The sequence below is a fragment of the Candidatus Bathyarchaeia archaeon genome (assembly GCA_038882715.1).
GTDB lineage: Archaea > Thermoproteota > Bathyarchaeia > Bathyarchaeales > DTEX01 > DTEX01.
Map to the genome: position 1 here is coordinate 1 of JAVZNR010000009.1, position 57,671 is coordinate 57,671.

The following is a 57,671-nucleotide window of genomic DNA, read 5'->3' on the forward strand; positions in this document are numbered from 1 at the left end:
CCACCTTTACCCCTACATGATTCAGCTATCTTCGTTAGGAATGAGCGTATCTCCTCAACCGAGCTCTCGTCACCGCGCTGCATAAGCTCCACAAAGCGCTCAGAACTCATATTTAAGCCAAACTCACTATTAATCCTCGACACCAAGAGTTTAATTAAAACTTTAGCGCCAACCCCAAAAACCCTCTCCAGCTCGCGGTAAAAGGCTCCGGGATCCTCCCAAAACACCTCAAACGGATCCCGGCCCAAACCCCTACGCAGAAAGAATAAAGCAGCCTCACTGGCAGACTCGCCAAGTGAAGAATAAAAGATCCGCTTACAAACCTCACGGAAGTTCTCAATAATAGAATGAATAGGTTTCGACATGATGCCTCAATAATAAAAAGTCATTTCATATATATATATACGTTATTAACGCTAATAATATTCAGCCAATTTTACCCCATAACCCAAATGAAATGATGTGGAATTAAGGAGGACTGTGTTTAACTAAAAGCATCCAAAAATAAGCCTATGAGACCGCAATACTCAATAGCTCATTTGCCATTTTAAGAGATTATTTTTATTTCTGGCATCTAGCCTACACTTAAAGTATTCCAGAAATAGTGCTATTTTCCGCATTTAACTTCTTTTTGATATTCGACGTAGGAGTAGATTATTGTGTAGGCTGCGGCGAATATTATTGGGGCTAGGATTAGGATGAATGCGTGCTCTTGGATTAATGCACCCAGCATGGCGATCACCCCAGCGGCCTTAAAGAGCTTTCCTCCAAGCCTATGGGTCTTCTCCCAAACCCTGTCGCTACTCAATGTCCATGGAGTCCTTATCCCAATAAACCAGTTCCTCCTAGAGTTCTCGCATAGAATCCCAATATAAAAGAATAGTAGCCCAACACCTATTGGAACAGTAGTAGCCGGGCTCACCCTCACCCCAATGTTCCAGAGGATCACCTGCAAATGTATGGAGAAGAGGAATAAAGAGAAGAGTATGATGAACCCATCATAATATTTTCTAAACGCCATAATATTCTCCCTCAGTGGGTCTATTCTTGGAACAGCAATAAGAAGAAGGGCAACGCCAGCAAAGATAATGGGGAGGAGGAATAAACCCCAGAGCTTTGGGAGGTATCCGTCAACTTCACCCCTAACGTTCCAGTGGCTGGCAACCTTCTCCGGCATCAAGGGATACAGGCAAACACTAACACAAAGAGACAATGCAGCCAATACGAGGACAAACACTTCGCTTTTATTAATCCTCATAGGCAGCCCCAAAGTACTTATATAAACCTAGAGAAAGGCAGCTGATAATTAAGTATTTCTTCAAAGAATGGGCAGAAACATAAGTGCTTGAATAAGGGTGAGCCTTAACCCTCTGCCATTTGTAATTTGAAGAGCAACCATGTATCATTAAAGGTTAGGTTTCTTTCCAAATTCCTCGAAGCTCACTATCTCCTCTAGGTTCTTACGCTTTCTAATTAAATGGAGTATTCTGCCCTGAATATCTATCTTCTTACGTGGGTATCCTAGGGCAAGTAGGGCTACTACACGATAATCGTCCGGTATCTTAAGCATTTCTTTAACCTCCTCCTCATTGAAGCTGCCGACCCAGCATGTCCCAAGCCCCTCAGCCGTCGCAGTCAAAACCATGTTCTGCATAGCTATCGCAACATCAACCATAAACCATCTTGGAGAAGCCCTCTGGTTCCCGCAGCCGACGATGACGACCGGAGCTTCCTTTAGAAAGCCGGCGAAGGGCGCTCTGGCAAGCTTCTCCCTCTTCCCGACATCAGTCACGACTATAAAGTGCCAGGGCTGAATATTCCCTGCAGAAGGCGCAAGCCTAGCCGCCTCCAAAATCTTCCCCAAAATTTCCCTAGGAACAGGCGTTGGCTCATAAGCCCTAACAGAACGCCTCTTCTGGATAGCCTCAAAAACATCCATGTATCACACCAGATTAGATAATCGTAAATTACAATTAATTCTTATTAAAGCACACAGATAAATTATAAAATTGACAGATGAGGAGACTTTGACAGTCTTCAAAACCTGGTAGGAAGATGTTTTGATATAGTTAGAGGCTTATCTCGGAAAATCTGCATTTTTATGATTTGTTTTTAGGAGTATATGGTTTGAATTTCATTTCGGAGAGTATGTTTGATGGGTCTAGCTCTGCTTTCTTGACGTTGAAGCTTCTGCCATATGTCTTTGCCTTAGTTACTGGTAGTAGGAAGACTTTTATCTCCCCATTCTCGGGGTGATCCTTACATAGGCGAAGTATGGTTCAGCATTCCACCTCTCAGCAGCCCCCTCTATCTTGCTCCAGTCAGCATTCACATTATCCAAGACCCTCTCTTTTATTCGTTCACGGGTCCTAACGCTTATCGCTATATTTCTATCCTTTGGGAAGAGCGCCCCATCCTTGTCTACACAAAGGAGATCTACCCCCTCAGTTTTAACTAAGCTTAGGTTAACACCAAACCTCGACCTAAGAAACCACGCGAGCAGATACTCACCAAAATCCCCCAAAAGCTTAGTCCTAGTCTGCTCGCTCATGGGCTGGTCTCTCTAAAAGGCTTTTAGGCCTTTGCCTCCATATAGGATACGATCCTCCTAAATTCCTCCGGTAGCGTTGAGACCTCCTTCTCCATAATCTTTAGGTTCCTTGTGTTTGAGACAACTATCAGCTTCTGTACCGTGGGGTTGTTCTTAGCCTTCATTAGGTTTAGTATCGCTGAGTCTATTGAACCAGCCCTACGAACCTCGAAGACGTAATTTACTACACCGAGGTTTCCAATCCTAGCCCCCAAACAACATCAACCCTAGCACCGCTGGCTATGGAGACTTCGCTCTCAGCCTCAAACCCGAGCCCCGCACCCAAGGCAACAAGCTTCTCAACAATCTCATCCTTCACGCTAAACTCATATTCGCTGGACTTAAAAAAGATGGGGAATGGAATTGAACCCGGAGAACTGGTGCCGCGGGCCGGACTTGAACCGGCGACAGCCCGGTTTCAGACGGGGTTTGTTTGGTTCTTCAGCCGGGTGCTCTCCCACTGAGCTACCGCGGCTGCCCAATATATTTTTTCTTACCTTACATATAAATTTTTTAGATTTTAAGCTTGTATGGATCCACCCTTTTATTACTTGTTCTCTCAGAGAAATATTTTTCCGGGGGAGAAGCGTGCAAATATATAGAAGAGGCTGGTGTTCATCTTTGACTGATATTGGTGGTGCAGATTTTAAGCGGATTCTTGAGGTTTCTCTCAAGATGCTTGAGAAGTATCCACTATGTGATTATTGTTTAGGTAGACAATTCGCTTTCTTAGGGTTTGGAGTGGATAATTGTGATAGGGGTAAGTCTATTAAAATGCTGCTTACGATGGGCGCCCATGAGATGGCTTTGTCGAAGGATATGAAGGAGAGGGAGAGAGGGGTCGCCACACTTAGACTGCTGGCAACTAATGGCTCATTTGAAATGGCGCGAGAACTGCTTAGAAAGCAGAGAAGAAGGGCTGGCGAAAAGAAGAAGTGCTTTCTCTGTGACGGATGTTTTGAGAAACTTCAATTTATTGTTGAAAGGGTGATTAAGGAGCTTGAAGAATATGAATTTGATGATTTTCTAGTGGGAATTAGGCTTCCGTTGGAGGTTGAGGAGCGCGAAGACGAGTTTAAAGCTGAACTTGGAGTCCAGTATGGTGAGAGCATAAAAAATGAGCTCAGTAGGTTGATTGGAAAGGAGATTTCGCGGAGACTTAACAAGACTGTTAATTATCTTAGACCCCAAATGGTTGCTATCGTGAACCCGTTTACCGATGAGATTAGGCTTCAGGTTAACTCGCTTTACATATCTGGAAGATACAGGAAGCTTGTACGCGGGATACCTCAGTCAAAATGGGTTTGCATTAAATGCCGTGGAAAAGGGTGTGAGAGATGCGGCTGGACTGGAAAGATGTACCCTGAATCAGTTGAAGAGTTAATCGCTAAACCAATACTGGAGATGACGCTTGGCGAAGACACCTCTTTTCACGCCGCTGGGCGAGAGGATAGGGATGCCCGTATGCTTGGACGCGGCAGACCTTTTGTGATCGAGGTTAAGAAACCTAAGAAGAGAAATATAGATTTGAAGGTTTTGGAGAAGGCCATTAACGATTACGCTAAGGGGAAGGTTAAAGTATTAAACCTTAGATTCGCCGATAAAGAGGATGTTAGAGAGCTTAAAGGCTTGGAGGAAACACAAAAAATTTATAAGGTTATCGTGAAGTTTGATAGGGAAGTCACGGACGAGGAATTAGCGAAGTTGGAGAAGGAACTTACAAACGCGACCATAAGCCAGCGTACTCCGACACGCGTGTTGCGCAGTAGATCAGACAGATTACGAGAAAAACACATATATGGGATTAAGATTAAAAGGTTATCAAGAGATAGCGTGGAAATGAGACTTAGATGCCAAGGAGGTTTATACGTGAAGGAGCTGGTTACCGGAGACAACGGGCGAACGGATCCAAGCGTTTCAAAGATAATTAACGCTAGAGCGGAGCCCGTTGAGCTAGACGTATTAAATGTTTTCATTAAGAGGTGAGCATAAATGCCCTTATCTCACGGCTACCGTAGGAAAACCCGAGCCCTGTTGAGAAAAAGGGTCAGAGAAAGGGGGAAAAGTAGCTTAAGTAGGCTGCTTTATGAATATAAGCCCGGTGATAAAGTGGTAATTGATATAGATCCAAGCATACATAAGGGCATGCCGCACCGCAGATATCATGGCAGAGTCGGCGTGATTGTTGCTAAAAGGGGTAGATCATACGAGGTTAACGTAACGCAAGGGGAAGCCTCAAAACTGATAATCGTGAGACCTGAACACATTAAGCCATTCACGTAAGAAGAGGAGGGAAAAATGCCTAGAAGGATTTTAAAGGTGCGACCGATAACGATACCTGAGGCTAAATTTATACTTGAGTCCTTAGGCGAAGAGAATTTAGATCAATTTCAGCGTAGATCTCTAGATTACACGGCTAAAATGTCCTATTTGAAGCCGGATGCCGCTAGAAGGCTTTTAGAGGAGTTGATGGCTGAGGGTATTCTAGACGAGGAGGAAGCTGTTCAAATAGTTAATATAATGCCGAGGAGCATTGAAGAAATAAGAATGTTTCTTAGCGGAGGAAGAAAAATAATTGAGACATCGAGGCTTGAAAAGATTTTAAGTATCTTAGATAAATATAGGGAGAATCACTAAGAAAACTTATTACATAGTTTTCATCCTAAAATAATTTATAGGTAAAGATTTTAGCGCTCGGTGATGCAATGTGATAGGTTCAATGGATATAGATTATTTTCTCAGCTCTAGACTTAAAAGCGAATCTCCCTCTAAAGATATTGAAGGAAGATTTCGCCAAATATAATAGTGTGTAGCATTATATTCACATGTTTGACGGGCGTTTCTTAGAAGGTTAATTTGGGAAAGTGGTTATAGTGGAGCGGAGAGAAAGATTTCATCAGCAGGTTTACGAGGAGTATGCTTACGTAATTGACTATCTTCCATATGGGAGACCCGGGTTAAGATTGAAGCGGAGGGCCGGAGCAGTCGTCCAGCTTATAGGTGAGGAACATTTCACTTTACTGGAGGCTGTTGTGAGAGAGGGGGTTGTGCTTAAGCCAGCTGAAAGGGTTTTCATAGGGAAAGATCCTCGGGAAGAAATCTTGTACATTATTGGGAGGATGAGCTATGAGGAGCTAACGGCTAACGCAAAAATGGAACTCGAAAACGTTATTGAAAAGATAGTTTTAAGCAGAGAGAAATATTTCGTAAACTTTTTTAACACCGCCAAGCCCGTAACTCCAAGAATGCATGCCTTAGAGCTTATTCCAGGCATTGGGAAAAAATATATGTGGAAGATTTTAGAGGAACGGGAGAAAAAACCTTTTGAAAGCTTTCAAGATCTGCAGAAGCGTACGGGTATACCGAGCCCCGTTAAGTTGATAGCTAAGAGGATTATAGAGGAGCTCTCCAGCGACTGCAAATATAGGCTTTTCACCAGACCATCATAAATGAACCCTCATTATAATTTAATGCTGTTAGGAGCCTCGTTGTGAAGATGAGTTTGTTGGAGGAAACCAAAAGGATCTTGAAAACCTATGGGATACACCCTAAAAGGAGGCTAGGTCAAAACTTTCTTGTTGAAGGTGAGATCTTAGACAGGATAATATCGTATGCGTCGATATGTAGGGACGACACGATTCTAGAGGTTGGGGCTGGTTTAGGTTTTCTTACAGAGCGATTGGCTAAAGTGTCGGGGCAGATCATAGCCGTAGAGGTGGATCCGAATTTATTTAGAATTTTAAGTCAGAGACTAGGTGACTACAGAAACGTTAAAGTTTTGAAGGGGGATATATTGAAGATACAAGCGCTTGCATTTGATAAAGTTGTTTCGGTTCCACCCTACTCTATATCTTCGCCGCTGCTATTCTGGCTCCTTAAAAGAGATTTTAAGTGCGCAGTCCTAACTTTCCAAGAAGAGTTTAGTAGGCGTTTAGCGGCTTTGCCCGGCACTAAGGATTATGGAAGGCTCACCGTATCCGTCTATTATCGCGCTGACGTGGATCTTTTAGACCATATTCCTAAGGAATCATTCTGGCCAACCCCAAAAGTGAATTCCATGATTGTACGCCTGAAACCTAGAAAACCTCCCTTCCAAGTCGATGGGGAGGAAGAATTTTTCAGTTTTATACGCGTGGTCTTCACCCAGAAAAACAGGAAGCTGAGAAACGCTGTAGCATCTTTCCTTAGTGGTGCTCATATTTCAAGGGAAAACCTTATTCGCTTGGCTAACACCATGCCTTTCCATAATAGGAGGGTTAGGGAGCTGGCTCCGGAGGAGCTGGCGTTAGCATTTAATTATTTAAAGAAAGAATTGGAGAACGTAGAATTATCCATGAAACATATCAAGGGAACTAAAGAATCGTTAAACCTTTAGTAAAATAGGGATCGGTTAATCTTCTGCTCTTTTCGATTCCCATAACGTATTAAAGCCACTTCAACCATACTATTTTTGGGGCTGCGAAATGCCTATTTCTCTAATTCGCAAAAGGGATGGCAGAATAGTTGAATTCGATCCAAGCAAGATTACTAAAGCCATCCATAAGGCTATTCAAGCCGTTAAGGGTGAGGACGGGAATTTAGCCGCAAATCTTTCAGCGCAGGTTGTATCTATACTGGAAGAACGATTCAGGGACAGTATACCAAGCGTCGAAGACGTGCAGGACGTTGTTGAGCAAGTCTTAATAAAGAATGGCTACGATTCTGTCGCTAAAGCGTACATACTTTATAGGCATCAGCGGGCTGAGCTAAGAGAGAAAAAGAGGCTGCTTGGGGTAACCGATGACCTAAAACTCTCACTAAACGCGATAGCTGTCTTGGAACGCAGATATCTCCTAAAGGATGAAGCTGGAAGAGTCGTCGAGACGCCCTCACAAATGTTTCGGAGAGTTGCTAGAGCGATAGCTAGGATTGACGCCCTCTACGATAAGAGCGCGGACATAGAGGGGGTTGAGGAAGAATTCTATAGGATTATGGCTAACCTCGAATGGCTTCCAAATTCACCGACGCTTATGAACGCTGGCACAGATATAGGTCAGCTCTCAGCCTGCTTCGTTCTACCTATTGGCGACTCCATAGAGGAGATATTCGACGCGCTAAAATATATGGCGCTGATACATAAGTCCGGTGGGGGGACAGGCTTCTCGTTTTCTAGGCTTAGACCTAAAGGTGACGTTGTCAAATCAACTATGGGTGTTGCCAGCGGCCCTGTCTCCTTTATGAAGATCTTTGATGTCGCAACCGAAGTAATTAAGCAGGGTGGGAGACGCAGGGGCGCTAATATGGGCATACTTAGGGTTGACCATCCGGACATAATCGAGTTTATCACAGCTAAAGAGAAGGAGGGCGTATTAACGAATTTCAACATATCTGTCGGCGTAACAGACGAATTTATGGAGGCTGTTGAAAACGACGGATACTATAGCCTAGTTAACCCTAGAAATGGCGCCGTAGTTAAGCGTTTGAAGGCTAGAGCTATTTTCGATTTAATGGCGACAGCAGCTTGGAAGACCGGCGATCCCGGCTTAGTGTTCCTCGACGAGATTAACCGGAGGAATCCGACACCGCATGTCGGTGTTATTGAGAGCACGAATCCATGTGGTGAAGTCCCACTTCTACCCTACGAGAGCTGCAATCTAGGATCTGTAAACCTGTCTAGAATGGTTAGGGATGGCGAGGTTGATTGGGATAAGCTTAGGCGAACCGTTAGGATCGCTGTTCACTTCCTAGATAACGTTATAGACGCTAACAGGTATCCTATACCGCAGATTGAGAAGGCGACCAAAGCGAATAGGAAGATAGGTTTAGGCGTAATGGGCTTCGCCGAGATGCTCATAAAGATGGGCATACCATATGATTCAGAGGAGGCGGTTGCAACAGCCGAGAAGGTCATGTCATTCATCTCTGAGGAGGCTAGGAAAAAGTCCGCTGAACTCGGTGAGGAGAGGGGCGCTTTCCCAAACTTTCCCGGCAGCGTGTGGGAGAAGATGGGCTATAAGGCTATGAGGAACGCGACCGTAACGTCGATAGCCCCAACCGGGACAATAAGCATAATTGCCGGAACATCCAGCGGGATAGAGCCGCTTTTCGCGGTGGCGTTCGTCAGAAACGTTATGGGGACACAGCTCTTTGAGGTTAACCCGGTCTTTGAGCAGATAGCGAAAGAGAGAGGCTTCTACAGCACTGATCTGATTTCAAAGATCGCTAAGACGGGTTCTGTTCAAGGGTTAAATGAGGTTCCGTCAGACGTTAAAAGGCTGTTTGTAACCGCCCTTGAAATAGCGCCTGAATGGCATGTGCGTATGCAAGCAGCGTTCCAGAAATACACGGACAACGCTGTCTCGAAAACAGTTAATTTACCCCACGAGGCAACCATAGAGGATGTTAAAAGAATCTTCATGATGGCGTGGAAACTCAAGTGTAAAGGTATAACGGTATATCGATATGGAAGCAGAGCTGAGCAGGTTCTGGTCGTTGGAGGAGTACAAGCGTCAAGTTCAAGCGCAACTATGGCAGCGCCCTACGTTCAGGCGCCAACTGAGTATGCGGGGGAATGCCCAACAGGTGTCTGCTCGTATTAGAGGGAAAGATAACTCTCATGAAGTGGCATGAAGGTTTTAATCGGAGCGGTTATCATTAAGCATTAAAAGTCTAATGGTTTTATCTTCTCTCATGCCTCTTTAATCCCAAATTATTTCTTCTGAAAGGATCCTTTTTAGAATCTTTTGAAGGTAAGGTTTAAAAGACTTTATGTTTATTCCATGCATTTATCAACGCTTATGTCAGGCTTCTGTTCTCAGCCTAGGGTTAAAAATTTCTTCAAGGGCATGCATGAAGAGTATGAATCCTGCTTGAATGAGAATTATGCATGCTAATGGTGACAACAGATACCACCAGACGCGGGGATTAACTAGCGCACCTTGGTTTATGGCTGTCTGTATCATCACGCCCCAGTTGGTTGCGGTGAATGGTAGAGCTCCAATAAAGTATAATCCAACTTGCGAATAAATTGCTCCGATGGTAGACAAAATCAAGTTCATGAATATATATGGGAGCAGGTTTGGAAGTATTTCACCGAAAAGTATATGTATTTTGCTTAAACCCAAACATACAACGCTCTCTATGAACTCCCTCTCCTTAATAGAGAGCACCTGAGATCTTATGGCTCTAGCTAGGGCTGGCCAGCCAACTATGCTCAGAATAGCAGCTATCTCCACGACGCTAAGGATTTTCTGCAGGCTTGTCACTATTATTATCAGTAGCGGGAAGCTGGGTATTGTGAGAAAGATGTCGGCGAAGGTCATTAGCACCGCATCGACCTTTCCGCCTATGAAGCCCGACGTTATCCCGATAACAAATGAAACTATTGTTGTGAAAACCGCTGTTAAGAAGGCAACTATGAGGACATCCCTTGACCCATGAACTATCTGCGCAAAAGTGTCCCTTCCAGCGTAGTCTGTACCAAGCGGATGCTCCAAGGATGGTGGAAGAAACCTTTTTTTAATATCGACATCCCTTATATATGGAACTACCTCAGGGCCAACAGCAGCCATTATAATGAAGGCAAAAACTATTAGGAAACCAGCCAGCGAAACCTTATTTCTTCTAAGCACTTTAAAGAAGAATTTCATGTTCTTAATCGTGGAAGTCAACAATCCTTTAATTCTCGATTTCTTAAACATTTCTTGTCACCTGAGCTTTATTCTGGGATCTAATTTACTGTAGAGTAGATCTGCGATTAGGTTTGATGAAACCACAGCCACGGTTATTATTAGGAAGCATCCTGAAATCACCATGTAATCCCTCCCGGAGATGCTTGCGGATATATATCTTCCTATGCCCGGATACGAGAAGATTGTTTCTATAAACACCGAGCCGCTGAATATGTGGCCTATAGATATCGCTAGGCTTGTGAAGAGAGGCAAAATAGCGTTCCGCCCAACATAAGATATAACTATCTTTTTCTCGGGCAAGCCTCTGGCTTCTGCAGCCATTATATAATATTCTCCTAACACGCTGATCGTACTGCTCTTCATTTGTAAAACCCATATTCCAAAAGTTGTAAGAACATAAGATAATATCGGCAGCGTCGCGTGATAGAAGAGGCTTGATATAAACTCTAACGTGAAGCTCGGTTTTATACGTGGATCATATGGCCCTATTATTGGGCCCCTCTGCGGATCCCAGAACCATTTCAATTGAACGCCAAGAATAATAACTATGAGAATCCCTATAACATATGGCGGTATGGCGCGGGTAACCGAGCTAAATATTGAGAAAAACCTGTCTAGGATCCCGCCTCTTTTATAGGCTATATACATTCCGAGAACTATCCCTATGGAGAAGCTCACTATGAGTGAGATCGATATCAGGAAGACTGTCCAAGGTATACCATACACTAGTATTTGGGTTACAGGGGCAGCGTACAAGATTGATTTGCCAAGGTCGCCGGAGAGAAAACCTCTCATATAATCTATGTACTGCTTCCAGAGCGGGTCTGTTGGAACAAATGGAACGATGGCCAGCACCCTTCGATAAGCCTCTTCAGGGTCTAATCCCTGCATAATTAGCTGTGCAACCATCACGTCAATCGGGTTGCCAGGCATCACACGTATAAGGAAAAAAATAATAGTTATTGATGTGAAGATTGTTATCGCCGCCGTAATCAGCCTTCTAATGAACCAGCGCATGCCTTTCCTCTCACCATTATGCTTTTACTCTTCTCCTTCTACGCAGTATGAGGAATGCTGCTAACGTTATTACAATTATTGCTATTGGCACGCCAATATATATCTCGTATGGTATTCTTTCGAAAACAGCTTCAAGTGTATGGGCAGCATCCACAGTGACCGTCACTGTCGTATCAGTGCTCACGGGAGTGCCGTCAAGCCTCCACTCCTTAAACGTGTACCCGAAGGATGGAGAAGCTGTCACGGTAACCTTGTCTCCCTGTACGTAACTGTATGTGCCCGGAGCCGGCGAGGTTGTTCCTCCACCGGAAGGCGTCACGGTGATCGTTAAGCCGAACATGGGTATGAAGACAGCCTCAAGGTTCATGTTTCTGTCCACTGTGACCGTTATTGTTGGGCTTGTTCCAGCGGATAGCCCGTCAAGCCTCCACTCTTTAAAGGTAAAGCCGCTTGCCGGCGTAGCCGTAACTGTAACTTTAGTGCCCTTCGTTTGTCTACTTGTTCCCGGAGCTGGCGAGGTGGTTCCTCCGCCAGCTGGATTTACGGATATTGTTAAGTCGAAGTTGGGCTTTATTAGAAGCCACCTGAACAGGTATGATGAGCCGTGAGCCTCATAGCTGCCTAAGCCGAGCCAATATATATCGTTCGGGTCAGGCCAGCCTCCAAATCGATGCACGTTAAGGTACATATACGCTGTTGGCGAGTATAGTGTGAACACGGGTACCTCACTACACGTTATATAGGAGAGTATAGCGTAGATCTCGTTGCGCTCCTCTAAAGTGCACTTCGCCGGATATGTTTGCGCATAGCGAATAAGCTCTGTAACATTTACCGGCTCAGCCCTCCACGGGACGCGTTGAATCGGGTTCATCCCATGTCCAGGATATACATGCAAGTATTTGTGATAATACTCATCGAAGCTGAAAGCTGCTCCGCCGTAAACCCCGCAGCCAATATCGTATCGACCCTGATAAAAGTCACCCTCAGGCGAGAAGAAGACGGCTGAATCCAGCCATATAGGTGTTATTTTAATTCCGATCTTGGATAATTGGGCCGCTATAGCCTCCATAGCCTCTATCGAAATGTATCCTGCCGCCTTCATAGTAAATTCTAGTTTTGTTCCATCCGGCATTCTATAAATGCCATCCGGACCCTTCGTGCAGCCTATTTTTCTCAGCAGCTCCTCAGCTTTTGCCGGGTTGTAATCGTATGTGAAGTCTTTAAGCCAAGTCTCAATGAAAGATTGGTTAAGAGTAGCATATAACCCAGCGGGGTTAAAGCCAACATTATATTTCGCTGGAGTAGCGCCCGCCGGATACTGGACGAAAGCCACCTCGGTTCTATTTATCCCGTACGCTATAGCTTGCCTAACCTCCTTATAGTAGAGCGGGTTTGGTGAGCCGTCTGGTCGAGTTGGCCTATTATTGAAGTATAATGTTATCCCGACTGGTCTCGGCACGCCGATTATTACCCAGCCGGGTTTACCCACCATGAGGTCATGCTGCTCCTTTGTCGGAATAGCCCAGTGATAATCTAATTGCCCTTCAGAGAGCATCGCCCATAAGACATCAGCAGCTGTCACTCTAACTAAGCGAATCTCATCTATGTCTGGAACGCCCCTCCAATACCCTTCAAACTTCTCTAGCACTATCTCGGTCTCAGACACGTACTTGAGTTTAAATGGTCCTGTTCCAATCGGTCTTTCAGGTCTAAGGTCCAGCATCTCCTTCCGCAGATCAACAAATGGGCTTTCATCCACAAATATATCGTATCCTTCCCTCATCTTCTCATAAACTCTTCGGGCTATATCGCCGTATATCATGCGCGGTAAGACAACCCAGTGCCACAGTATATAGAATGGGCAGTAATCGTTCTTCTCCTTCATGTAAAAGACTAACGTGTGGCTGTCAGCGATCGTTATATTCTTCAAGTAATACCAGGCTCTGTCCTTAAGCAGGTAGATGCAGTGCCAAGTAGCCCATAAGTCTGTCGCATTGAACTCTGATCCGTCATGCCACTTGACTCCCTTTCTTAACTTTAAAGTGAACACCATATAATCCTCATAAGTCCACTCAGCGGCCAAATGAGGTAGATACGAGCCGTTTGCTGGGAAATAATGCGTTAAAGGCTCATAAATTAGCCATGTGGGTAAGCATCCGCTAGCAAAATAGTTCCAATGTCCAACTGGCGGAGGATTATAGCCCCAAGGTCTACTGAAAACTATCTTCTCCTCCTGTGCAGAGCCAACGCCTATCAGCGTAAGAGCAACAAGAGATATCAACAGAGATATAAGAAAGACTCTAGATGAAGACTTTAACATACCCTTCCCCAAAAAATTTTTAAATAAACTTTTATTTAAATTTTTTAAATAAATTTTTCCTTTAAACGTGCGAGGAATTAATCTACGTCATCGGTCTCACGACGCTGAATTCCTCATATATGTCGCGTGTCCCGACACGGTATCTTCCCGGCGGGAAGGGAACGCTAGGAGAAAGATACAGCATATCTACTACTGTCATCTTTTCTTTGGGGCCCAGAAGGATTGACGTCGGATCCCCTTTGACGTCCCTAACGTATACCCAAGAAGTTCCGTTAAATACTTCGAACCGTAGCTCGCAGGCCGTATTAGCGAATAGTATGGATTCATTAAGATTATTTACGACAGTTATAGTTATAGGTTCACCCTGAGTGTAGGATACCTTGTTAAGCGATATTGAGATCGGCTTAATTTGGGCGGGCGGTTTAGGAGGACTTGCATTCACAAATATCTTCTGCTGATATTCTTGAGAGAAAATCCAGTAGGATAGCAGGAAGCGTAGAATGATAATGTAGTTTCCGGGCTTAAACGCCGTAATACAAAGGGAACATGATATATTTTTACCCTTCTCCACGTTTGCTTCCCACATATATGGGAAGGTGCGAGGGATAATTCTATAATCTTGGGTTGTAAGCATCAGCTCCTCTGAGAAATGGTCTATGCTTATTTTGATAGAGGCGCCGAAAAGGGATTCGACAGGGGATTCATATCTATAGGTAGCGGTTTGATTCACGTAAACATTTAAAGTAACATCCTTAGGCGGCAACGTAAGTTTAGGAGATGCTCCAGGAACAAAGTAGAAGAACCATCCCGCCACCAATACAGCGGCTATTAGAAGCGTTAAAAGGGCTTTTTTGCCCATCAACCTCAACCATCACTTAAAGCGGTTTTAGAGAACTTCTATATAAAGTTTTCAGCAAAGTGGCATGCCACTAGTCGACCTTTAACATCCCTCAACTCAGGAGAACTCTCAACGCATATTTTTTCCGAGTAGGGGCATCTAGTGTTAAACTTGCAGCCCGGAATTGTCTCGGTGATCTTTGGCACATCTAGACTTTTAAGATTAGGTAGCTCTCTTTCCCTAGAGATTTTTGGGTCTGGAATCGGTGTTGCTGCTATAAGCGCCTGCGTATATGGATGGATTGGTTTTTGAATCACGGAGTCGCCTTCACCAACCTCAACGATTCTACCCAGATACATAATTATGATTCTGCCTCCCCCCTTTAATACAAAGTACCGTGCAATAGCTAAGTCATGTGTAATGAACAGGTAGGCGTGATGGAACTTCCTTTGCAGGTCGAGCATTAAATCTAGGGCGCCGATCCTGAGACATGCGTCAAGCATAGATACGGCTTCGTCTGCAACAATGAACTCTGGGTTAACCGATAAAGCCCTAGCTAAAATTATTCTTTGCATTTGCCCCCCGCTCATCCTTGAGGGATACCTCGATAAAAAGTCTTCTGGAGGCGTGAGACCTACTAGGCTGAGCAAATCAGCAGCTCTTTTGAAGGCTTCTTCCTTACTCTGGACGATTTTATGTTGAATCATAGCTGGCGCTAGTGATTGAAAAATTGTTCTAACAGGGTTTATGCTTGAATACGGGTCCTGATGAATTATTTGAGCTTTACGGCGGAACTCTTTAAACTCTTTTTCACTCATCTTCCAGATATCTTTGCCCTTATAGAGGACTGAGCCGCTTGTTGGAAGGAGAAGCCCTAGCATCAGCCTTCCTAAAGTACTCTTCCCGCAGCCGCTCTCACCAACAAGAGCAACATTCTCCCCTCTATTAATCACAAGGGAAACATCATCCACAGCCTTAATAAACCTCTTTTCCTTAAATACGCCGCCACCTATAGCGAAGACCTTAGATAAATCCTTAGCCGCGATCAGCGGGTTCTCAATCAAACTTTATCTCCCTCCAACGGTGGCACGCTATAAACCTTACCTCATCAATCCCCTCCAACTCCGGCCTAACCTCCCTACAAATCTTTATCGCATATGGGCAGCGCGGGTGAAAGCCGCATCCTGGAGGAGGGTTTACCGGGTCGGGTAAAGGGCCTGGTAAAGGTCTCAGCTCACTAATATCGCCAATTATTGAGGGTATGGCGCTTAAAAGCGCTTTGGTGTAAGGATGTCTTGGTCTATAAAATATGTCTTCGACGCCGCCAATCTCAACTATTGTTCCACCATACATTATAGCTACTCTATCAGCTATCTCGGCCACAGTAGCCAAGTCGTGAGTTATAAATATCATTGTGAGCCCAAATTCCTTTCTTAAATCTCTTAGGATCCTTATAAAGAACTTTTGTGTTAACACGTCAAGGGCTGAGGTAGGCTCATCCAATATGAGAACTTTGGGTTTAAGTAGTAGGGCCATCGCGCTAATTGTCCTTTGCTTCATCCCACCACTTAATTCATGCGGATAGCGCCCAAGAACCGTCTCCGGATCCAGCCTAACCATCTTCAAGAGATCTATAGATCTCTTTTTAATTTCCTCCTTCAATACATTTTTTTCATGCGCTAAAACAGTGTCAACCATGTGGTCGAAAACCTTCATCACAGGATTCAGGGAATTGAAAGCTCCCTGAAAGATTATTGCGACGTCTTTCCAACGATATCTTCTCAACTCCTTTTTACTTAAAGAGTACACATCTTTTGCGCCATCGAATATCACTTTTCCAGATTTAATATATCCATTGGGATCGACAAGTTTCAACAGCGCATGCGCGAACACGGATTTACCACAGCCACTTTCACCAACAAGCCCAAGCACTTCTCCCTCATAGACGTCTAGATTCAGACCGTCAACCGCCCTAAGGATACCTCTCGGAACCCTAAACTCGACAGTTAGACCCCTAACGCTGAGGATAACTTTCCGTTGTGACATATGTCTCACATATTTAAATTAGGAACTCTTAATAAAGTTTTTGAACTTAAGAGCGGGGAGATTCGTGCTTTATGTGAAAAAGTTTTTAGGTGTTCAGACACTTGGACTTATAGGGTGAAGGGCCTTGGTTACCAAAAGAGAATACCTAGAGTATATTAAGGAATATTATGAGAAGACTGCGAAAGATTTTGATAGACAAATGAACGACTGGATTAGAAGGATTGAGGAAACAAAGATTTTCGACCCCCCGATGATCCCGGTCACTCAAGCAGTTTTAGAAAGCCTGTTCTATTCTGTTACAAAAGAGGTTGAGTACGCTGAAAAATCTAGGGAATTATTGTTAACTTACGTTAAGCTGCCCGGCATGGTTTCAGAGATAATTGGACGAAACGTGTATCCGACGGTAAACTGGTTTAATGGTGTCACTCTTTTCCTGTTCGCATACGAGCTCATAAAAGATAGTGGTATAATTAAAGAGGGAGACCTAGAGAAATTTAAGCGTATAATTGGCTTTTCTTTGGAGCCGCTATTCGCTTTTCCAGAGTGGGGGCCGCACAACCGCGCGATTAAAAGGGGGCTGGCTTTAACCTACGCCGCAAAAATGTTTCCAGACCATCCTAAGGCCAGCTTATGGAATAAGCTTGGTAATATTTTAGTTGACGCCAGCTTGGGGCATTGGTCGCTTGAAGACAGCGAGCTATATTCAGCGATATGGCTGGCAGACATCCTTCTGTACATAGATTTAGTTGGAAAGGATAGCCGGATATTTCAGTCGCCAATGCTGAAATATTATTTTGATTACTTTACTTTTCTTCTCTGCCCGCTTGGCATGATACCTGACTTCGGGGACGCTACATGGGGGTCTCCCGTAGACCTCTACATGATGATACTGGAGAAGGGAGCCTCGGTTTATCGTGATCCATACATGAAATACGCCGCAGATAAAATATTCCGTTTCGCTAGGAAAGAAGGAAAGTTTGGAGTTTTCTCAGTTTTCGCTTACTTATGGGCTGATGATTCAATAGGGCCTATGAAGCCACGCGTCCTCAGCCGAGAGGTTTTAGACGAGTTGATTGGCAAGAAGATTGTTTTTAGGAGCGGATGGGATGATGATTCAACATACATGTTGCTAAACTATATGGATGAGGGCGATGTTGGCTGGTATTATAAGGAGCATTTACGAAACACTCTCGTTGTCACGGCTGAAAAAATGCATCATGGGCATGCTGACGAAAATTCCATTGTGGCGCTGATTTATGACGGCGCGTTTCTTCTCCATGACGGAGGATATCGAGAGGCTCTGCCGGACGGCGAGTATAGAGCGGACATTTATCATAACCGTATAGTTGTACGGGAGGGAGGGCCAGCGAACCAAAAACTTCTTAGTTTCCTACGTAATAAGCTAGACTACCAGCAGGTCAGGACGAGAAGAGTCCATTTTAAAGTCTTTAGAGACGTAGATGTGAGTCGCACTGAGGTTATGGATGAGAGAAACGGCTATTACTGGGATAGAGTTGTAACATATCTGAAGGGATTAGAGGCTTTCATAGTACATGATGGCGTAAAAATTTTACGTAACGGGAAATTTACGCTAAGCAATCTCTTCTGGACACAAAGAATTCATGAGATGGGAGACGAGTACTTTGACACATCTATTGAGCGCATCGGGGTTGTTGGTGCGCTGTTTAATCCTAAGATAACTATGGAGCAGCGGAGACTCCTCGCGTGGCCAAACAAAGAGGGAATACGCTTACTAATATATTTTAGTCCCATCGAGGGCGGAGCCGTAAGCGTTGAAGAATCTATGCGCTGCTACCTTCCCGAGAAGTGCGTGTACCAAACCATATCTAAAGACTTTTGCGAAGGGGAGTACTTCTCCTTTACAACAGTATTATGGCCTCATGGGGAGAGCGAAGATACAGATAAGGTTTTAGATGGAATAGAGATGGTGAAGGTGGATAGATATCCCAACGCGACTGCTATAAAGATTAGGTTGCCAGATAGGGAGGTTACAGTATGCGCGAAACATAATCTTTCCATAGGGTTGGTTAGATCTAACATGAGGCCGGTTTATACTTATGAGGATGGGAAAATTCGTTACGATGAAATTGTAAGCGATGCAGCGTATATTTACACAGGGTTATTTTCAAATAACACTTTGAGATTCGCTTTTATCGATGGCATGAAAATATTCTTTAAGGAAATAAAGTTATTTTCCTCAGAGGAACCCTCGATCATAGATCTCAGCCATAGATCAGACATAGAGAGAGAAGGCTACTTTAAGACAGAGAGGGAATACTGGAAATATGAGCTTAAGACAAAATGGGATTCTTGGGAAGGAGAAGTTAAATTATAGCGATCCTTGGATTTTAATTCTCATCGATCAGCCTTATGAGAACGTGGAAGAAAGGCTGATTTTCCCCTCCTTAATCCATCGGGCATGCCTAATGGCTTTTGTTATATTTAAAGATTCATTGATTTCAGCTAGCCCTTCAGCGGTGTCGCCGCAAACAATCTTCGCGACGCCAATCACGTAGCGCAGGTATGCGAGAGCCTCATCGTAGTGGAGTAGGCGCGCCACGGCGCTCTTAGCGTCACCTATTTTTTCATGTATTTCCTTGATTCTTGATTCCGCTTCACTAATTATTTTCTCCAACAGCGCTCTTGCTTCAGAATCTCTTTCAAGTTTTATAAGTATAAGGGCTTGGAAGACCTTATGTTCGCTTGCCACGTCAACGGATCTTTGAAGGGCTTCACTCCAAAGTTTCTCAGCGTTTTCTAGGTCGCCGAGCATTTCATATGCGAGCCCAGCGTAATATAGTTGAAGAATATCATGCCTATATTTTGGGTGAGGCGCCCCCACGCCGAGGTTTTTCGGATATTCTGTGGCTTTGATAAATAATTCTAGGGCTTCTTTCGCCCTATTTTCCCTAAGCATCTTAAGACCCTTAGATAATAGGGCGTCGGCGTATATTTCCCAGAAGCCAAAGTATCCTTCAGACGGCTCGAAATACGTGTTAAGCAGTATTTTCAGGGCTTCATCTTCCTCTTCAGCATCAACATACGCTGAGCACAATCTGGCGATCAACGCGTACCTTTTAGCCTCCGCCGGAGCACCCTCAAGTAGGTTCAGCCTCTCGTTGAAGAGACCGATCCTAGAATATATGTCGTCTAGCTCAGCATATAGCACGTGGTTTGTGGGCGATAACCCTATGGCTCGCTTATAGGCTTTAATGGATTTATCCCATTCACCAGTTAAAATGCTATAAGAGAAACCTATATTGCGATATAAAAACGCGTGCTCCAACCCATTTTTTGAGGCCTCTTCCCATATTTTAAGGGCTTCTTCCCATCTTCCAACATAGAAGAGAACGTTGCCCAGCAGGTAACGTGCTACCCGACATCTTTTGAGGGAAGATATGACATCTCCTAATACTTCGATGTCCATCAATCTATGTGGGAAAACATACTCGACGTTTTCCTTTTCACCGTCACTATAATATTTCTTAGCCTCTTCAACTCTCCCCATCTTTTTAAGGGTGAAGCCTAAATAATAATATATCAGCGGATTCCTAACTCCGCGATTCAATGCTTCACCCAATATTTTTGCAGCATCATCAAATAGTCCGGCGAAAATGTACTCTTTTGAAACTTCAAGAACCTTATGGGCATTAGAAAACAGAATTTCATCTAATTCTTTATCACACGATAGCAAGTGCCTCTCAGCGATAACCATGTAGTCCAGCGGCATAAGAGCCCCACCTTTCTCAAGAAACTCTAAAGCCTCTTTCATCTTTCCTTCTCTCCTTAAAATGGCGGACAATAGCGTTAAGGCTCTTAAATTAAAACCGTTATCTTCAATCGCCATCCTAAGAAACTCTTCAGATTCATCGTAAAGATTTGACCTTGCTTTCAATACTCCCAGAAGATAAAGGGCTAATGACCTATTCTTCCCAAAAGTGTAGATCTTCCAGAGGTTTCTTTCAGCATCCTCATTCTTACCCAGCGCCATCAACGCTAGGCATAAGTAATATCGGGCATCTTCATCGTAGGGGTTTCTCCTTAAGGCTCTTCTAAGAAGGATTTCAGCATCTTCATAAAGCCCCGAAGCATAGTATAGCAGGCCGAGCCAAGATAGGCTTTTAGAAAAGTCAGGATCCTTTTCCAGCGATTTCTGGAAGAAACTTCTAGCTATTTCAGCATGCTCCTTTTTAAACGAGTCTACGCCTTTAAGCCAAAGCTCCTCCGCGCTGTCTTTCCAACCCCACTCCTCCATTTCGCCTTTCCACATAGGGGTTTCGGGTAAACTCGTTCTGTAGCTCCTAAAGTCCCATGATATTATCTCTCTTCCCTCCTCAGACAATATCCTTAAAAATGGTTTCTCAGCCTTTACGCCTATTTCTCTTACCACCGCGAAACTAGGCGATAAATTTAGGGTTTCACTGTAAACCACCCTTTTCTCCACGTCTAAAATCTCGAGCTTAACGTTCCTATATTCCATCGCCGATGAGATTTCGACTCTAATTTTTCCCTCCTCAGTTTTCTCTACGGCGAGCGCTGCACTTTCATTAGCAAAAGTTAAACTGCTAAGACCTCTAACAGGATACCAGTACTCAATCCAAGATTCAAACCTTAACGGGTTTGCAAGCTCAACAATGCCCTGTGTTAAGAACCTTCCGCTCTGTATCTCTATGTATGGGATACCTTTATCTGAAAGCATATCCCTCCAGAATAAACCGTCTTCAGATACGCCCCATGTCCAGAATTTTTTCCCCGGAACAACGTTATGATCCGCGACGTGAACTAAGCCTAAATTATAGTCATAATTGTAGGCGGCGAAGAAATCCTCTTCAGAGTCCAGTATAAAGAGGCTTGTGGGTCTAACATAGTTTTTATACCATCTTAAGTCTACGCCCTCATCATTAATTGGGAAACTTCCGAGGTTAGTGCGCGACCCCGGATAAAATATTATTGAGCCTTGGCTTGCCGGCAACGCCGCATTCGACCAGAAATAGTACCGCTCTGGAAGCAAACTCGTATTAAATGTTCTTATCTCTGTTTCAATTCTTGAGGAATTCGGTTTCAGCTTTATAATGACGGCATACTCAACATTCGTCGTCAAATTTAAGCTGCCCAAAATTATTGACGCGCTCCCATCGCTATTCTTCCTTAAAATGTAGTCTACCGGTGAAAAGTTGTCTACGGTATGTGATGGAAAGGAGCATAAATTGAACTCTAACCCTACAGCGATCCATGCTCCTCTAGCGGCTATCAGAGCTGGCCTAATGATATCTATATGGTTGAAGATCTGGCGTCCGGAAGACTTATCAAGCGCTGAGAAGATACGTGCCCCTAGGGCGGGAATAAAGGATACTTTGAGGAAAATATTTTCCATCTCTATCTCCCTATATTGAGTGGGAGACGGCTCAGAACTGAAAATGTTAAGTTTAGTGTAAGGGTAATGTTTACTTTCGAAGTACGGTATAGGATCCTCAAAAACCTTGTAAGCCATCTTTGTAGCAGTTTTCTCCGAGATTTTAACACAATCACCTGAACTCAATTAAAGACCTGACCTCCAAAGGAATTAATACGATATACCTAAAAAGATTTTCTTATGGAAAACGTTATCTAGCGCTATTCACCCTAAAGCAACTATATATTTTTAAGAAAGAAGGAAAATAATTTGGGGGAAAGCGAATTGAAGTATAGGATTGAGGGAAGGAGAGACGCTTTAATAATAGTTGATGTTCAAGTTGACTTCTGCCCCGGTGGAACCTTGCCGGTTCCGGGGGGCGACAAGATAATCCCCATACTTAATGAATATATAAGGAAATTTTATATGGCTGGCGCCCTAATAGTTGCTACAAGAGATTGGCACCCACCAAACCATATCTCGTTTAGAGACTATGGTGGCATCTGGCCTCCGCACTGCGTTCAGGGAACTGAGGGAGCGAAGTTTCATCCGGGTTTAAGGCTTCCGGAGAACGTTATCATTGTGTCTAAGGCTACGGATCCGTCAAAGGAGGCTTATTCCGGCTTTGAGGGAACGGAGCTTGAGAAGGAATTAAGGAAGGCTGGTGTTAGAAGGGTTTTTATCGGGGGCCTCGCGACGGAATATTGCGTTAAAAACACGGTTTTAGATGCGTTGAAACATGGTTTTGAAACCTTCCTTCTAGAGGATGCTGTGAGGGGAATAGATGCGAAGCCCGGAGATGTTGAGAAAGCTATAAAGGAGATGCTTGAGAAGGGCGCTAAAAGGCTGACGTTAATGGACATAGAGTGAATACTTTATTTACCTTTGATTTGGCGATCTAATATTTTGGGGAGACAAATGCTCATAACCCACGCCTACAGCATTTTGCTCTCACTTCTAGTTTTAATAGCATTATGTTTGCATCTTTTCGGCTGCGATCACTGTCCTCATCTACCGATCCAGATTCATGAAGGAGGGACAACGCTCAAAATGAGAAGGGGAGTAAATATTGGGAATGCTCTTGAAGCCCCTAGAGAGGGTGAATGGGGGGTTTACATAAGAGATGAATACTTTAGCATAGTAAGAGAAGCTGGCTTCGACACTGTTAGAATACCTATAAGATGGTCTGCCCACGCCGAGGAGAAACCGCCATATAAAATCGACGAAGAATTTTTTAGGAGAGTTGATCATGTTATAGATAAGGCTTTAGAGCAGAATCTAACCGTAATAATCAACGTCCACCATTACGAGGAGATAATGCGTGACCCGCGGGGGCATTGGGAGCGCTTTTTAGCCATCTGGCGGCAGATATCTGAGCGCTATAGGGATTATCCTGACGCCCTTTGCTTTGAGCTGCTTAATGAGCCGCATGATGCTTTAACAAGCGATCTATGGAATGCGTTGCTTCTGGACGCCGTTAAAGCTATAAGGGAGACCAATTCTACGAGAAAAATAGTGATAGGGCCAGTTGACTGGAATAACGTTTACAGCCTTAAGAAACTAATCGTACCTGACGATGAAAACATAATAGTTACATTCCATTTGTACACTCCATTTGAGTTTACTCATCAGGGCGCCGAATGGGTTGCCCCGTCTCCGCCAGTTGGCAGAAAATGGCTGGGAACGGAGGAGGAGCGAAGGCAGATTACAAGCGAGCTGGATACAGCGGTTCAATGGGCTGGAGAGCATGGAAATATCCCGCTACTCCTTGGGGAATTTGGGGCTTACAGTAAAGCCGACATGAATTCTAGGGTTAGATGGACGCGTTTTGTAGCTAGGGAGGCTGAGAAGAGAGGTATTGCGTGGTGTTACTGGGAGTTCTGCGCGGGGTTTGGGGTTTACGATCCGGTGGAGAATAAGTGGCGTGAGGACTTATTGAACGCCCTAATTCCGAAAGAGGATACCTACTACGTCTTCGCTGAGACTGAGCATGGAAATATCACCGGGTCCGGATGGTATCATAAGGGCACATACGCCACAATAAAACTTGAGAAAACAGAATTCGATTCCTTAATTCCAATAGTATTTGATCATTTTGAGGGGTTAAACCCGGATAAAGACATAATACTGGATGAAAGAACTGTTAAAGTCTATGTTGACGGTCCAAGAGAGATAAAGGCTGTATGGAGAAGAAACTACAGAATGCTGGCGACGGCTGCTTCGGTAGCTGGAGCACTTGTGATAGGGGTATTGATTCTCTTCTACCTTAAGAAACTAAAAAGAAAATAGAAAAGGAGAGGGCCGGACAATGCTTTAACGCTAACGCCTAGCTATTCAGCGTCCTTTATTGGGATGGACTGACTATTTCAGCTTCCGCGAACCTTCGGCCAATTTTAGTTATCTTCACTCTTATATGGTCACCTGGCTTAGCGTTCGGTATAAATGTTACCAGCCCTTGTATTCTCGCTACACCGTCTCCTTTCCGGCTAACTTCTTTAACCTCAACGTCGTATTCTTTTCCCAGCTCAACTGGTTTGGGCGGAAGCCTCCTTTCTCTACTTCTATTGAAGCGTCTTCCCCTCCTATCATTTCTCCTTTCACTTTGCATTTTTTCACCTCACATACAGTTGACCTTTCCGCGTTTACAGGACAGTTATCTTCCCAAATTTACCAACGTTTAGTTGGCGTTCCCCTCTGAATGACCTAACGTAACCATTCTCAATCTTTATCGTGTCGTTCACGTTTATCCGCTCGATCTGCTCATTCCACAGAGACAGCTTTATTGTTCCGGTTTCGTCGCCTATAATAGCGTCAGCAACCCTGAAGACTTGTCCGCTAAACCTTGAGACAACTTCACGTGGCTCCGAGATCTCCAGAACCTTCGCTACGAGATCAACCTTCCGCATTCCATCCCTCAACTCCTTAATCTTCATCTACAAAGATCCCTCCTAACACGCGTTTTTCCGCGATCCCAGGAACAGAGCTACTTGAAGACGATGTCTCTAAGCTAGAATACAATGGAGAAAAGCGCTGGGAACCCTTTAAATCCTCTAAAAACGGAAACTCTGTTCTCACTAGCTTACATAGAATTTTCGGCGTATTCGTTTCGGTCGGCATCTACTTTTTCGTCCTGTATCGCGGAACTAACATCAAAGCAGAGACTCGAGAAGCAGCGCTCCCCGGCTACTGCTTTGATGCTAGCGGTTAAAATAGAGAATTGGCGCATCATATAAACTTTACTTTTCCATCTATTAGCGGACTTTAGAGGCCTTCTTTGAATCTCCTATATGTTGTGTAATCCACGTACTCGATGAAGCTGTTTTCAGCTTGATATTTAACGGTAAATTTCTGGCGGCTTCTCTTATCTTTAATCTGGCTGGTCGTCACGAAGAGATACGCGTCGCTTCCAGCGCCTGAGCCGTAGCTCACAATCATTATTCTTTTATGCGGCTCGGCCTGATCTAGTATGGCGGCTAAACCTATTGGCGAGGATCCAGAGTATGTGTTGCCAAATTTTGAGACCTGTAAGCCAAGCATGTATTGGTCGGGTTTAAAGCCCAGCGTTGCCGCAGCCCTAGCTGGGAAAGCGGGGTTGGGTTGATGGCAAACGAAGTAATCGATGTCGCTGGGCTTCAGATTCATTTTCTCCATGAGCTTCCTACCAGCCTTCACAATATGCTTAAAGTAGGCTGGCTCGCCGGTGAAGCGCCCGCCATGGCGCGGATAACGCTCCGTGTCCCTCCTCCAGAAGTCCGGCGTATCAGACGTGCATGAATACCATCCTTCAATCTCCGCTATAACGTCTTTCATGCCAAAGATGAACGCTGCTCCCCCGAAGCCGACGAAAAAGTCTAATTCGCCGCCGGGCTCATCCCTAGGCGCTGCCTGAGCGTTGTCGGCGCCTATAACCATCACGTAATTTATGGGATCCTTAGGGTAGTATACCAGCGCCATCGCATCCTTAAACATGCTTGTCGCAGCCTTACACGCGAACTCGGTGTCCACAGCGTCGACTCCTTGAACGCCTTCAGCTTTCTCCTCCTCACCGAGTTTAAGGACTTGTGCAACCTTTGATGCTATTGGGTTGACGGCGTATGGGTTTGATTCTGAGCCCACGTAGATTTTGCCTATAAGCCTGTGATCTACGCCAGAATGTATCAGGGCGAGTTTTCCAGCCTCAACCGCAGCTGTTATCGCGTCTTCGTCTATAAATGGGACTGAACGCTCCATGGCGCCCTCCTTAATTCTGAACTTTGATATGTATACTCCGTAGCCCACTATGCCCGGCACATCGTATTCCTTGCTCGGCTTAACTATCTCGTATGGTTGGTATGGGTAGTATTCGTCGGCGAACGTGAAAGCCAGAGATATCGTTGGTATAATATCGCTTTTGTCAACAGAATATCTACGCCTGAACCTTGGAACAACCTCCCTGCCCTCTAGCTCGTCTAGGTTCACTGGTTTACCGCCATCCATGATCATGTCGGTTAATCTTCCCGGAACCCTAACCTCCCCATTATGGAAGGATACTATTCCATAAATGTATGCTCCGAGCTTCACGAACCTGTTGGTTGGTTCCCTTATAACCGTGCATGTTTCAAGAATCCCTTTCTCATAAAAGAAATCTATGTCAATCATTTTTCCAAGACTTTTCCTACCACAGCTTCCACAATACTTCCTCGTCCTAAAATACTCTTTTCCGCAGAAGGGGCACCTGCTGCCCTTAAGCCTATCCCCAATATATGATACTCTTCTCTCTATGGGTTCACTGCCCACTCTTCTCCCTCCCTAAAATATGGATATAAACTTTTGTCCCGAAACCCTCAATCTCCTGGACGCATCCATAAATTAAGTCACCGTCCGGTTTTATCTGCCTCTTGCCGGCCTCACCCCTAAGCTGTTTTACAACCTCAAATATCTGTGCTCCACCAGTCGCGCCGAGCGGGTTTCCATCAGCCTTTAAACCCCCATCAGTATTCACGAAGATCTGCCTACCGTCTAGGTGGTAAAAGCCGCTCCAGCTTCCAAAGTTTTCGTAAAGCCTTATCCATGCGGTACCCTTATTAACGAAACCCAGGTCTTCAAGTGAAACCATCTCAAGAACCGTTGATTGATCGTAGACCTCCAGCAATTTTATGTCGTCTAGGGTTACATTAGCCATCTTTAAAGCTTTTTCCATAGCTATTTTGCTCGCAATGAAACCTGTTCTAAAAGACCTAGACGGATACGAGATGAAGTCTGTTGCTAAAGAGGAGGCAAGCACATACACCGCGTTATCAGCGTACTCCTTAGCTTTTCTTGGGCTCGCCAATATTACGGCGGTTGCGCCGTCAGAAACCGGCGCGAAATCATATAAGCCCAGCAGCTTACGCTCCTCCTCTCTAGCCGCAAAAACCCTCTTAACGTCTATTTCTCTGCGAAAGTGCGCATACTCGTTAAGTACGGCGTTACGATGGTTTTTCACGGAGATTTGGGCTAGAGTCTCCATGAGCTTCCGTTGATCGTCGCCCCGTATATTATATTCCTTGATATATTCTTTTAGAAGCAATTCGTGACTGCTTTCCGGTGTTCCACCAGCATAATAGCTCCAGTGATCTACAAGCAGCATTAGGTTGTCTCTAATTTTGCTCCACCTATCAGTCATCTTCTCCATTCCGCCGACGAGAACAATATCGTATCTGCCTGCTTCTATCGCGTTGCAGGCGTTTAGTAGCGCTGAACTAAAGGATCTCATCTTCTCTATGGGTATATTCATCTCTAATAGCTGAGACATGAAACCCTCTTCTAAACCTATCTTATTAGTGACCTGCAGCAGGTAATCTGAAATATAGCAGGCATCTAGATCCTTTCGCTCTATCCCGGCGGAATCCAGCGCCATTAAACCAGCTTCGTCTATCAGATCCTCGGGATCCAGCTCATAATGTTCACCAAATCTAGTTCTACCTACGCCAATTATTGCAATGGGTTCCCGCATACACCATCTTTCCTCTCTTCATCTTTTTAGGGTATCCTAAGTGGCCTTAAAAGACTTGCTATTTTCCGGGAATTAATGGCCACTTCTGGAAACAAGAAACAATTTTTTCATAGATTTCTTCGTCATTTTTCGGGCGCTTAGCTATTCCAGCTATTGCTTCCCCTCTAAATCTTATTCATCTTATTCAAATAGTGACTTTACGAAGCAAGTCTCTAATCATTAATCCGCTTTGCTTCAGTGTTCCATTTGCGTAGGCTAGTCCCCAATCAGCTTCAGAAGTATTGAATAATGAGAAATAGCACCATAGATATTTTTTACTATATATGAACATTATGAAGTCTCTTAGAATCCTTGTTTTCGTTTCTTCATTTATACAATAGCCATGATTAACTCCTTTAGTAGTGTGTAAGCCATATTCATCTATGAATACATAATATCCTTGATCCTCAAAATACCTTAAGTATTCTATGATTTTATGGGGATCGAAAGAGTAAGGAGTATTCCAGCTATATGGTTCTACGCCAAAACCATCCACGCCTAGATCATACGGAGCGCCAAATTTTGGATCGAACTCTAAAGCCATATAGACTTTATGTTTGGGATCGAGCTGTTTAATGAACATTATTATTCCTTGAAGCTTCATCCTATATTTCTCTGTTTTAAACCATGTTTGAGCATAACCGTAAATGTCTGAGTAGTCTATAGGATAATGCAGTATGTAGAATCTTAAAGCCTTCTTATCCTTAATCTTTGGTATTAAGATATTTAAGAAGTTTAGGAAGTCTCTTATAGCATCATTATTATTTGGAAATTCTTCTTGTCTCCATACTCTTAGCGGTAATAATATTTCTAAGCCTATTTCAGCACAATAGTCAAAGACTTTTTCAGTTAAGTTATTGTATTCTAATCCCTCTATGCACCATAACTTAATCCCTTTAAAGCCCAAAGACTTGGCCAAGTCGAGATCAGCTTTAACCTGCTTAAAGCTGGTTCTCTTCAAATTTTCCGATTCATCATCAAACCAATACGGAGTATAGGCTATATAAGGGGTGTGCATTTTCGGAGAAAAAGCTATCCTGAAGTCTTCAATACTAAACATAATTAAGACTAGGAGCAAAGCTACCAAGAGCGTGAATAATTTTTCATGCTTCATCAAGAATAAATTACGGGGATGCATTTTTAAGTGATCTTCTCTTTTGAAGATATATGTTTTAATTTTTGTCTCTTTTCCAAAAGGGATAAAACATTATTGAAGGACATAATCCTACCTTGGCAGCGCCTTTAAAGTGCTCCAAAATTTTTACATAAGCGAAGCGTTAATCTCTTTAATGGTGTTGTTAAAGGTGATGGTTAATGGAGCGCGTTGGCATTCTTGTGATCTCCTATGGTTCTAGGGAAGCTGCTATGGTTGATGCCTTTACGAGAAGCCTGGAATATAGGGTTGAACTTTATATTGCTGATAGGCAAAGGAATCCGTTTAACGTCCGTAGGGCTAAAGAGCACGCTGTAATCCCAGATCTTAACGTGGAAGCCATCTATAGGTTCGCTGAAAAGCACAGGGATAAAATAGATTTTGGCATAGTTGGCCCGGAGAAGCCTATAATCGAGGGTGTAAGGAATCTAGTTGAGGATAATCTCCGCATACCAATGATCTGCCCAACAAAAGAGTACGCTCTCGAGAGGAGCAAGGTTATGCAGAGACGGCTTTTCCAAGAGATTGTGCCGGAGGCAAACCCAAGATTCAAAGTCTTCGACCCAAAAGACTACAAAGACTTAAATGATGTTAAAAAAGACTTATTCGAGTGGTTGAATGAGCTCGACAATAAAGTTGCCGTTAAACCGGATGCCCCGGCCGCCGGTAAAGGCGTCGGCGTCTGGGGAGATCACTTTAACACGCGTGAAGAGATCTTAGAGCATTTTCTAGCGAACTTTAAGGTTGGGCCAGTCATAGTTGAGGAGAAGATTGAGGGAGAGGAATCAAGTTTTCAGGCTTTTTGCGACGGAAAGCATATTGTTCCGCTGCCGGAGACAAGGGATTATAAGAGGGCTTTTGAAGGCGATAAGGGACCTAACACCGGCGGAATGGGCACATATAAGGATAGGGGCAATATTCTACCGTTCATGAGTTATGAGGATTGGGAGGAGGAGAAAAGGATTGTTGAGAGAATATTTGAGAGGCTTAAGGGCGGAGACTCAAATCCTTGTCTCAGAGGGATGCCATTCTATGAGGCGTTCATACATACGGGTAAGGGGCCGATGATACTGGAGAACAATAGTAGGCCCGGAGACCCCGAAATAATACCGATCCTAGCGCTCTTAAAGGATGATTTCGTCGATGTATGCTATAGGATGATTGAGGGCACCCTTACACGCGTGAACATTGATGAGAAGGCTGCTGTTTTAATTTATAAGGTGCCCCCAAAGTATGGTGGATATATAGATGCTTTCCCGCATCTGGTTAGAAGGGATGAGATAGATACGCCGGTTATCCTAGATGAGGCTGAAAAACTCTCATCTAAATACGGCGACAATATTAGGGTTTATCCAGGCTCAATGGATATTCGGGAGGATGGAAAAACTTATGCGTTGTCCTCTAGAGCCGTGTGCACCCTCGGCATTGCCGACGACATTCAAAGCGCACGTGAAATAGCTATGGAGGGCATAAGAGCCATTAAGGGAGGAGCCTTATGGTACAGAGCTGACATAGCGTCTAGGGAGCATATTGAGCGGAGCATAACGCATATGGAGGCGCTGAGAAAAAGAACATGATGAAGATTTTCATAACTGACTGTGAGGGGCCCATATCTAAAAACGATAATGCCTTCGAACTCTCAAGCTGGCTTATTCCGGAAGGCGATAAGCTCTTCATCCAGCTAAGCAGATACGATGATGTTCTAGCCGACATAGTCAGGAGACCGGGCTATAAGGCTGGGGACACGCTTAGGCTTATAGTGCCGTTTCTTAAGGCTTACGGTGCAACAAACGCCCTTATGAAACGTTTCTCCTCGGAAACATTGCTTCTAATCCCCGGGGTCAGCGAAACGCTGCGCTACATTAGGTCAATTATGCCGACGTTTATAGTTAGCACGAGTTATGAGCCTTACATAAGCGCTTTATGTGATGCAATAGATTTCCCGATGGAAAATGTTTACTGCACAAAAATCGACATAGATAAGTATCATATGCCAGCCGAGGAGGTTGAGTGTATAAAGGCTCTTAGAAGAGAGATAATAGATATGCCTCTGATAGAGATTCCTAAAGGCGCAGAAACACTGGATGATTTGCCGCCTGAAACTCGAAGGGTGATAAAGCGTCTCGATGAAATCTTCTGGAAAGAGATTTTGGGAATGAAGATAGGAGCCGCTATGAGGGAAGTCAACCCGATTGGCGGATACGAGAAAGCTAAGGCGGTTAGGGAGATAGCAGCAATATTTGGCGGAGACCTGTCATCCGTAATTTACGTTGGAGATAGCATCACGGATGTTGAATCATTTAGGCTTGTGAGGAGAAGCGGAGGCTTAACAGTATCGTTTAATGGAAACCAGTATGCGGTAAGAGAGGCCGAGATCGCTGTCTTATCGCATCACGCAATCATATTAGCGGTGCTAGCTGAACAATTTAAAAAATTTGGGAAAGAGCACGTACTCAACCTATCTGAAAACTGGGACACAAGCGTTCTGGAAGATTACTGTAGTCTACCCCTCATCGAGAGAATAAAGAGCCTGCGTCCGGAAAAAACTCCATGGGTTGAGAGGATAACCCCAAGCAACATGGAGCGCTTAATTCAAGAGAGCACAGCGTTCAGAAAAACCGTTAGGGGAGAAGCAGTAGGGGCCTTGGGCTAAAATCATGACGCCTTTATGACATGTTATTTCGCTAAATAGATGGATGATAGAAAATCATAATAAAGGGTTTTTGAAAGCAATCTACTGGGTGAAATAACATGTCCTGCTGCGGAGGAAAGAGAAAGAAGAAGACTGAGGAGAAGAAGACTGAAGAGCCTAAGAAGTAGCGGCTTAATCGAATGGTTATTCCATCCTATTTTTTTGATTTATGAGCGGTGACTTGGATGAATGCATTTATTGAGGATACTTACGCTGAAGCCTTCGAAGGATTATATTTTAGGATCCTTGTCACTGCAAGCGATAAAAGAATCCTCATAAAAGCGGCTGAAGATGCAACCGCAACCCCCTCAACGGTTATCGGGCGGATTGAGGGGGGAATTGAACGCTGGGTTCCGAAAAATGAGACGCCTGATGGGCGTTTAGGTGTGATACTGCAGTTTTGGAGCGGAATAGATGAGAGAAAACCTGTTGAAGAGGCGGTTAGGAGATTTTATAGGGAACTCTCCTATAGAATCAGACAGGACATACTTGTTAAGCCCTTCACATCGGTTTTCGACGCGTGCCCAAACCCTATAGGTAAGGTTGATACGCTGGAGCTGATAGGGCATTGCGGCGACGGATACGAGTGGATTGAAAGGCGGTACGGGCGGGAAATGATAATTGTACCAATAATGGTTCCAGACTTCAAGATTGAACGTTTTCTTGGCTATGGCCGCGGGGTTATGGGCGGAAACTTTTGGTACATGTGTCGAACAAAGAGAGCCGTATTAGAGGCTGGGAGAAAAGCCTTGAGGGCTATAAGCCAAATCGAGAGCGTGGTCACACCCTTCGACATATGTGCAGCCGGCTCAAAACCTGAAACAAAGTTTCCGCAAATAGGCCCTACAACCAACCACCCCTATTGCCCATCACTGAAAAGCAGGCTTGGATCTGAGTCCAAGGTTCCAGAAGGCGTTCGCTACATACCGGAGATAGTGATAAATGGGTTAACTCTAGACTCCGTTCAAGAAGCCATGAGAGCGGGCATCAGGGCTGCCATGAGTGTTAAAGGCGTTGTAAGAATCTCAGCTGGGAATTATGACGGTAAGCTCGGCAAATACATTATATCCTTAAAGGAGATTATGCATGACTTTTGAGGTAGTTTGTTTCGGCGCGCTGAACGTCGACAAGCTCTATAGGGTTGATAGGTTAGCGGGCGCAGACGAGGAGAGCGTGATAACGGATTTTAGCGAAAGCCCCGGCGGCTCAGCCGCCAACACCGCTGTGGGGTTGGCGCGGCTTGGCGTTAAGGTTGGCTATATTGGCAAGGTTGCTAAAGATAGGGAAGGCGAACTACTCTTAAAGGCTTTCTTGAGCGAGGGCGTTGATACGGATGGAATAGTCGTTTCCGAGGCGGGTAGAAGCGGGTCGGTTATAGGCTTCGTGGATCAGAAGGGAAACAGAGCATTATACTTAGACCCCGGCGTCAACAACACGCTAAGATACGAGGAAATAAACTTGGACTACGTTAAAGGCGCAAAAATTCTACATTTGACCTCCTTTGCGGGAGAACCGCCCTTCGAAGCCCAGAGAAAGCTGATTGAAAGCATTCCTAACATTAAAGTCACCTTTGACCCCGGAGTTATCTATGCCCGGAAAGGCTTAGGTGCCCTTAAACCCATAATAGAGAAAACATACGCTTTCCTGCCAAGTGAGAGTGAAATGCGCCTTTTAACTGGGAGAGATTATCGTGAGGGCGCCCGAATCCTGCTCAATGAGGGCGTGCAGATCGTTGCGGTTAAGCTTGGGGAGAGAGGCTGCTACGTTACGGACGGCTACGAAGAACATTTAATAGACCCATTTAAGGTTAAAGTTGTTGATACGACTGGTGCCGGCGACGCTTTCTGCGCAGGCTTCATATATGGGTTACTCAGAGGGAAGAGCCTAAGAGAATGCGGTGTTCTCGGAAACTTTGTTGCTTCAAGATGCTTAACGAGGATGGGGGCGAGGGATGGGCTCCCAAGACTGGAGAGTTTACCGCTGGAGCTCCGTTAGGCTTCGAGTTATAGATTAACAGGTATTTAGGTTTTATTAGCAACTTTTAAATTCCGCTTCTTCCAATATTAGAGAAGTGTGTGAGTGCGCCTAATGAGTGCCATGAATTTTCGCAATAGACTTTTCTCCCTTCTCGCCGAGGAGTTTGGGAACTATATTCCACAGTTTAAGCCGTATACGCTTGACTATCAAATGGTTGTCTACGCCTCAAGGGATCTAGAGACGTGGCTGAAGGTGAAACTGGAAGTTGAGGACGCTCGGACGGTTTATAGGAGAATCGAAGAATACTTTAAGAGAGAACCAGCAGATTTAAGGACTTCAATAAACTTCTGGGCTGGTATGTGGCTTAAGAAGTGGCAAGAGCGAGTCAGAGTCCTGTCAACAAAATTTGAGATGCCGAAAGACTACATAGAGAATATTAGGATTGCCAAGAAAGCGTATCAGCACATGGACTATAAAACGGATCTGAAGGATATGGCTGTTAGAAAACTCATAAAGCACGGCGAAATATGCATGGTTGAGTTCATAGCTGAAAACCTAATAGTTGAAGAGATAGCTAAACGCATTCGAAAGCCTAGTAAAGATGCAAACATTATAGCAATAGACCCCTTAAGAATCTATAACGCTATAAGCGCCAGAATATCCCGCCTACCAAGGGAGAAAGGCCCATTAGTGTACTTGAATATGAGGCCGAACGTTTTCCAATAAGAAGATGGCCTATAAGAAAGGGTAGGGGCCAAGAAAAATAATTAATGCTATGCTTCAATAATTTATCTTAAGGGGTTGCGTTCCCGAGTGATTGAGGTTTAAGTAGAGTGGGAAGATGATTCAGGATGACTATTGAGCGCCTATCGACGGGTATACGTGAATTAGACGCTATGCTTGAGGGCGGTATACCTAAGGGCTTCACCGTAGCGATAACAGGTGAACCGGGCACCGGAAAGACCATTCTCTGCATACATTTCATCGCTCAGGGAATATCTGAGGGAGACAAGTGTATTTATGTGACCACCGAGGAAAGCCGCGAATCCATAATCACGCAGGCGGCACAGTTCGGCTTCGATTTCTCTAAAGGTATATCTGAGAAGAGAATGGTGATTATTGATGCGCTAATGGGAGCTAAAGATGAATGGTCTCTCCAAAGCCTAGACATCGAGGAGCTTGTGAATAAGGTCATTGAGGCCAAAAAGTTTTTGGGTTACGGTAGAGCTCGCCTAGTTATCGATTCGCTCTCGGCTTTCTGGCTCGATAAGCCAGCTATGGCTAGAAGATACTCCTATTTCGTGAAGAAGGTTTTGTTCAAGTGGGACTTCACAGTCATGGCGACCTCACAGTACGCTATAACGACCTCTGAGGCCTTCGGCTGGGGCATAGAACACATAGCTGACGGCATAATAAGGTTCCGTAGAGCTGTTAGAAATGGCGTTTTGAAGCGCTATATTCTCATCGAGAAGATGAGACAGACAAACCACAGCCTACAAATGTATGAGGTCGCGATACTGCCGGGGAAGGGGCTGACAATAGTTAAGCCAGTTGAGATGCGGAAAGAAGACATATCTTTACCTAGACACGTTATGGAGCGCATCCAAAGGGCATCCGAAAGAAGGGAAGCCGAGATACCTTGAAGACCCTAAACGAGTATTATTCACGCCCAGACGTACAAAGAGAAATCCTAGACTTCTGTAAGGGGAGATGGGTCGCCCTACACCAACTAGATTCAAGCGGTAACCTAGCTTTTAAGCGGTACACTAGTGAGGGAAAACCCATTAAAATAGAGGGGTTAAGGGATCTGGACAGGATAAATAACGGTGCTTTAAGGTCTATTTACGCTACGGCTAACGTTTATAGAAACCTACAGCGCGTAGAAGACCTATATGATCAGTCAAACATCGCTTACTGTACGCCGACATGGGATGTTGACAGCGAACTATCAAACTGGAAGGAAACAATACGGGTTGCTAAGGAGATAGCGCGTTTTCTAAGCGAGTGGGGGATTAAAAGGTCGGTTTACATTAAGTGGTCTGGGAACGGATGCCACATCCATATAAATGAGAGAAGCATATCAGGTAGCCTACTTGAGAAGTATAATCCCCTAGATCTAGCGTACGCCATTGTTGAATACGTGAACTCCAGACTATCATCAGTTTTCGCAGAGCCACTATGCAGCGGTAAAGTAACCGTAGAGAATAAAATCGACCTCACAAGAGTCTTCACCTGCCCGCTGAGCCTACACCGAGAACTAGACGCTGTATGCGTATCTTTGAAGACCGAAGACCTCGAAAAGTTCACTCCAGAATGGGTTAACCCACAAACGTTTAAACATGACCCCAATTGGCGCGAGTTTAAGGATGGGGAAACCGATGAGCTCGCTGAAAAAGCCTATAAAACAATAGGAGGATACCTGTTTAAGCCTAGAAAAAAGAGGCGGAAAACGAAACCCTTAGATAAACAGATATTAGAGTGGCTGCAAAAAGAGTAAGTTTCCCTCATCCTACTAAAGGCTCCGCATTTAAGTGAAGAAAAGTCAGGGTTTTAGAGAAAACACGAAGGCTTTAAGCCAAGATCTTAAAATGTAATCGGCGTTATTTTACGCGCTCTTTCTCCCAAAATCTTGTCTGCGATTAGCTGCGCCACCTTAGCCCCGCTAAGCAGCATCCCTCCAAATATTGGCCCCATCCGCGGCGTTCGGTCTATTGACGCAACAGCCATGCCAGCAGCGAAAAGCCCTGGGCAGACCTCTCTAGTGCCCTCAACAATTAGCTTTTCGGCTTGAGGAGCCCACATGGATTTCTCGCCCACAACGGAAATGTTTAGCTCCGGAATCTTTCTGGAAGCGACCGAGAGAATCTCTGCGTCATGCCCAGTGCAGTCCACGATGGCTTTCGCCTTGATCCCGAGGGGGTCTACGTGGAGCCCAGCCATGACGACAGACGCCCATTGGATGACTACACCAGTTATCCTAGGCGGATCGCTCCTGTATATTACATCGTCAACGGTTACGCCTAAAATTATCTTTGCTCCCGAATCTATGGCCTTAGATGCCAGTTTAGCTATCATTTCAGCAACGTCAACAATAAAAACGCCGCTTTCCAGCTCTTCCATCCCACAATCAATCTCTCTTAGAATCGCGTCTGCCGGCGTCTCCACAATGATTTTGTGAAACTGCATCCCTCCGCCGCCCATGCCCCCGCCGAAGGAAAGCCTCCTCTCGAATAAAACTGTTTTTAGCCCCGCCTTAGCCGTGTACATTGCGGCTGTAAGCCCGGAGGGGCCGGCGCCAACGATTACAACATCTGTCTCAGCGATGTTCAGCCAATCTTCCATGGTTTTCCTGATTATCATTCTGGTTACGGTTTCCTCTTCAACGCTCTTAATCCCGCATATCATATACATCACCGCCGTTCGTTTCAAGTGAAGATGCTTAGCCTACTATTTATGCTCTAAGCTCTTCCTCTGTATGGATAAACATAGCTCACATAATTTTAACGCTACCCTACTTGAATCAATTTTTCCGGAAACTATTTCTCCCGCCACTTCGCTCGCAGCCGACTCTATTAGGGGTAGAAAATCCTTAAATTCCTCTAGGTCTTTGACCCCACGCTTTGAACGTAAGTATTGGCTTATGGCCGCTTGCGTTATCCCAAGCTTCTTCGCGGCCTCGATCTGCGTGAAACCATGTTTTTCAATAAGCTCCTTAGCTATGTAAGCCCTAAACACTGGAGTGAGGCGGCGCCCAATGGACTCGCATGGCAGATACATGGTTCCACTCAAGATCAATATAACGAGCTTATAAATTAAATTTTCGTTTCAAAGAATATAAAGGAGAGCTGCTCAGATTTTTTAAGGGATAGCACATGGGAAGCGTGAAGGATCTAGAGGTAATCAAGAAGCCGACCGCTGAAACCATGGGCATAGGTAGATTCCACTTCTCAGACCGTTACTCGGTTTTTGATTGGGGCGAAATGCCTGATCATATAGAGGGGAAGGGCGCATCCCTATGCCTTATGGGAGCCTACTGCTTTGAAAGACTTGAGGAGAAAAACATAAGAACCCATTATCGTGGGCTCGTGAACAGCGAGGGGCAGGTTGTCCATTTCGATGAATTGGAAGAGCCAACAAACATTATGGAGATTAACTTGGTGAACGTGTATAGGCCTAGAGCTTACGTGGAGAACGGCAAACTCAAATACGATTACAGTATCTACACGCCTCGACTGAGAAACTACCTACTACCTCTAGAAATAATTTATAGGAACGGTTTACCTGAAGGCTCATCCGTCTTTAAAAGGCTTGAACAAGGTCTCATAACCCTGAAAGATTTAGGGTTGGATCACATGCCCAAGCCCGGTGAACGCCTCTCTAAGCCCATCTTCGACGTTAGCACGAAGCTTGAGGAAGGCGACAGATACGTTAGCTGGGAGGAAGCCCGAAGAATCGCGGGGCTAACCGAACAGGATGTTGAGGAGATTAAAAACGTTCTTTTAAAGGTTGATGAGACTATAACCGATGTGGCTGAGAGAGCTGGCTTAGTGAATGAGGATGGGAAAATAGAGCTGGCGTTCGATCCTGAGAGGCGGCTAATGGTTGTCGACGTTGTTGGAACACTAGACGAATGCAGGTTCACGTATAAGGGGATCCACGTCAGCAAAGAGGTTGCCCGAATATATTACAGGCGGACTGAATGGGCAAAAGAGGTTGAGGAAGCTAAGAGGGAGGCGAGGGAGCGGGGCGTAGAAAACTGGAAAACTCTAGTGAAAACAGTGCCGCCAAAGCTGGAGCCCAGACTTAAGGCTCTGATAAGCCAAATGTATATGGCTACGGCAAACGAGATTACTGGAAGAAAATTCTTTGACGTGGGAAAACTCACTGATATACTCGAAGAGCTACGGGAAATTCTCTTAAACCTCAAGCCATAAATAAAAACTTATTTACATTAATTTTCTTTTTCAGGACATGTTTGCAAGAACAGCTTTCCTCATCTTAAGGCTTAAGTTTTCCATAAGCATTGTATTTTTTGAGGGTTAGGAATGTTTAAGGGGCCTAAAATCGCTTTTATAGGTGCTGGCAGCGCCAGATGGACCAGTAGGATTCTTGTTGACATATTTTTAAACGAGGGTTTACGTGGCTCCGAGATATGGCTTATGGACATCGACGACTATAGGCTCGGCATAATATCAACCTTGGCTAAGAGATATGTTGAGGAGTTAAATATATCGGTGAAAGTTTACGCGACGAAAGACAGAATAGAGGCGGTGAAGGACGCTGACTTCATTATATCTACGGCTCTGCCTAAAGGATACTTATACTACGAGAAGATGAGGGATTTGTCTGAGGAGCACGGGTATTATAGGGGAATCAACAGCGTCGAATGGAATTACGTCGGAGACTACCATACGATATGGGGCTACTACTTATTTAAGCTTCATTTAGATATAGCTAGAGACCTTGAGGAGCACGCTCCAAACGCATGGTTCCTTATTGTCTCAAACCCCGTTCTTGAACTCACAACTCTCGTTGGCAGAGAAACAAAAGTTAAAGTCGCCGGAATATGCCACGGCTTCCTAGGCTATAGGGCGGCCATAGACGTTTTAGCCATGCGTCTAGCCAAGGAGAAGCTGGGTAAAAACGTGACCCCATACTATGCGGCTCATATGCCTGAAGGCTGCGAGGAGGCGATGAAGCTCGTAGATATGAGAGAAGTTGAAGTCGATATGATGGGATTAAATCACGTCCTATGGTTGACCAATTTTAGATATAAGGGTGAAGACGGATACAAGTACTTAGATGACTGGATTAAAGAGAACTCTGAAGAGTATTGGGCTGTTTGGAGAGAACATACGACAAGCCCATGGGATCTGGATCTATGCCCAGCAGCCATAGACATGTATAGAATTTACGGTTACCTCCCAATAGGGGACAGCGCCCGCGGAGGAACATGGAAATACCATTGGGACCTAAAGACTAAGCAGTACTGGTATGGACCTTACGGCGGCCCTGACTCAGAGATAGGCTGCGCCATAAGAATACTGCAGGTTAGGAGAAATCTGGAGGAGATGAGCAGGATAGCCTTCGACTCCTCGAAACCTGTATCGCAGGCGATACCGCCCAAGCCCAGCGGTGAAGTCATAGCCACGCTAATTGACTCAATCCATAATAATAGGAAAACCGATAGCTATGAGATGCTGTTCTTTGGAAACAAGGTTATGGCCCCCATATACGTAAACTTGCTGAACAAGGGAGCTATACCTAATCTTCCAGAGAACATAGCCGTCGAAACCCAGGTAGTTGTGGATGGAAAGGGCATTCACCCGATACCTAAAGGCGCAATCCCGGATAAACTCTACAAGTACGTTATGCTGCATAGGATAATGAGGGCTGAATGGGCTATAGAAGCCAATTTAAAGGGCAGTAGAGAAACGCTCATCCACTGGCTCATAACGGACGTAAGAACCAAAAACATGAAGCAGATAAATGACGCTATAGACGCTATACTGAATCTTCCGGAGAATACTGAAATGGCAAAACATTTCAGCTGACAAGTAGCCAAATTTACATTAGCTACCAAAATTTTTAAGCCAAAATTCGAAAATTTTAAAAAGAAACATTATATTTTTTCTTTCGCTCATGGCGGAAGCGGCCGTCACTGTACTCGGAGCGATATGGATATTTATTCGTTCTAATGAGCCTTGTCCTGTTACCTTCGCTGCAAGGAGACTTAGATAAAAGATAACTAAGATAGGAGTTTAGAAAACTCAAATTTTTGTTTGAGCCTCGGCACATCAGCTATAAGTCTTTTTGTGTAGGGATTCTGAGGGTTAAACACTATACTCTCGGCCGATCCCTGCTCCACGATTCTCCCTTGATGCATTACAAGTATTCGGTCACATATATAAAAGGCTTGGCTTATATCGTGGGTTATAAATATCATGAGCTTATTGTGATTTTCACTCAAATCTTTGAGGATGTTAAGTATCATTACTCTCAAGGAAGCATCTATCATGCTGGTCGGCTCATCCGCCAGGATTATGTCTGGATCAACTAATAAACAATTCGCCAATAGTATTCTCTGCAATTGACCCCCACTTAACTCATCAATGTGTTTATCAAGAACATCCACCTCAAGGTTCACCAATTCAATAACTTCTTTAATGCGCTTTTTTATCTCATCCTTGGGCATACCTTTAAGTAGATTGGAGGAGTTGGCGAACAAGTGTTTAACTCTATATACTGGGTTTATTGAAGAGTAGGGGTCTTGGAAGATCCCTTGAACATGCCTATAATATTGTTTATTAGGTATTTCCCATATGTCTTTATCCTCAAAATATATTGCGCCGCTGGTCGGTTTTAACAATTTGAGTATCATCTTCATAAGGGTTGTTTTTCCACTCCCACTCTCACCTATTATTCCAACTATTTCACCAGACCTACAGGAGAAGTTAACATTATTTACTGCAACTATCTCATTTCTACGCCTTATGAAGCCGGTTGAAAATACTTTCGTTAAATTCTCAACTTTAAGCAGGTCTTGAGCCATATGCATCACCCATATAACCAGCATGCAACGAACCTTCCAGGCTTAACTTCTATTGATGGGGGTTCCTCATCTTTACATTTTCCCATGGCGTCTGGACATCTCTCAAAGAACCTGCAGCCTTGTGGTGGTTTAACTAGCTGTGGGGGCGTTCCTGAAATGCTTTTCAGTCTCTGCTCCCTTATCTCTGGCTGAATTGTTATTACCGCGTTTAGCAGAAGCTTTGTATAGGGGTGAAATGGATGATCTATGATCTCATCTATTGGCGAAGATTCCACTATTTTACCAGCATACATTATGTATATTTGATCACATATTTGCCTTAAACTTGCTATATCGTGGCTTATAACTATCAGTGAACCCACAATCTTATTTTTCACGATATAAAGCAACAGTTCTAGAAGAAGCTTTTGTGTTGAAACATCAAGTGCTGACGTGGGTTCATCAGCAACCAATAACCTTGGGTTTAACAGCGTTGAGATCGCTATAACGGCGCGTTGCTTCATTCCACCACTTAACTCGAAAGGATACATGTCTAGCACACTTGCCGAGAGCCCTAGCTCTTTAAACCTGAGCCCCGCTTTTTTCAGCACCTCATCCTTAGACACCCTTTTCGATTGAAATTTCTCCTTCATAGCGTCCACTATAAAGTCTGAAATTTTAATGGTTGGGTTTAAAGAGTTCATTGAGTATTGTGGAATCATTGCAACCAATGACCCCCATAAAGATTTTCTTTTGCTCCAGGGAAAATCATAAATATTTATCCCATCAATCATAACTTTTCCTTCAATCATTTTTAATGGTGGCTTATCGTATCCGATCAACAGTTTTCCAAGCGTGGATTTTCCACAGGCAGATTCCCCAGCAATACCAGCTATTTCTCCCTCTTTAACCTTCAACGAGCAGCCATCTACAGCGCGAACATATCCCTTTGACGTATTATAGTAGCCTTTAATGTTTACGGCTTCAAGCAGCATTTTTCATCCAACCCACGCATTTATTTAACTAGCCTCTTCTGGCCCTCGGATTATATATTTGTTCAAGCCCATCGTTTATTAGGAGAAGCGAGAGAGTGATCAGCGTTATTGAAAGCCCGGCTGGAATAAACCACCACCATGCCCCGTAGCGGACGGCTTCCCACACTATTGCCCAACGTAGTAACATGCCCAGAGACACTATTGCTGTAGGCCCTAGGCCTATCGCGCTTAAACCAGCTTCAGAGCCTATGGCTATGGCAATGTTAAGAACAAAGTACATCACAAGATAGGCCATCATGTTAGGCAATACCTCAAAGAATAAAATTTTAAGTTTACCCATCCCGGAAAGCTTCGCGAGATCTACAAAGTCCCGCGTTTTTAGACTGAGAACCTGGGATCTTATGCTACGCGCCATAGCGCCCCACGCCGTGCTACTTATGAGCAGTATAATAACCCATTCGGAGCGCTCTCTGAAATAAGCCGCGATAACTATTAGGAAAGCGATCGTTGGAATAGTTAAAACAACATTCGACGCCAAATTTAGGATCTCATCAACTATGCCACCAAAGTATCCGCCTATACCGCCTATTGCCACACCGATAACAGTAGTTATGAGCGCCGCCATTATGCCTATCTTAAGCGAGTATCTGGTGCCGCATATTAATTGAGCAAGTATGTCGCGGCCTAAAATATCTGTCCCTAAAGGATGCTCTAATGAGGGGGACATGAGTGAATCAAATTGCGGCTTTAACGGATCAACTGGGTATAGTAAGCTGCCCAGAGTGGCGAGAAAAACGAAAAAAGAGAATATTGCTGTTCCAATAAGAAGCTTGGGTGATCGCCTATACAACTCTTTTACTCTCATTATTTTTCACCCCTATAAGTTATGCGTATGCGCGGGTCAATCCAAGCGTAGAAAACATCCATGAGGAAATTACCTATTATTGTAACGGTCACTATCATTAGGAAGCCACCTTGAATCAACGGATAATCTTGCCCAATCACCGCGGAATACAGTAGGGCCCCTATGCCCGGATACCCGAAAACAACTTCAGTAACCAGCTGTCCCCCGAAGGCGGATGCAAAATATATGGGTAACCCTGTTATTTGAGGCAGCATAGCGTTTTTAAAAGCGTAGGAGAGAAGCTTTTTATCGCTGAAGCCGAGGGATTCGGAATAATTTATATATTCAGAGTTTATCTCATAGATTAAAAGGGACCTCATTCCCACAGCTTCTCCCCCAATATATGGTATCGTAACCGAGATAAACGGCAGCGCATAATGCTTAAGCAAATCTAAAATGAAAGTTAATGATAGGGAAGGATTAAGGGTCTTTGTATACGCGCCTCCGGGTGGGAAAATTCCAGCATGAAAACTTAGCACATATATTAGTGCTAACGCAAGCCAGTAATATGGCATTTGAGAAGCAAAAAGCGAGAGCGGATAGAGAATCTTATCGAAGATACCCCTTCTATACGCCGCTAAAGCCCCCAAATAATTTCCTAGGATCCAACCCACTATAATCGCCGGCATTAGTAGAGCTAGACTCCACGGTAAACTCTGCATGAGCAAATCGCTTACCCTTGTGGGATAAAACCTTATTGAAACTCCTAGGTTAAAGGTTAAACAATTTTTGAGGAAAGTTAAATACTGTATTATCGGAGGCTGATCCAAACCAAATTCTTTCACCCAGTATTCATATAATCTCTTAACCTGCACCTCCGTTAGCCCAGGTACCGAGGTGCCTCCACCCTTCGCTCCAGCAGCAATTATTTTAAGCGCCTTCTCGCGAACCGGGTCTCCAGGCATTAAATGAGGAAGAAGCCATACGAAGGTAAGAGCAAGATAAAAAGTTGCTACGTAAACTATTATTTTCCGCTTAAAAAAATTGTATAGGGGAGAGGAAAATTTCGCTCTCATTGAAGCCATCTGACCTCCGCCTCAACCCTTAATTTTTCGCGTAAAGAGTAAAACCACTAGCACTATTATTAGGATTACTATGTTTAGCCCTACTAGAATTGTTAACCACATTTGTAGATCGCGAACCATTGACGCTAGATTTTCCACGCTTATTGAAAGAGAGTTCACCGCGGTATTTAGTGCTAATGTGGCATTATAGATGGACGCTATTGTTTCCTCCATCTCTTCAGGTATTGATGGCGGCAATGGTATTGTTGGAGCAGCCGTTGACTTCAAGTGTAATAGCACGTTAAGGAATCCTGGATTGCCCTGCTCATCGAACGGGTACGGATTGCTCTCCGTTGGCCAACCGCTCCAATATTTTGTTTGAAAACCAAATTCATATCCCCACACGCCAACAGGTATTGCTGGCAGATCCTTAGCAATAATTTTCTGAGCTTTCCCCATAAGCTCTTTAAGAACGGGTTTAACTTCTGGGTCCAAAGGATTCGGATATTTGGCGAGCTCATCTCTTATTGAGCATAGCTCATCGTTCCTATATCTTAGAGGAGAACCCTCTATCATAGGCCATGAGGGGTAGCGGTAATCGAAGACACCTAGGAAGGCCCATAAGCCAGAGGGGCTCCATGCGCTCGTTGAATATGTCATAGTGTCATAGTCGCCCGCTCGAACTCTTGACTCCCAGACCGAATAATCAAGGTGCAATGCTTCCACATATATGCCAATCTCAGTAGCATATGTCTTAAATAATTCATTAACAGCCATCCAATCCGTCCAGCCTTCAACATCGATTGTTGTAAGCGTTACAGGAGTCCCGTCCGGTAGATCCCTTATTCCGTCTCCATCACGGTCTACTATGTTGGCTTCGTCTAGAATTCTTTTCGCTTTATCGGGATCATAGGCGAATGTGTAGTCGCGCACCACCTCTTCATCTCTTAGGAAAGCTAGTGGGCTATCTGGCAAGATGAATGTTGGATCATTTATCGGCACAGCTAATTCAAAGAAGCCTCGCTCACACATTATTTTCCGGTCAATCGCGTAGGCTAATGCCATCTTTATCCTAGAATCGTATTCACCGAATCGCTCTCTGAATCGTTCATTGTTTATTGCTATAAAGTTTACCCGCACCGGATAAGGCGATACGAACGGTGGTTCTGTAAACCATGAGAAGACGCCGTATTTCTGCATATCTTTCCATCCCGGAGCTATAGCGGATAGCCCGTCGACGACGGCGAGCGAAATCATCCTATTGGTTTCCTCGTTGCCAGTAGACGGAATATAGATCAAGTACTTTGGTTCAGGAAGACCAAAATATTTTCTACCCCACCACTCATCCCATCGCTCCTTAATTATCCTAGTAGGTTCCCATTTTAGGAGCTTGTAGGGTCCAGAGCCTATTGGTGACTCAAAAGTAAACTCAGTTATACTCTTATATTCTTTCTCCGCTTCCTTAAAGATATGTTTAGGAATAATCCAACCAAAACACAGCGTTTCATAAATCGAAACTTTAAATGGCAGGGATTCATTAACGTAGAAGCGAATAGTGTGCGCATCAACAGCCTCGATTTTCTTTAGGGATGGCCACATAGCTAGCGCTACTGCCCCTGTTTCAGGATACCTTTTCGGCAGCTCATAGCTATATATGATGTCCTCAGAGGTTAATGGAGTCCCATCCTGCCAATAAGCATCCTTCAATTTTACTTCAAGAGTGTATTCATCGACCCATGCGGGTAGACCATCAGCTATCCATGGAATCAACCCAAATTTTATGTTATCAAAAATGTATAGGGTCTCAAATATTCCCATATGCCAGACGGACCAGGCGTCTGGGCTATAAGGGTTAAAGTTTGGTCCAGGCAATGTTGCCGTTCCTTCCTCTTCAGTAATTATTAGGCATTCTTCACGCTTTAGCTCTTGGGCGAGAATCGGCTCCATGCTTAGGATGGAGAATAGCAGCAAAATCAGTGTAAAAAATAGAAATCTTCTCTTCATATAATCTTCCTCCAATGATAAGAGCATAATTATACTCCTTATAAATTTTTTTAATGATATTGAAAAATTTTAAAAGTGAAAAATACATACATTTCACCTTAACTTAACTTTAGGTGGGTTAATAAATGGTGTCCGCGTTAGCAATTAAGGGAGGCGAAAAAATTAGGGTTAGAAAGTGGCCTTCTTGGCCGGTTTTCGATGAGAGGGAGGTCAAGGCTGTTGAGGAGGTTGTGAGGAGCGGATATTGGGGTGGAGGTGTCGGTATAAGCGGGCCTAAGGAGGCTGAGTTTGAGGAAAAGTTTTCTAGGAGCCATAGCTGCAAATATGGCATATGCGTCGCTAATGGCACAATAGCGTTGCATGTCGCCCTATTAGCTGCTGGCGTCGGTCCCGGCGACGAGGTTATAGTTCCAGCGTTAACTTTCTGGGCTACTGGAAGCGCCGTTCTGATGGCTGGTGCTACGCCAGTTATAGTCGATGTTAACCCCGAAACATATTGTATGGATGCCAACGCTGTTGAGGAAGCCATCACAGATAGAACTAAAGCTATTATCCCAGTCTATAATTATGGCTCGGCCCCAGACATGGATAAACTGCCTAAAATATGTAGAGAGCACGGCTTAGTGTTAGTAGAGGATTGCGCTAGGGGTCACGGCTTCGTTTGGAGGGATAAGCCGGCGGGCTCTATAGGGGACATGGGCTGCTTCAGCTTCCAGCAAGGTAAGTTTATGACCGCTGGCGAAGGAGGCATAATAATCACCAATAACAAGACTTACGCTGATAGATGCTATGCCATAAAGGATTGTGGAAGGTTAAGGGAGGGGGGCATCGCCGGGGAGGGTATAGAACCGACAGAAATAATCAACTGGTATAATTATAGGATGACGCAGATTCAGGCAGCAATCCTTCTGGTTCAGCTTGAGAGGCTTGAGGAGCAGCTTAATGTTAGGCAGAGGAACCAAGTTTACCTAGATAAAAGACTTAAGGAAATTAATGGTGTAGAGCCAGTTAAAGTGGATGGGCGATTAACTAAACATCAGCCTTGGCCATACTGCTTTAAATACGATTCGAAATGTTTCGGCGGTGTTCCACGCGACAAGTTCATCATGGCTTTAAGGGCTGAGGGCATACCTTGCGGTAAACCGCACCCACCGCTCCACATGGCGTTACACTTCCCGAAGTGGAGTGAATCCTATAAAAGATACGTGGAAGCTAAGCCTAGCTTCCCAGTTTCTGAAAAAGCCTATAATGAAGAAGCCGTCGAATTACCTCAATACTTATTCCTAGGAACAAGCGAAGACATGGATAACATAGCCGAAGCCATACTAAAAATAAAGAAAAATGCTGGTGAACTAGCTTAAAACCGAAATTAACCTTCTAGAGCTGAACCCTCTTACCTCCATATTATTTCACGCTGAAAAAACATTAGGCACAAACTTTTTGGCGGCTTCAACAAGCTCCTGCATCTTTGTTTTTGAGGGGGTCTTAAGGTTGCTCGCCGGGTAGTTGATGCCTAGCGCCCTGTACTTCACCTCTCCAAGTCGATGGAAGGGTAAGAGTTCAAGAAACAGCAAGTTCTTAAATGGCTGTATAAACTTAGCTATTGCCGCAACCTCTTCAGGCGAATCATTAATTGTTGGTATTATTGGGATGCGGATTATCAGAGGCTTATCGGTTTCAGCAAGCCTTCTCGCATTTTCAAGTATTATATCATTTCTTACCCCTGTCACCTTACGGTGAAACTCCGGGTCAATGTGCTTTATATCCATCATTACTAGGTCTGTTACGGAAAGAAGCTTCTCAAGAATCTCCCATTTACAGTAGGCTGCGGTCTCAATAGCCGTATGAAGCCCCTCAGATTTGCATCTTTCAAGGAAAGTATATGAAAACTCATGCTGCACCATTGGGTCTCCGCCAGATAAAGTTACGCCGCCATTTGAAACCTCGTAAAACGGCTTATCCATTAAAACCACTTTAATTAAATCATCAACATCCATCCATCTGCCTACAAGCTGAAGAGCCCCAGAACAGCATCCTTCTACACATCGGCCACAGCTCTCACATCTATCCCTAAAGTAAGCGTGAACACCATTTTTTATCTCATGCGCGCTCTGAGGACACACAGCCACGCAAGCGCCGCACCCAATACATTTCTCTGGATAAAACATTATTTCCTGCTTCAGCTTTATCCCCTCAGGGTTTTGACACCAGAAACAGCGAAGAGGACACCCCTTCAAAAAAACAGTTGTGCGTATGCCTGGGCCATCATGAACCGCGAAACGCTTTATGTCAAAGACTAAGCCTTTTACCACTAAAACCACCGTTTCTCGGCGCTAGGATTCCTCTGCAAGTATCCTGTCCACCACAAACTGCCTTAGATCTTTAGATAGGCTGGCGAAGTAAGCGCTGAAACCCGTAACGCGCACTATTAAATCAGGATATTTTGAGGGGTCTTTGTGAGCCTCAAGTATCTTCTCCTTGTCAATAACATTCAAGTTAATCATCGTTCCGCCTAGCTTGAAGTGTCCAAGTATAAGGGCTTTAACGACTTCACTGCCGTTTCTCCCCCTGTAAACTGTTGGATCAATGTCTAGCTGCAGCGGCGCAGTATTTCCATACCCGCATTGTACCGCTGCAACAGCTATAGCGAGCGACGTTGGGGTACCACCGAACCCTGGTTCAGGATTAGCCCCCTGCGATATCGGTGCGCCTGCGCGCCGCCCGTTCGGTGTCGCACTAACCCTTTGGCCCATAGAGAGCATGCTTGCCCAAGAAAAGAGCCCCGGAATAATGTTGTATCCTTTAGGCGTTGGCTTCTCTTTAACCAGTCGAACAAATGTTTTAGCGATTTTAACCGCCCATTCATCGGCGTGAGTCCCGCCTTGTCCATAATGCGGTATGTTACGCAGCATTAACCGGACATATTCATTCCTAAAGTTGTTTTTAAGCTCCTCGGCGAGATCCCTCCACGAAATCTTTTTCTCTTTTTCTACCCTTAATTCTATGGCGGCAAAAGAATCGGCCACGGTGCCTATGCCAGCTCCATCCAAGCACAGATTATAGTACTCAACTCCCCCATTAGATGCGTCAAGGCCCTTCTCTATGGGGCCGTAGCAGAGAAGGTCTAACACCAGCTCGGGGAAAACTTTATGCATATTTTCCATGTGAAAATCTAGGCCCTCTCGAACAATATCTATGGCTTTCCTTAAATGCGCTTCGAAACGGCGCCACAGCTCTTCCACGCTCGGCTCAACATTTAGATCATTCATCATTTCCCAAAATGCAACCTCGAAGACTTTGGCAAAATTAATCTTAACGCAGTCTTGCAGAGCATACTCTCTTCCCGGTATGGCGAACCAGTGGCAGCCGGAGTAGGCTCTTTCACGCGCAAGCTCAACTGGGTACCCATTTCTCATAAATCCCTCTATTAGAGCGTCACCTCCCAAGAATTTCGGGAAACCCATCTTATCCTCAAGCATTACTTCTACTCCCTTATCCAGGAGCTTAGGCTCCAACCCTTCCCAAACAAATATCCCTATGTTGGCTGGCGCTTTAAGCCTGTGAACAGCCTCTAAGACGAGATATGAGAGATTGTTTGTGACATCTCTACCATTAGCGTCCGGTCCACCAAGCTGATAATACTGCGTATCATTTAAAAACAGGCATGCGAGATGAAAAATGGCTTCCTTATCGGTTAATATGCCGGCGGCCACATCACGCTCATAAAATGGTTTAAGCCATACATCGATTCTCCCCATGGAACCGCTTCCATTATACATTCGGGCAATCATCTGATACCAAGCCGTCCACTGGCAGGCTTCCCAGAATGTTCTAGGCGGCTCATTAATTAGCCGCTCATTCATGTCAGCCAGAGCCTTCAAATTCCTGCGTAAAGTTGGGTTTCTCTCTTTCTCAACAAGCTCCCTAGCCGCCTTAACATGCCTAGCCATCCATTCCTGAACCCCGATAACTACGCTTTCCAATCCGTCGTAGAAATCCGCAGCCTGAGGGTTAATCTCCCTATAATAGCGTATTTTCTTAAGTAATCCTCCCCAACCAAGGTCAAAGCCTATCTGCATATCTTGGCAGAAATGCTGAACTGCGCCTACACCCGGATAAATATCGTATTTACTCCAAGCCTCTACTAAATGCTGTGGCGGGGAAAGATCCGGATTCCAATGCGGGTTTCGGTAACTCATGAAATAGGCCATATAGCCGCCAAGTATAGAACTGAAAGGATTTATGTAAACTGGGTGCGCGGAAAGAAACAACCTAAAGTTTTCCCCACAAATCTTCGGCCCAAAGAACCCTCCACTTGGGTGATTGCTTAGGGGCTTAAAGTTATTTAGTTTCACATCTCTGACCAGTTCACCTGAAGGACCCATATATTCAACTATTTCTCTAAGCTCAGGCGGTGGGAGAAGCCTTCCATGATCATCCTGATCCATAATGCCGATAACTTTCTGCTTCTCACGCGTATGCTTCATCTTTATCTCTCGTAGAATCTCTAGCCGCTCGCTGAAAGTTAACTCTTCATCCAATTTATTCAGCCTTTCTAAAAACGTGCCGGAGTCCTCATAAACAATGATGTCGCTCCCCATTTGACTTTGATTCACTCCTAATGGTTTTTACATTTATTTCTAGCAGGTTGGATATATTCGTTTCTCTCTAGTAGGAGGTAGAACTAAGTAGTTGAGAAGTAAAAATTTACATGAAAGTGACTGAGCGAGTATTAATGGATTCGAAATAATATCAGGAAAAGCAGGTAGATAAAAATAAAGGAAGTTTATGCGGGGTAGAATGTTCTCCAAATCGATATTATGCCGCCGACGAGTAGGAAGAATGTAAAGCCTATGAACACGCCTACAGCCAATGGGACGCCTTTCTCTTCGTATAGCTTTGACCCACCAATCCTAAACGTTAGATATCTGAGTATTAGTGCAACCGGGGCAGCAGCTCCAGTTGGGAACCAGGGACCAATTCCGCCTAAATAAAGTCCAACCGGGTGCAGTGGGAACCAGGCAAATCGCATCCTAAGCACGTATAGTATGGCGGCTAGTATGAAGCCGAATGAAGCGTATGGTAGAAGTCCGTTTGGCTCATATGGACTGGGAGAGGCGTTCATAGATGAAGGCCACAGCTGGTTTGGCCACCAGATCCCGTCTCCATGTATGGCGATTCTTGGGAAGCCGATAGTATAATAAGACCATAGTACGATAGGTGTTGAAACAACTATGGCAACTAATGAGCCAATCACAAGCGCAGGGAAGAGACCTCTCAGATCCAAACCACGCTGATCAGCAACCTTAAGAGTATCAAGCGTATAAGCTAGTTTACCACCGACTGTCCCATAATGAATGTCGCTTGTCGTCATGTAAGTAAGATATATGGGAACCGAATAATTTGGTCCCTGTGCTACTGCTACAGCCACGTCGTTAGTGGCGGTTACGTGCCGCCATAAAGCTTGGAACCATCCACAAAATCCATGAGCGCAAATTAACATTCCAGCTTCACCGCGGAGGTTTGCGAAAGCTAATAGGGAGATGATCACGTAGAGGAGACCCCAGAGCGATGTTATTAGACCCCCTCCACTAATCATCCAGAACGCTAATATAATTATGAATGACACTATTAAAAGAACGTATGCCGATCTATATGATAGGAGATCACTTGGACCTGCAGGCTCGCCTTTAATTGCAGACTTAATCGTCTGCGCAATATACTTGCGATCGAGAATTAAAGGTACTATAGCAAACGCTGGCCAAAAGCCCAAATAAGCCATAGCTCCAGGCTTCCAGTAAGTCCAAACCGAGGAACCCCAATCAACAGCTGTTGCCGGGAATAAACCAAGAGTGTAAGCGATTGGCGGCAGTATTATATACATTAGAAGCCAGGTTATAGTAGCTGTTAAAAGTATGTCTGTTGTGAGGAGATAGAACCAGGCCCATAGGAACGGCGCAAATGGGAACGATATATTGGCGCATGGTAGGGCGCCATTTAAATTGCCTAAGTTAATTTGACCAGGGAAGAAGCCACCAAAGGGTGGAGAATACCAGCCGTATATATCCGGAATTGATGGCCATCCTAAGTGCAGCCACCAAGGCACATAGTAAAGAAAGCATATAAGAGCCCCGATTAAGAAGAGTTTAGCCCGCTGAGGTTGCTGTTCTGCGCCTGTAATAGCAAGTTCAATAGTTATAGCTGCCATTTGACCGAAAGGATAAGGAAGTTTTCGCTCCGTTACAAGCCTTCTGCCAAGGATTGACACTATTGACAACGCGAAAAGAGTGTACAGCATAAAGAAGGTGGTCCAGAAGATCATAGGCGCCATCCATGAACCCCAATCGACAGGTTGACCGCCTAAATACATTACTTCGCATACTTCTCTTGGTGGGGCCCAGAAGTATGGTATGTGTGCATCCCAGTCTGTTATGTAGGTTCTAATGCCTATCATGCCATTATAGTAGCACCAAGGGACAAAGTATCCGGCATGCGCCAAGGATATGGCGATCATACCATAGAAGACCAGCAGCTGCTTTGGATTAATTTTTCTCAGATCGGGTATTACCCACGTCAACAAGAAGAAAAGTCCCATCAATAGTAAAGCTCCCGTAGGCATCCCAACAACATTTTGCCCCATGCTGAACATGAGTCCACCGTACATCATATATCCGCTTTGAAATGTAGACCACGCGGCGAAGAGCGCTGTAATGAGTATACTTATAGCCCAGAACTTTGGAGTAAGGACCCTCTCAACTTTTTCTCCAGTCGTATAAGACCCCCCTTAGGGCATACAGATTTTAAAATATTAGTGTAACACTTAATAAAGCTTTTCGTACTCTTCCATCTAAAAATTATTAATATCTAATAAAATTACCCGTCTTTTCTTAGAAAATTAAAGCCAGCAACTAAGATTCGCTCTCTTAAATGCTGCAGCGGTATGCGAATAGAGTTCCAATCCAGCTAATCTCAATACTTAATGCTTTCATCATTGACCTAAGAGAAAACTTTATTTTCACTCAAAGTGTTTTAATAATGGCGAGAAAATTTAGAGGGTTATTTATATGAAGAAGAAAACTCGGCTTATGCTGATGGGATTGGGAATATCTGTTTTTGTCATAGGCTTAATTTTGCTCCAAGTATCAATGCCTTCTAAAGAGGAAAAAAAGATATTGAAAGAGAATTTAACTTTAATAATGCCGGGGAACTCAACATTATCTATACCTATTGGTGTTGTAGAGCCAGGAGATAAAGTTGAGGTGAGGTTTGCTGCAACACAGGCAATAACATTAATGGTTGTGGAGAAAGAAAGTGGAAGAGCGATTGAGGGAATGATGGAGACTACGCGAGGGACATCATATACGGGGCAATACTCAAAGCTCGCGCCTATAACATATGATGTCGATAAACCAATGGATTTAATACTGATTATTAGCATTCCTTCTGATGCCACCTATATCTCTACGAAATTAAGCTATGTCTCGGTTTATGTTCATCCGCCAACCATATATCCATATATTGATGTTGGAACGGTGCTAGCGACAGCTGGTGCGGCAATTATGATCATAAGTCTCATAAGAAGAAAATAATTAAAAATAACAGAGTTAAAATTAATTTTTGAGTTAAGTGAAAACTTTCGTAAAAACTATGATTTACTAATTTACTGATTCTAGATTTCTTTAGTCTTTAAACTTGAATTACCCTTGTAGTTTTCAATATTTTTGCATCTATCGTTTTCGCCGAATAGCTATTCCTGTTGTGATTGCCACTATGCCTGCTATTATTGCCCCGATACCTTGTGTTAGGTATGGTGTATAGGCTGGCCCTATAATTGTTGCTTCGAATGTTACTAGTTTTATGGGGATGGGGTCTCGTGCTACGTATGCTTTGTTGTCTAGTATGAATTGGTATTTTCCGGGTTTCGGCGGATAGTATTCACCCCAAGTGGTATATCCGTCCTGGGAAGCATTCCAATAAAGAGATATTATGTTCTCGTATCCAGCTAGTCCGTATCGTCTTTCCGGAATTATCTCTCCCGTCTCACTGTTCACCAGCGTGATCAATATGTTTCTATGAATCGGGTCCTCAGCCCAAGTCCTAAAAGCCAGCTTAATCTTATCGCCCTCCCCAATAAAGCCTAAATCCACAGTCTTAGTCGCATTAACCCACTGTCCAGAAGCATTAACCACCCTCACCCTCTGCTCAGTATAACCGGCCAAATAGACGCCGGCAGCAATAAAAGCGACACCAACCAGCAGCAAAACCAAAACCAAAGCCCCAGCCCTCATAAACCAACACCACAACCAAAAATACAGAGACAAAAAATTAAAGCTTTCGCAAAGACTCATTCCAATCCCTTAAACAAAAAGCATTATTCTTTCTTCAAATTTTCCGAGATCTTATCATTATTTATTGTTTTTCCTCGGTGGTTTTTCTCCACATTATGTATTCGGGTAAATAAAAAAAGACTATTATGCCGATGAACATTAGTAGTAATCCGGCTAACGCTATGGTTGGGTTCATTTTCTGAAATAGCAGATACAAGATAAAACCAAACATTACAATAAGCGAGGAGACCAATATTATCTTCCAGACGTACACATCGATCTTTTTAAATCGCTTCAGCATTTTAATTCATCCTTAAGGTATCTGTATCTTCTTCCACAATAAAAAAAGGAAGAGGAATTTTTAGTGTTGAAGGATCTCTAAATTTCTTTTGTTTTTCTGCCCAGTCTCGATAAGATGATGGCAACTAACGAGATAACTATCGCTATCCCTGCGATTCCCATAGACATGTTGGCAGCTGAAGTTGCCGCATTTGCAGCTGCTGTTATTTGTGTGATCTTTTCTTCGTAGCCCTTGATCTTCTCATTTAAAGAGGAAACTTTTTCCTGGAGATCTTTTAGTGAGGCACTTACTTCTTCTTCAGGAGAGATCCATCGTAGGTGATAATTCTCATGGACTGAGAGGTATAGGTATTCTCTAGGAACCCATTGTACTGCTTTGTATGGACCTGTGCCTATCGGTGGCCAGTTACTGTATGTTGCCGGGTCAGATAGAGTTGACCATATATGCTTCGGGAGTATCCATGCTGTTGTGAAATAATTCATTTGCCAGATGGATTTGCTGTTTGTGTACACTACTATAGTATAGTTGTCTATTATCTCAGAGCGCTCATATATTGACTTTAATGGTAGGTATAATCTGTTAGCATGAGTTTGCTCCTTACACATAAAGTCGAAAGTAAATTTAACATCTTCGGCGGTGAATGGCTTTCCATCATGCCAAGTTGCGTTTGGAAATAAATAGAACGTTATTTTGCTTCCTGCAGCTATTTCTTCCATTTTGTATGCGTAGGCAAGGGCGGCTACGAAGTCTGTCGGTACGTCGGGACCAAACTGCAGATAGAATAGTGGCTGATATATGTATTTGAAGTAGTTATGTTCGTATAGTGCTTCAGTCCATATCAGCGGGTTAAATGAGACAAACCAGTCGGATCCACCGCTTTGTGGTTTTTCAGCCGTAACCATTGTTTCATGTTCTGCGCTTACTGGAACAAGATTAATCACATCGAAGTAGCCGGCTGCCAGATCTCTTTTAGTATACCATCCGCTATACATGTCAGTTCTCCACAACTCATAGCCTCCTCCCCCTGTCGGTATCATGTACGTGTATGCCATTTCCCAAATTCTACCTTGAATCGCTTTAGCCAATCGCTTCGCCGTCTCAATGTCACGGACATTCTCAAGATCTTCAATCAATTTATCGAGCACTGGGTCATTAACTCCCTGATAGTTTTGACATAGGGTGCCCGGAGGCGAATACATTGAAGAATGATAGAGGTTCTTGTAGGCTATTGGCAGATTGATTACGTCGAAAGATGGGTAATTGAAGAATATATGATAGTTCTTATCGTAGTATGTTAGTTTCTCACATTCAGCCCAACCGTGGAACTCGTATACAACTGAGAAACCAAGATTTTCCAATGCTCTCCCTAATGCCCTAGAAACTTCCATTCGCTCGGGGGAATATGATGGCGCAACTATAATTATGGGTTCCACCTCTTTTCCCTCAGGATCTAACCATTTTCCTCCAACTTTCTTAAATCCGTCCTGTTCAAGCGCTCTTACCGCCAAGTCTACGCTATACTCTGGGAACGTGCACGTTGTGTTAACCCAATCTTCTGATCCGCCCGCAGAGTATATAACTGGTCTCATCACGTTAAGTCCGCCGCCCCACACGGTGTTCAATACCCAAGACCAGTCAATAAGATGGCCGACCGCTTTTCTAAAGCCTAAGAATTTCGTCGGGCTTCTTCTCACATTCATCCACAAGGCTCCTAGGGAGCCTATGTCGCCCATGGTTCTCACCATTATTATTCCTGGCTCAGTTTGAGCTCTTTCAAGATCCTCTGGGGTAGCGCCGAGCCGAGCAACCTTCTTCTTCCAGAACATTTCTCGCCATATCTCAGTAGGCACCAACCTATATATAAGGTCCTTTACTCCTCTAGGCCCGCGGATATGATCATCGCTAATGAAGTATTTTATCTCCGCCTGTTGTTCAGGTTTAATAAAAGTGCTTTCCAACGGCGATAATATGATCGTAGACAGCATTGTAAAAAGCGCTGCCAGAAGCAATATCTTTATCTTCTTCATTACTCCACCTTCTTCAAGAAAAATTTAAGGAGAAACATTTATAAGATTTTAGGAAAATTTTATAAAAATTTTCTGACAAAGATACCGTAGGTAGTCATAATGGGAGTAAAAAGATATATTGCAGGAAGAATCCTATTTGTGTTTTTCGCGGTCTGGGTAGTTGCTTCATTTAACTATATTGTTTTTTATCATATGATAGGTGATCCGGTACTTTTATTGATAAGGAAGATGCCGTTGGATGAAGAAACTATAAAGATTCTCAGAGCGAGGTGGGGTTTAGATAAACCTCCCATAGAGCAGTACTTCAGATACGTTATAAATATGTTTATGGGCGACTTCGGCTTATCTTTTAGATCCTTCAGACCCGTTGCAGAGGAGATCTTGGAAAAGCTTCCAAATACGCTCACACTGATGGGCAGCGGCTTCGTTATCTCAACGGTACTTAAGCTTTTGATAGGTCTCAAGATAGCTTCTAGAAGAGGAAAGATGGTGGACATGACTACTCTTGGAGTGAGCCTTGGGCTTGGCGCTGTTCCCGTTTTTTGGCTTGGAATGATTTTTCTTCTGATTTTCTCCTTCGGACTGGGGCTTTTCCCATGCTATGGAACGATATCTGACCCTCCAAATAATCCAAAAGACCCAATATCCTTTATCATAGATTATCTCTGGCATCTCACTCTTCCACTTACAACGCTCACCATAATTATGACTGGAAGCGGCTTGCTGGGAATAAGAAATCTCGTTTTGGATGCTTTATCTCAGGATTACGTTATAGCAGCCAGAGCTAAAGGAGCGCCAGAACGTTTAATACTGTACAAGCATGTTTTAAAGAATGTCGCTATTCCAGTG

52 protein-coding genes and 1 tRNA gene (1 of these 53 running past the window's edge) are annotated in these 57,671 nt (G+C 44.2%); 21 read left to right on the forward strand and 32 right to left on the reverse strand.

Annotated elements, in window-relative coordinates:
- From QXR61_06490 to QXR61_06520, 7 genes are all read right to left on the reverse strand, one after another.
- The coding region (locus QXR61_06490) for a hypothetical protein (GenBank protein ID MEM3757591.1) at positions 1-365 on the reverse strand (365 nt) is incomplete at its 3' end.
- Positions 366-607: 242 nt separating this feature from the next.
- The gene (locus QXR61_06495; protein ID MEM3757592.1) at positions 608-1,258 is read right to left on the reverse strand and encodes an SdpI family protein; all 651 of its coding nucleotides are present in this window, start codon (positions 1,256-1,258) and stop codon (positions 608-610) included.
- A gap of 147 nt (positions 1,259-1,405) precedes the next feature.
- A complete protein-coding gene (locus QXR61_06500) occupies positions 1,406-1,939 on the reverse strand; it encodes a nitroreductase family protein (protein MEM3757593.1) in 534 nt (177 codons plus the stop codon).
- A 294-nt stretch (positions 1,940-2,233) separates the two neighbouring features.
- Entirely contained in the window at positions 2,234-2,551 is a 318-nt protein-coding gene (locus QXR61_06505; GenBank protein MEM3757594.1) for a hypothetical protein, read from the reverse strand.
- A 23-nt stretch (positions 2,552-2,574) separates the two neighbouring features.
- Entirely contained in the window at positions 2,575-2,805 is a 231-nt protein-coding gene (locus tag QXR61_06510) for a hypothetical protein (GenBank protein ID MEM3757595.1), read from the reverse strand.
- Entirely contained in the window at positions 2,775-2,909 is a 135-nt protein-coding gene (locus QXR61_06515; protein MEM3757596.1) for a hypothetical protein, read from the reverse strand. Before QXR61_06515 ends, QXR61_06510 begins: the two co-directional genes overlap by 31 nt.
- A gap of 59 nt (positions 2,910-2,968) precedes the next feature.
- Positions 2,969-3,065, reverse strand: a tRNA-Phe gene (locus QXR61_06520).
- A gap of 146 nt (positions 3,066-3,211) precedes the next feature.
- On the opposite strand from QXR61_06520, the gene QXR61_06525 reads away from it, so the two are divergent.
- The 6 genes from QXR61_06525 to QXR61_06550 all read left to right on the forward strand — a co-directional run bounded on the left by QXR61_06525 (position 3,212) and on the right by QXR61_06550 (position 9,168).
- A complete protein-coding gene (locus tag QXR61_06525) occupies positions 3,212-4,576 on the forward strand; it encodes a tRNA pseudouridine(54/55) synthase Pus10 (GenBank protein ID MEM3757597.1) in 1,365 nt (454 codons plus the stop codon).
- Between the two features lie 6 nt (positions 4,577-4,582).
- Positions 4,583-4,873 (forward strand): 50S ribosomal protein L21e, encoded by a 291-nt coding sequence (locus QXR61_06530; protein ID MEM3757598.1) that lies wholly within the window; start codon positions 4,583-4,585, stop codon positions 4,871-4,873.
- Positions 4,874-4,888: 15 nt separating this feature from the next.
- A complete protein-coding gene (locus QXR61_06535) occupies positions 4,889-5,227 on the forward strand; it encodes an RNA polymerase Rpb4 family protein (GenBank protein MEM3757599.1) in 339 nt (112 codons plus the stop codon).
- Positions 5,228-5,463: 236 nt separating this feature from the next.
- Positions 5,464-6,039: a DUF655 domain-containing protein gene (locus QXR61_06540; protein ID MEM3757600.1), complete on the forward strand. Its 576-nt coding sequence runs from the start codon at positions 5,464-5,466 to the stop codon at positions 6,037-6,039.
- A 56-nt stretch (positions 6,040-6,095) separates the two neighbouring features.
- A complete protein-coding gene (rsmA, locus tag QXR61_06545; GenBank protein MEM3757601.1) occupies positions 6,096-6,965 on the forward strand; it encodes a 16S rRNA (adenine(1518)-N(6)/adenine(1519)-N(6))-dimethyltransferase RsmA in 870 nt (289 codons plus the stop codon).
- An 88-nt stretch (positions 6,966-7,053) separates the two neighbouring features.
- The gene (locus QXR61_06550) at positions 7,054-9,168 is read left to right on the forward strand and encodes a vitamin B12-dependent ribonucleotide reductase (protein ID MEM3757602.1); all 2,115 of its coding nucleotides are present in this window, start codon (positions 7,054-7,056) and stop codon (positions 9,166-9,168) included.
- A 201-nt stretch (positions 9,169-9,369) separates the two neighbouring features.
- Here the strand turns inward: QXR61_06550 and QXR61_06555 are convergent, their stop codons facing one another.
- From QXR61_06555 to QXR61_06580, 6 genes are all read right to left on the reverse strand, one after another.
- Positions 9,370-10,269 carry an ABC transporter permease gene (locus QXR61_06555; protein ID MEM3757603.1) on the reverse strand — a complete coding sequence of 300 codons (900 nt, stop codon included), beginning with the start codon at positions 10,267-10,269 and terminating at the stop codon, positions 9,370-9,372.
- A gap of 6 nt (positions 10,270-10,275) precedes the next feature.
- Positions 10,276-11,277 (reverse strand): ABC transporter permease, encoded by a 1,002-nt coding sequence (locus QXR61_06560; protein ID MEM3757604.1) that lies wholly within the window; start codon positions 11,275-11,277, stop codon positions 10,276-10,278.
- Positions 11,278-11,293: 16 nt separating this feature from the next.
- The gene (locus tag QXR61_06565; protein MEM3757605.1) at positions 11,294-13,597 is read right to left on the reverse strand and encodes an ABC transporter substrate-binding protein; all 2,304 of its coding nucleotides are present in this window, start codon (positions 13,595-13,597) and stop codon (positions 11,294-11,296) included.
- Between the two features lie 82 nt (positions 13,598-13,679).
- On the reverse strand, positions 13,680-14,456 hold the full coding sequence (locus QXR61_06570) for a hypothetical protein (GenBank protein MEM3757606.1): 777 nt from the start codon (positions 14,454-14,456) through the stop codon (positions 13,680-13,682).
- A gap of 38 nt (positions 14,457-14,494) precedes the next feature.
- Positions 14,495-15,499: an ATP-binding cassette domain-containing protein gene (locus tag QXR61_06575; GenBank protein ID MEM3757607.1), complete on the reverse strand. Its 1,005-nt coding sequence runs from the start codon at positions 15,497-15,499 to the stop codon at positions 14,495-14,497.
- Positions 15,492-16,481, reverse strand: a complete 990-nt coding sequence (locus QXR61_06580) for an ABC transporter ATP-binding protein (GenBank protein ID MEM3757608.1) — start codon at positions 16,479-16,481, stop codon at positions 15,492-15,494. The genes QXR61_06575 and QXR61_06580 overlap by 8 nt, the downstream gene beginning before the upstream one ends.
- 124 nt (positions 16,482-16,605) lie before the next feature.
- Here QXR61_06580 and QXR61_06585 point away from each other — a divergent pair, with 124 nt between their 5' ends.
- Complete coding sequence (locus QXR61_06585) at positions 16,606-18,837, forward strand: hypothetical protein (GenBank protein ID MEM3757609.1); 2,232 nt, start codon at positions 16,606-16,608, stop codon at positions 18,835-18,837.
- 33 nt (positions 18,838-18,870) lie between these two features.
- Here QXR61_06585 and QXR61_06590 read toward each other — a convergent pair whose 3' ends face one another.
- Positions 18,871-22,041, reverse strand: a complete 3,171-nt coding sequence (locus tag QXR61_06590) for a DUF5107 domain-containing protein (GenBank protein ID MEM3757610.1) — start codon at positions 22,039-22,041, stop codon at positions 18,871-18,873.
- A gap of 123 nt (positions 22,042-22,164) precedes the next feature.
- On the opposite strand from QXR61_06590, the gene QXR61_06595 reads away from it, so the two are divergent.
- Together QXR61_06595 and QXR61_06600 are read left to right on the forward strand one after the other, a co-directional pair.
- Positions 22,165-22,764, forward strand: coding sequence for a nicotinamidase (locus QXR61_06595; protein ID MEM3757611.1), 600 nt, complete (start codon positions 22,165-22,167; stop codon positions 22,762-22,764).
- Between the two features lie 48 nt (positions 22,765-22,812).
- Positions 22,813-24,183, forward strand: a complete 1,371-nt coding sequence (locus tag QXR61_06600) for a glycoside hydrolase family 5 protein (GenBank protein ID MEM3757612.1) — start codon at positions 22,813-22,815, stop codon at positions 24,181-24,183.
- A 55-nt stretch (positions 24,184-24,238) separates the two neighbouring features.
- On the opposite strand, the gene QXR61_06605 is transcribed toward QXR61_06600, so the two are convergent.
- The 5 genes from QXR61_06605 to QXR61_06625 all read right to left on the reverse strand — a co-directional run bounded on the left by QXR61_06605 (position 24,239) and on the right by QXR61_06625 (position 29,045).
- The gene (locus tag QXR61_06605; GenBank protein MEM3757613.1) at positions 24,239-24,502 is read right to left on the reverse strand and encodes a TRAM domain-containing protein; all 264 of its coding nucleotides are present in this window, start codon (positions 24,500-24,502) and stop codon (positions 24,239-24,241) included.
- A gap of 34 nt (positions 24,503-24,536) precedes the next feature.
- On the reverse strand, positions 24,537-24,827 hold the full coding sequence (locus tag QXR61_06610; protein ID MEM3757614.1) for an OB-fold nucleic acid binding domain-containing protein: 291 nt from the start codon (positions 24,825-24,827) through the stop codon (positions 24,537-24,539).
- A 328-nt stretch (positions 24,828-25,155) separates the two neighbouring features.
- Positions 25,156-26,670 (reverse strand): hydroxymethylglutaryl-CoA synthase, encoded by a 1,515-nt coding sequence (locus tag QXR61_06615; GenBank protein ID MEM3757615.1) that lies wholly within the window; start codon positions 26,668-26,670, stop codon positions 25,156-25,158.
- The gene (locus QXR61_06620; protein ID MEM3757616.1) at positions 26,660-27,868 is read right to left on the reverse strand and encodes a hypothetical protein; all 1,209 of its coding nucleotides are present in this window, start codon (positions 27,866-27,868) and stop codon (positions 26,660-26,662) included. The genes QXR61_06615 and QXR61_06620 overlap by 11 nt, the downstream gene beginning before the upstream one ends.
- A gap of 184 nt (positions 27,869-28,052) precedes the next feature.
- Entirely contained in the window at positions 28,053-29,045 is a 993-nt protein-coding gene (locus QXR61_06625; GenBank protein MEM3757617.1) for a hypothetical protein, read from the reverse strand.
- A gap of 176 nt (positions 29,046-29,221) precedes the next feature.
- Here QXR61_06625 and QXR61_06630 point away from each other — a divergent pair, with 176 nt between their 5' ends.
- The 7 genes from QXR61_06630 (at position 29,222) to QXR61_06660 (ending at position 36,226) form a co-directional block, all read left to right on the forward strand.
- Positions 29,222-30,637 (forward strand): hypothetical protein, encoded by a 1,416-nt coding sequence (locus QXR61_06630; protein MEM3757618.1) that lies wholly within the window; start codon positions 29,222-29,224, stop codon positions 30,635-30,637.
- Positions 30,634-31,713 carry a hypothetical protein gene (locus QXR61_06635; GenBank protein MEM3757619.1) on the forward strand — a complete coding sequence of 360 codons (1,080 nt, stop codon included), beginning with the start codon at positions 30,634-30,636 and terminating at the stop codon, positions 31,711-31,713. The genes QXR61_06630 and QXR61_06635 overlap by 4 nt, the downstream gene beginning before the upstream one ends.
- Before the next feature lie 224 nt (positions 31,714-31,937).
- Positions 31,938-32,849 (forward strand): formylmethanofuran--tetrahydromethanopterin N-formyltransferase, encoded by a 912-nt coding sequence (locus tag QXR61_06640; GenBank protein ID MEM3757620.1) that lies wholly within the window; start codon positions 31,938-31,940, stop codon positions 32,847-32,849.
- Positions 32,839-33,747 (forward strand): carbohydrate kinase family protein, encoded by a 909-nt coding sequence (locus tag QXR61_06645; GenBank protein MEM3757621.1) that lies wholly within the window; start codon positions 32,839-32,841, stop codon positions 33,745-33,747. The genes QXR61_06640 and QXR61_06645 overlap by 11 nt, the downstream gene beginning before the upstream one ends.
- Before the next feature lie 93 nt (positions 33,748-33,840).
- On the forward strand, positions 33,841-34,455 hold the full coding sequence (locus tag QXR61_06650; GenBank protein MEM3757622.1) for a hypothetical protein: 615 nt from the start codon (positions 33,841-33,843) through the stop codon (positions 34,453-34,455).
- Between the two features lie 125 nt (positions 34,456-34,580).
- Positions 34,581-35,372 (forward strand): KaiC domain-containing protein, encoded by a 792-nt coding sequence (locus QXR61_06655; GenBank protein MEM3757623.1) that lies wholly within the window; start codon positions 34,581-34,583, stop codon positions 35,370-35,372.
- Positions 35,369-36,226, forward strand: coding sequence for a hypothetical protein (locus QXR61_06660; GenBank protein MEM3757624.1), 858 nt, complete (start codon positions 35,369-35,371; stop codon positions 36,224-36,226). Before QXR61_06655 ends, QXR61_06660 begins: the two co-directional genes overlap by 4 nt.
- An 86-nt stretch (positions 36,227-36,312) precedes the next feature.
- Here the strand turns inward: QXR61_06660 and QXR61_06665 are convergent, their stop codons facing one another.
- Both QXR61_06665 and QXR61_06670 read right to left on the reverse strand, forming a co-directional pair.
- The gene (locus QXR61_06665; GenBank protein ID MEM3757625.1) at positions 36,313-37,134 is read right to left on the reverse strand and encodes a sulfide-dependent adenosine diphosphate thiazole synthase; all 822 of its coding nucleotides are present in this window, start codon (positions 37,132-37,134) and stop codon (positions 36,313-36,315) included.
- Between the two features lie 42 nt (positions 37,135-37,176).
- On the reverse strand, positions 37,177-37,518 hold the full coding sequence (locus QXR61_06670; protein ID MEM3757626.1) for a helix-turn-helix domain-containing protein: 342 nt from the start codon (positions 37,516-37,518) through the stop codon (positions 37,177-37,179).
- 83 nt (positions 37,519-37,601) lie between these two features.
- On the opposite strand from QXR61_06670, the gene purC reads away from it, so the two are divergent.
- Positions 37,602-38,663, forward strand: a complete 1,062-nt coding sequence (purC, locus tag QXR61_06675) for a phosphoribosylaminoimidazolesuccinocarboxamide synthase (GenBank protein MEM3757627.1) — start codon at positions 37,602-37,604, stop codon at positions 38,661-38,663.
- Positions 38,664-38,774: 111 nt separating this feature from the next.
- Positions 38,775-40,283, forward strand: coding sequence for an alpha-glucosidase/alpha-galactosidase (locus QXR61_06680; protein MEM3757628.1), 1,509 nt, complete (start codon positions 38,775-38,777; stop codon positions 40,281-40,283).
- A 194-nt stretch (positions 40,284-40,477) separates the two neighbouring features.
- On the opposite strand, the gene QXR61_06685 is transcribed toward QXR61_06680, so the two are convergent.
- Genes QXR61_06685 through QXR61_06705 form a run of 5 tightly spaced genes read right to left on the reverse strand, consistent with a single transcriptional unit; the run spans position 40,478 to position 46,167 of the window.
- Positions 40,478-41,305, reverse strand: a complete 828-nt coding sequence (locus QXR61_06685) for an ATP-binding cassette domain-containing protein (protein MEM3757629.1) — start codon at positions 41,303-41,305, stop codon at positions 40,478-40,480.
- Positions 41,287-42,255: an ABC transporter ATP-binding protein gene (locus tag QXR61_06690; GenBank protein MEM3757630.1), complete on the reverse strand. Its 969-nt coding sequence runs from the start codon at positions 42,253-42,255 to the stop codon at positions 41,287-41,289. Before QXR61_06690 ends, QXR61_06685 begins: the two co-directional genes overlap by 19 nt.
- Before the next feature lie 28 nt (positions 42,256-42,283).
- The gene (locus QXR61_06695; GenBank protein MEM3757631.1) at positions 42,284-43,120 is read right to left on the reverse strand and encodes an ABC transporter permease; all 837 of its coding nucleotides are present in this window, start codon (positions 43,118-43,120) and stop codon (positions 42,284-42,286) included.
- On the reverse strand, positions 43,120-44,184 hold the full coding sequence (locus QXR61_06700) for an ABC transporter permease (protein MEM3757632.1): 1,065 nt from the start codon (positions 44,182-44,184) through the stop codon (positions 43,120-43,122). Before QXR61_06700 ends, QXR61_06695 begins: the two co-directional genes overlap by 1 nt.
- Before the next feature lie 12 nt (positions 44,185-44,196).
- Positions 44,197-46,167, reverse strand: a complete 1,971-nt coding sequence (locus QXR61_06705; protein MEM3757633.1) for an ABC transporter substrate-binding protein — start codon at positions 46,165-46,167, stop codon at positions 44,197-44,199.
- A gap of 125 nt (positions 46,168-46,292) precedes the next feature.
- Here QXR61_06705 and QXR61_06710 point away from each other — a divergent pair, with 125 nt between their 5' ends.
- Positions 46,293-47,528, forward strand: a complete 1,236-nt coding sequence (locus QXR61_06710) for a DegT/DnrJ/EryC1/StrS family aminotransferase (GenBank protein ID MEM3757634.1) — start codon at positions 46,293-46,295, stop codon at positions 47,526-47,528.
- A gap of 48 nt (positions 47,529-47,576) precedes the next feature.
- Here the strand turns inward: QXR61_06710 and QXR61_06715 are convergent, their stop codons facing one another.
- The 3 genes from QXR61_06715 to QXR61_06725 all read right to left on the reverse strand — a co-directional run bounded on the left by QXR61_06715 (position 47,577) and on the right by QXR61_06725 (position 52,891).
- Positions 47,577-48,479: a glycyl-radical enzyme activating protein gene (locus QXR61_06715; GenBank protein MEM3757635.1), complete on the reverse strand. Its 903-nt coding sequence runs from the start codon at positions 48,477-48,479 to the stop codon at positions 47,577-47,579.
- A 21-nt stretch (positions 48,480-48,500) separates the two neighbouring features.
- The gene (locus tag QXR61_06720; protein ID MEM3757636.1) at positions 48,501-50,768 is read right to left on the reverse strand and encodes a pyruvate formate lyase family protein; all 2,268 of its coding nucleotides are present in this window, start codon (positions 50,766-50,768) and stop codon (positions 48,501-48,503) included.
- Between the two features lie 185 nt (positions 50,769-50,953).
- A complete protein-coding gene (locus QXR61_06725; GenBank protein ID MEM3757637.1) occupies positions 50,954-52,891 on the reverse strand; it encodes a DUF6785 family protein in 1,938 nt (645 codons plus the stop codon).
- Between the two features lie 340 nt (positions 52,892-53,231).
- Here QXR61_06725 and QXR61_06730 point away from each other — a divergent pair, with 340 nt between their 5' ends.
- Positions 53,232-53,756 (forward strand): hypothetical protein, encoded by a 525-nt coding sequence (locus QXR61_06730; protein ID MEM3757638.1) that lies wholly within the window; start codon positions 53,232-53,234, stop codon positions 53,754-53,756.
- Positions 53,757-53,894: 138 nt separating this feature from the next.
- Here the strand turns inward: QXR61_06730 and QXR61_06735 are convergent, their stop codons facing one another.
- The 3 genes from QXR61_06735 to QXR61_06745 form a co-directional block, all read right to left on the reverse strand.
- On the reverse strand, positions 53,895-54,455 hold the full coding sequence (locus QXR61_06735) for a hypothetical protein (protein ID MEM3757639.1): 561 nt from the start codon (positions 54,453-54,455) through the stop codon (positions 53,895-53,897).
- Positions 54,456-54,576: 121 nt separating this feature from the next.
- Positions 54,577-54,795: a hypothetical protein gene (locus QXR61_06740; protein ID MEM3757640.1), complete on the reverse strand. Its 219-nt coding sequence runs from the start codon at positions 54,793-54,795 to the stop codon at positions 54,577-54,579.
- A gap of 77 nt (positions 54,796-54,872) precedes the next feature.
- Positions 54,873-56,822: an ABC transporter substrate-binding protein gene (locus QXR61_06745; protein MEM3757641.1), complete on the reverse strand. Its 1,950-nt coding sequence runs from the start codon at positions 56,820-56,822 to the stop codon at positions 54,873-54,875.
- Between the two features lie 99 nt (positions 56,823-56,921).
- Between QXR61_06745 and QXR61_06750 the strand changes: the two genes are divergently transcribed.
- Positions 56,922-57,671: the 5' portion of an ABC transporter permease gene (locus tag QXR61_06750; protein ID MEM3757642.1), read on the forward strand. It continues 246 nt past the right edge of the window; the window shows 750 of its 996 coding nt (coding positions 1-750); its start codon is at positions 56,922-56,924; the stop codon falls past the right edge of the window.

Bases quoted from the DNA above. Each gene is read 5' to 3' on its own strand.
- QXR61_06495 (MEM3757592.1), bottom strand. From the start codon at position 1,258: ATGAGGATTAATAAAAGCGAAGTGTTTGTCCTCGTATTGGCTGCATTG.
- QXR61_06500 (MEM3757593.1), bottom strand. From the start codon at position 1,939: ATGGATGTTTTTGAGGCTATCCAGAAGAGGCGTTCTGTTAGGGCTTAT.
- QXR61_06505 (MEM3757594.1), bottom strand. From the start codon at position 2,551: ATGAGCGAGCAGACTAGGACTAAGCTTTTGGGGGATTTTGGTGAGTAT.
- QXR61_06530 (MEM3757598.1), top strand. From the start codon at position 4,583: ATGCCCTTATCTCACGGCTACCGTAGGAAAACCCGAGCCCTGTTGAGA.
- QXR61_06535 (MEM3757599.1), top strand. From the start codon at position 4,889: ATGCCTAGAAGGATTTTAAAGGTGCGACCGATAACGATACCTGAGGCT.
- QXR61_06550 (MEM3757602.1), top strand. From the start codon at position 7,054: ATGCCTATTTCTCTAATTCGCAAAAGGGATGGCAGAATAGTTGAATTC.
- QXR61_06555 (MEM3757603.1), bottom strand. From the start codon at position 10,269: ATGTTTAAGAAATCGAGAATTAAAGGATTGTTGACTTCCACGATTAAG.
- QXR61_06560 (MEM3757604.1), bottom strand. From the start codon at position 11,277: ATGCGCTGGTTCATTAGAAGGCTGATTACGGCGGCGATAACAATCTTC.
- QXR61_06565 (MEM3757605.1), bottom strand. From the start codon at position 13,597: ATGTTAAAGTCTTCATCTAGAGTCTTTCTTATATCTCTGTTGATATCT.
- QXR61_06570 (MEM3757606.1), bottom strand. From the start codon at position 14,456: ATGGGCAAAAAAGCCCTTTTAACGCTTCTAATAGCCGCTGTATTGGTG.
- QXR61_06580 (MEM3757608.1), bottom strand. From the start codon at position 16,481: ATGTCACAACGGAAAGTTATCCTCAGCGTTAGGGGTCTAACTGTCGAG.
- QXR61_06600 (MEM3757612.1), top strand. From the start codon at position 22,813: ATGCTCATAACCCACGCCTACAGCATTTTGCTCTCACTTCTAGTTTTA.
- QXR61_06605 (MEM3757613.1), bottom strand. From the start codon at position 24,502: ATGCAAAGTGAAAGGAGAAATGATAGGAGGGGAAGACGCTTCAATAGA.
- QXR61_06610 (MEM3757614.1), bottom strand. From the start codon at position 24,827: ATGAAGATTAAGGAGTTGAGGGATGGAATGCGGAAGGTTGATCTCGTA.
- QXR61_06620 (MEM3757616.1), bottom strand. From the start codon at position 27,868: ATGCGGGAACCCATTGCAATAATTGGCGTAGGTAGAACTAGATTTGGT.
- QXR61_06625 (MEM3757617.1), bottom strand. From the start codon at position 29,045: ATGCATCCCCGTAATTTATTCTTGATGAAGCATGAAAAATTATTCACG.
- QXR61_06630 (MEM3757618.1), top strand. From the start codon at position 29,222: ATGGAGCGCGTTGGCATTCTTGTGATCTCCTATGGTTCTAGGGAAGCT.
- QXR61_06635 (MEM3757619.1), top strand. From the start codon at position 30,634: ATGATGAAGATTTTCATAACTGACTGTGAGGGGCCCATATCTAAAAAC.
- QXR61_06640 (MEM3757620.1), top strand. From the start codon at position 31,938: ATGAATGCATTTATTGAGGATACTTACGCTGAAGCCTTCGAAGGATTA.
- QXR61_06645 (MEM3757621.1), top strand. From the start codon at position 32,839: ATGACTTTTGAGGTAGTTTGTTTCGGCGCGCTGAACGTCGACAAGCTC.
- QXR61_06650 (MEM3757622.1), top strand. From the start codon at position 33,841: ATGAGTGCCATGAATTTTCGCAATAGACTTTTCTCCCTTCTCGCCGAG.
- QXR61_06655 (MEM3757623.1), top strand. From the start codon at position 34,581: ATGACTATTGAGCGCCTATCGACGGGTATACGTGAATTAGACGCTATG.
- QXR61_06665 (MEM3757625.1), bottom strand. From the start codon at position 37,134: ATGATATGCGGGATTAAGAGCGTTGAAGAGGAAACCGTAACCAGAATG.
- purC (MEM3757627.1), top strand. From the start codon at position 37,602: ATGGGAAGCGTGAAGGATCTAGAGGTAATCAAGAAGCCGACCGCTGAA.
- QXR61_06680 (MEM3757628.1), top strand. From the start codon at position 38,775: ATGTTTAAGGGGCCTAAAATCGCTTTTATAGGTGCTGGCAGCGCCAGA.
- QXR61_06685 (MEM3757629.1), bottom strand. From the start codon at position 41,305: ATGCTGGTTATATGGGTGATGCATATGGCTCAAGACCTGCTTAAAGTT.
- QXR61_06690 (MEM3757630.1), bottom strand. From the start codon at position 42,255: ATGCTGCTTGAAGCCGTAAACATTAAAGGCTACTATAATACGTCAAAG.
- QXR61_06695 (MEM3757631.1), bottom strand. From the start codon at position 43,120: ATGAGAGTAAAAGAGTTGTATAGGCGATCACCCAAGCTTCTTATTGGA.
- QXR61_06700 (MEM3757632.1), bottom strand. From the start codon at position 44,184: ATGGCTTCAATGAGAGCGAAATTTTCCTCTCCCCTATACAATTTTTTT.
- QXR61_06705 (MEM3757633.1), bottom strand. From the start codon at position 46,167: ATGAAGAGAAGATTTCTATTTTTTACACTGATTTTGCTGCTATTCTCC.
- QXR61_06710 (MEM3757634.1), top strand. From the start codon at position 46,293: ATGGTGTCCGCGTTAGCAATTAAGGGAGGCGAAAAAATTAGGGTTAGA.
- QXR61_06720 (MEM3757636.1), bottom strand. From the start codon at position 50,768: ATGGGGAGCGACATCATTGTTTATGAGGACTCCGGCACGTTTTTAGAA.
- QXR61_06730 (MEM3757638.1), top strand. From the start codon at position 53,232: ATGAAGAAGAAAACTCGGCTTATGCTGATGGGATTGGGAATATCTGTT.
- QXR61_06735 (MEM3757639.1), bottom strand. From the start codon at position 54,455: ATGAGGGCTGGGGCTTTGGTTTTGGTTTTGCTGCTGGTTGGTGTCGCT.
- QXR61_06740 (MEM3757640.1), bottom strand. From the start codon at position 54,795: ATGCTGAAGCGATTTAAAAAGATCGATGTGTACGTCTGGAAGATAATA.
- QXR61_06745 (MEM3757641.1), bottom strand. From the start codon at position 56,822: ATGAAGAAGATAAAGATATTGCTTCTGGCAGCGCTTTTTACAATGCTG.